Source organism: Streptomyces erythrochromogenes, from assembly GCF_036170895.1.
Taxonomy (GTDB): Bacteria; Actinomycetota; Actinomycetes; order Streptomycetales; family Streptomycetaceae; genus Streptomyces; species Streptomyces erythrochromogenes.
Genome location: NZ_CP108036.1, coordinates 1643752 through 1698392, shown reverse-complemented (window position 1 = coordinate 1698392; position 54641 = coordinate 1643752). Strand labels below are relative to the sequence as shown.

The following is a 54641-nucleotide window of genomic DNA, read 5'->3' as shown; positions in this document are numbered from 1 at the left end:
GGCGAGGACCCCGCCTCCGTCACCTACGTCCGCATGAAGCAGAACCGCTGCGCGAAGGCCGGGATCACCTCCCGCCACGTGGAGCTGCCGGCCTCGACCACCACGGAGGAGCTGGTCGCGGCGATCACGGCCCTGTCCGAGGACCCGGAGATCAGCGGCATCCTGCTCCAGCACCCCGTTCCGCACCACATCGACGAGCGCGCCGCCTTCGAGGCCATCGCCCCCGGCAAGGACGTGGACGGGGTCACCATGCACTCCTTCGCGGCCATGGGCTTCGGCCTGCCGGGCTTCGTCTCCTGCACCCCGGGCGGCATCATGCGCCTGCTCGCCGCGTACGACGTGGACCTGACCGGCAAGCACGCCGTGGTCGTCGGCCGCAGCGCGATCCTGGGCAAGCCGGCCGGGATGCTGCTGCTGGAGCAGAACGCCACCGTCACCTACTGCCACTCCCGTACCCAGGACCTGTCCTCGATCGTGCGCCAGGCGGACGTGCTGGTCGCGGCCGTCGGCAAGGCCGAGTTCATCCGGGGCGAGGACATCAAGCCGGGTGCCGTGGTCCTGGACGCCGGCTACAACGAGGGCAACGTCGGCGACGTCCACTTCGAGTCGGCGGCGGCCCGGGCCTCGCTGATCACGCCCGTGCCGGGCGGTGTCGGCCCGATGACCATCGCCGTCCTGCTGGAGCAGACCGTGCAGGCCGCCGCGGCGCAGGCCGGGCTGGACCTCGCCGAGCTCTGACCCGCCCCGCCGATACGCAAGCGCCCCGGACCCCCGGTCCGGGGCGCTGCCGTTTCCCGGCCGTCAGACGGACGTGCGGAACGCGTGGGCCAGGGCCGTCAGGGGGCGGTGGCCCAGGCGGTGCGGCTCCGGGAGCGGGGCCGGTCCCGCCCCGGATCCGCGGGCGGCGGCGGCCTTGAGGCGGCACGCGGCAGCCAGTACGGCCGCGTCCGCGACCGTGGCCGCCCGCGCGTCGTCCATGCCCCGGCCGCGGGCCTCCTCGTACGCGGCGGCGTGCACCCGGGGGTCGAACCAGCCGGCCAGCGCCAGGATGCCGTCGTCGATGACCGACTCGCGGTGGACGAGCCGGATCCGCACCGGGGACCACCAGGCCAGCGGTACGGTCCGGCCCTGGGCCGCGGCGAACCCGCGCAGCGCCTTCCACAGCGGGCGCAGCCGCCGGTACTCGCCGAAGGCCGTCCACGTCGCCGACCCGCCGACCAGCGGCACGACGAACCCGGCCCCGAGCAGCAGCGCGGAGGCCGACGCCAGGGGCGGCGCCACGTCCGTGGACAGGTACACGCAGTCACGGCCGACCCAGCGCGCGGCCACCGAGGCCCATTTCGCGACGAGGTAGGCCAGGTCCAGCAGCCCCGCGAGCACGATCAGGGCCAGCCCCGTGCGCAGCGGGCGCAGCGAGCGGTCCGCGCGCGCGAACCACTTCGCGCACAGCCAGGTCAGCGCCGAGGTGCCCAGCGTGTGCGCGACCAGGAAGCAGACGATCATCTCGCGGATCCACGGCGTCGTGGCGTAGTACGTGTCCAGGTCCCTGAGCCGTTCCACCGGCGCGTCGCCGATCACGAACAGGGCGACGATCGCCGCGGTGGCCGTGCCGAACACGGCCGAGGTCAGCCGGGTGGCCCGGCGCACGGCCGCGGGCGGCCCGCCGCGCCACTGCAGGACCAGGACGACGCACAGCCCGGAGAACACGGTGAGCAGGCCGAACACCAGGGGCGCGGAGAAGTTGACCACGCCGGTGCGGCGGTTGACCGCGGCGATCGTCGGCGGCGAGGCCAGGAAGGTGATGGGGGCGCCGACGACGAGCAGCGCGCAGGCGGTCCGGTTCAGCGGCTGGTCCCAGTTCCGGCGCAGCTTCGGAATCTTGATCAGCAGCGCCAGGACCATCAGGGAGCCGGGCAGGAGGAGCAGGGCGGTCTCGCCGCTCATCGGGCCTGTCCGACGGGGTCGGCTGGGCCGACCGGATCGGTTGCCGGACCGGTGGGGGCGCCGCCGCCCCCGCCCCCTCTGCCGGAGCCGGCGCCGGTGCCCGCTCCGGGCGTCGGGTCGAGCCCGGCGACGGCCCGCTCCGCGGCGGTGAGCGGCGGCGCCTTCAGCGCGCCCCGGTCGGAGGCGCGCATCACGTGCCAGACCACCGACGGGCGGAGCCAGTGGGTGGGCTCGATGCTCATGGTGAGGACGTTGAACAGGGCGGCGGTGAGCGCCTCGTCCGTGGTGGCTCCCGTCATCAGGCGGTTGACGTAGCCGTTCAGGACGTTGGTGCCGGCGCGCGGCTTCATCCCGGTGGCGCCCGGATAGAGGATGTCCTGCGACGTGGCGAGCTCCCAGGCGGTGCCGACCTGGGGCGCGATCACGCGCTGCGCCTCGCGGCCGATCCCGGGATGGGCCAGGCCCTTGCCCCGCAGCAGGGTGCGTACGGCCAGCAGTCCCTGGGCGGCGACGCTCATGCCCTGTCCGTACAGCGGGTTGAAGGTGGCGACGGAGTCGCCGACGGCGAAGAAGCCGTCGGGCAGCTCGGCCTTCTCGAAGTAGATCCGGCGGTTGGCGGTGCCCTGGGTGACGGCGACGTCCGTGAGGGGCTTGCGGCCCTCCAGGAGCTCGCCGACGATCGGGTCGCGGACGGACTTGGCGAACGGGATGAACGCGTCGGGGTCGCCGGTGGGCTGGCCGCCGCGGGTGCCGGACAGGGTGGCCTGCCACTGGCCGTTCTCGATGGGCACGATCGTGGCGGTCTGCCCGGGCACGGGCACCCGCGGGTCGGACTGCACGTTGACGATGGGGAAACCCATCTCGTGCGCGCCTGCGGGCGCCTCGAAGATCCGGGTCGCGTAGACGAGCCCGGAGTCGACCTCGGCCTGCCGGATGCCGCTCACGCCGAGCGCCTGGAGCCACGTCCGGGCCCGCGATCCGCGGCCGCTGGCGTCGACCACGAGATCGGCCGTCACCAGCCGGTCCCGCTCCTCGGGGGTGTCGACCCGGACGCCGGTCACCCGGGCCGCCGTGCCCTCCAGGCCCCGCACCCGGCTCTGCTGGAGGGTGGACACGCCGGCGAGGCCGGTGACGCGGGCGCGGACCACCGAGTCGAGGAGGTCGCGGCTGCAGGAGATGTTGAACTGCTTCTCCCCGCAGCGCGGGATCCAGCCCTGGGCGGTCTTGGTGACCAGGTCGGTGGGCAGGCTGCGGCGGATGGCGCCGGCCTTCGTCCAGTCGTCGGTGATGCCGGGCAGGATCCGCTCGATGGCCCGGGCACCGCCCGACCACAGGAGATGGGTGTGCCGGGCCTGCGGGAGCCCGCGGCGCGGGGCAGGCCCCTCGGGCAGCGGGTCGGCGTCGATGACGGTGACCGTGGCGTGCTCGGCGAGGACAGCGGCCGCGAGGAGGCCGGCCAGACTGCCGCCTATGACGACGACGTGGCGGGGCGGTGAGGACTGGTTCATCGTGGCGGGCTCTCTGTCAGGGCCGTGCTGAGGGCATCGGCGTGAGGGATGCGGCGACTGGCTGGTGCTGGTCACGGCGCGGCACGGGGCTTCCCCAGCCGAGTGAGGACTTGATGCGTTCGATCGCCTCGGGGAACTGCTGCTCCCGGGGCGACGGCAGGTAGGAGCGCAGGAGGGTGCCGAGGTGCAGGCCGAAGGTCTCGGCCCGGATCTCCGCCGGATCCCCCTGGTCGGCGCGTGCGGCCGCCTGCCGGACGACCGCGTCCAGCCCGGCGTCGGAGGCCAGCAGGGCGGCGAGGCGGCCGGGGCGTCCCTCTCCCGCGAGGCGGGCGGCCGCCAGCATGCCCGGGCCGACGCTGTCGCAGGTCCCCTCGTCCAGGTGCCACAGCTCGTGGCACGCGATGACGAGCTGGTGCTCGGGCCGGGTGTGCTGCTCGACGACGATCAGGTCGACGTCGTCCAGCTCCAGCCACAGTCCGCTCGCGGTGTCGGGCGGGAAGGAGGTGAAGTGGAAGTCCACCTTCCGATCCCCGCCGCGCCGCCCGGCGTAGGCCGCGCACAGCGCCCCGATGATCTCCCCGACATCGGCCGGGGCCGTCAGGCGTGCGCCCTCCAGCAGTTCGGAGCCCAGCTTGCGCATGGCCCGTGTGGTCCTCATGGTGTTTCTCCCTCGGCGGCGGCGTCCTCCGTCGGCGCCCCGCCCTTCGTGCCCGGAACCCCGAGCTGCCCCTCGCGTGCGAGGAGGTCGTCCAAGTGGTCGGCCAGCGACTTCCAGCCCTGGGGCGACAGCCGGCCGGCCCGCGTGACGATGCTGCGTACGTCGTGCGCACGCAGCACGGCCAGCATCGGATTCTCCCGCGCCCGTTCCACGCACTCCAGTTCGCCCTCGATCAGCGCGAGCGCAGTACCGAGCGCCTCGGTGTCGTCGGCGAGCAGGAAGCCGCCGTCCACGCCGTAGAAGCGCTGGATCCCGGCGGCCGCGGCGAGGTTCGGCATGCCCTCGCCCTGGGCGAGACGGGTCAGCGACTGCCCCGACGCGTCGAAGGACTTGGCTATGGCCGTCAGCGAGTGGGCCTGGCCGTCCTCCCGCGGCCGGGTGCGCCGCAGGTGCTCGAACCGCTGGTGGACCTGCTCCTTCAGGGGGAGCCGGGGCGGCCGGCCGTCGAGGGTCTGCCGGATGGCCCGGGGCGTGATGCCGGTCAGGTACGAGAGGTGTTCCAGGTCCTCGCGGCCGTCCGAGACGGTGCCGGCCGACAGGGCGAGGGCCCGTTCCACCGCGCTCTTGCTGTCGGCCAGCAGGAAGCCGGCGTAGACGCCGAAGAACCGCTGCACGCCCGCCGCATGACCCATCCGCAGCAGCCCGGTGCCCGCGTTGAGCGGTCCGAGGGAGGCGCCGGGCGCGCCGAAGTCATGGGCGATGGCGGCGAGCGGCCATTCCCGGCCGTGCTTGTCGCGGCGGGTCGCGCGCAGCAGCCGGAACCGCTGGTGCACGCGCCGCTCCAGCGGCACTTCGGCGGCCGTACCCGCCACCACGCAGGCAATGCGGTGGGGTTCGACGCCCGACAGGTGGCTCAGCCGCCCCACCGCCAGCACCTCGCCGGGGTCCCGGCCGCAGCGCTCCGCGAGTGCCCCGACGCGGCGCCAGATCGCGGCGAGCTCGGGTCGATCAGCGGCTCGCACCTGCGGAATCTCCATATGTCGACAAGGCGTTCGAGTGGATCGGGCTGCGTGAAGCCTAGCCCCCCACTCCCGGCCGAACCACGCGAACCCCAATGTTTCCTGCCGCCCACCTCAAAAACCGTTGGCATGACCTCGGAGGTAATCGACCGGCGGTGAGGGGGCGCGGCACAGTGGGGGCGTCGGGTTCCGGGGCCGCGCACTCGGTTCCGGGGTCCGGCTCCCACCTGGCCGTTCGACCTCGACGGAGGCTGATTCCCCATGTCCGCGACCCTGCTCGCCGGTTTCGCCCGTACCTCCGTGCCGCAGCTCGCGCTGCGTCGCTTCCTCGCCCTCGACGCCGTCGTCACCACCGGCAACGGCCTCGCCTACGTCGCCTTCTCCGCGCCGCTGGGGCGGCTGCTCGGGGTCGGGCAGGAGCTGCTCCTGGCCCTCGGTGTCGTGCTCGTGCTGTACGGCGCCGCCGTCGGGTGGCTGGCCTCGCGCAGCCAGCCCCCGGCGCTCGCCGTGAAGGCCGTCGTCGAGACCAACTACGCCTGGGCCGCGCTGAGCCTGGTGGCCCTCGTCGTGTGGTTCTCGCCGACCGTCGCCGGGACCGTGTGGATCCCGGCGCAGGCCCTGACCGTCGCCGGCTTCGCCGCGCTCCAGCAGCTCGCCCTGCGCTCAGTCGCCGAGTGAGCGCAGGTACTTCACCGTCGCCGGGTCGGCCGGGAGCATCGTCTCGATGGCCAGCTCGGCGACGGTCACGTCCATCGGCGTGTTGAAGGTCGCGATGGACGACACGAAGGACAGCAGGTGGCCGTCGTGCTCGATGACCAGCGGGAGCGCGATGTACGGGACGGCCTCCTCCGGTTCGCCGTCGCCCCGGCGTTCGGCCACCGGGTAGGAGGAGACCTCCTCGTACAGCGCGCGCAGCGGCTCGGAGCGGGCCAGGGCGATCTGGCGCTCCATCTGCGCGAGCAGGTGACCGCGCCACTCCCTGAGGTTGCGGATCCTCGGCGCCAGGCCCTCGGGGTGCAGGGTGATCCGCATCGCGTTCAGCGGCGGCGTCAGCAGGTGCTCCGGCAGACCGTCCAGCAGCATCAGGGTGCCCCGGTTGGCGGCGACGACGTTGTACACGGCGTCCACGACCAGCGCCGGATAGGGCTCGTATCCGGTCAGCAGCCGCTCGATGCCCTCGCGCAGGGTCTCCATCGACGGGTCGTCCAGCGCGGTCTGCGCATAGTGCGGGGCGTAACCCGCCGCGAGGAGGAGGGAGTTGCGCTCCCGTACCGGGACGTCGAGGCGGTCGGCGAGCCGGAGCAGCATCTCCTCGCTCGGCCGGGAGCGCCCCGTCTCGATGAAGCTGATGTGCCGGGACGAGGAGTCGGCGCGGCCCGCCAGCTCCAGCTGGCTGATGCCGCGCCGCTCCCGCCATGTGCGGAGCAGGGCGCCGACCGTGGGCGTCGAGGTGGTCATGGGCCCGACGGTAGCCGAGCCCGCCGGGCCGGGGACCCCGGGGCGATCAGCCGACATCGAAGACGTTGCGCAGGCCGAGGCGGTACCGCCACAGGTCGTGCCGCTTGGCGGACTCCATCTCCGGCGACCGGTACAGCGGCCGGACGGTGCACCGCCGCGCCGTCGAACCGTCCCGGTCCAGCAGGCTGTTGACGGCCGCGCGGGCCGAGGCGTTGGCGCCCTCCATCGTCGCCAGGTCGATGTCGACGGCGACGTAGTCCCCGCTGAGGAAGAAGTTCGGTACGCGCGTGTCCGCGCTCGGCCGGTTGCGGAGGGTGCCGACCGGGTGGATCAGCAGCTCGTCCTGGTTGGTGGGGTTCGGGGTGCCGAGCCCGTCCACCCCGGGGTCCAGGAACCACGAATGCAGCTTGGAGTCGGACAGCGGGGTCTTCCCGGTGTCGTTCAGGGAGGCCTTCAGCTGGGCCCACACCTCGCGCGCCACCTCGTCGCGGGTGCACTGCTTGGCCGTCTTCCCGTACAGGATCCCCGCCTTGTCCCACTCGGAGATGTCCACCGACAGGCAGTCGACCGCCGCCCCGTCGCCGTAGTCGGCGGGGAAGTTCCGCGACGGCCAGTGCTCGGCCTGCTGGATCGCCGTCAACGACCAGGGCGAGTCGATGCAGTTGAGGTGGCCGTGCACCAGCGGCGCCCGCTCGGTGAGGTAGAACTGGATGCCGGTCATCCAGTCGGTCTGGAGCCTGTCGCAGCGCCCCAGCATCGGATCGGCGGCCCGCAGCCCCGCGCTCCAGGTGCGCCGGGCGTGCTCGACGGGCAGCGCGCTGACGTAGTGGTCGGCGGTCACGGTCTGCCGAGCGCCGTCCGGGCCCTCGACCACGACCCCGCTCACCCGGCCGTTGCCGTACTGCACCTCCCGTACCGCCCAGCCGATCCTGAACTCCACGCCGAGGGAGCGCAGATGGGCCTCCCACGGGTCGATCCACGCCTCGTTGGTCGGCAGGTTGAGGATCCGGTCCGGCGGGCCGTCCGCCCCGCGGCCCAGCAGGTTGAAGACGAAGGCCTCGCCGAGGGTGCCGACCGTGCGGGTGGAGGCCTCCTCCGCCTTGGTCGCCACGATGTTGCGGGTGACGCCGACGGCCAGGATGCGCTGGTACTCGTTCGACATCCGCGCGGCCCGGGTGAACTCCCACCACGGGGTGTTCTCCCAGACCTCGGTCCGCCGCTCGTCGCAGCTGGTGAGGAAGACGAGCACGCGGTCGACGAAGTACGCCGTCTCGTGCAGCGGCAGCCGCACCATGGTCTGCAGGATGCCGGAGAGGGCGCGCCGCACCTCCTCGGGCGTGAGGGCGGCGGGGGAGTGGCCGGGCCAGGGGATGGGGCCGCGCAGGTCCTCGCGGCCCCCGGCGCGGGCGAACATCATCTCGGGCGGGGCCACCAGGTTGTCCCACACGCCGTTCGCGTTGCCCGCGAAGGGGATCCGCCGCATGGTGTCGGGCAGGTTGTGGTAGATGCCCGGGATGAAGCGGAAGCCGTGCTCGGCGGGCAGCGGTCTGCGCCCGCCGCGGGCACTGCCCGGTACGTCCATGCTGCGGGCCTTGCCGCCTAGCGCCCGGCGTTCGTACACCGTGACGGCGTAGCCGCGCTCGGCGAGTTCGTGCGCCGCGGTCAGGCCCGCCACCCCGCCGCCGAGGACGGCGACGCGCCGGCCGTTCGGCGAGGGCGGTGCGGGTGGCGCGGGCGGTGCCGCCGCGGCCGTCGCGGCGGCCGCGGCCGGAGCCGCCAGGGTCGCCGCGGCCTGGGCCGACAGGGCCGCGGCGCCCGTGCCCGCGATGAACGTACGCCTGGAACTTCCGGTGCCGGCCATGGCGAATGCCCCCTCGTTACCGCTGGTAACAGTCACGTCCGGCGCAGGAGCCTAGGGGGCGCGCGCCGGGGGCGGAAGGTGCAGAAGTACCCGAGCGCACTATGGCGCGAAAGGTTCGATCCGGCGTGCACTGTGGGAACCTTGACTACACGTCACGGGGAAAAGGAGCCGGGTGCATGCCGAGTGAACCGCTGTCGCAGAAGGAGATCGAGGACCGCCTGAGGGAACTCCCCGGCTGGGCCTTCGAGAACGACCGGATCATCCGTACCTACCGACTGGGCACGCACTTCGCGGCCAGCGCGCTGGTCTCCCACATCGCATCCGTCCAGGAGGAGTTGAACCACCACTCCGACCTGACGCTCGGCTACAACACCGTGCGGCTCTCGGTGAACAGCCACGACGCCGGAGGCGTGGTGACCGAGACCGACTTCGCCCTCGCCGAGCGCGTCGAGTCCCTCGCCCCCGCCCACGGCGCGAGCTGATGACCACGCACATACCGACCGCGAAACCCCTGCTCGACTACGACGCGGAGGCCGAAGTCTACGACGCCTCCCGCGGCGGCACCCCTCGCGCCGAGGCCGCCGCGGCGGCCGTCCTCAGCCTCCTCCCGGCGGACGTGGCCACCCTCCTCGACCTCGGCTGCGGCACGGGCATCGTCACCGCCCGGCTCACGCGCCCCGGACTGCGCGTCCTGGGCGCCGACGCGTCCCACGGCATGGCCGCCGCCGCGCTGCGCCGCGGCGTCCCCGTGACCCTCGCCGACGCCGTCCGGCTGCCCGTGCGTTCGGGCTCGCTGGACGCGGTGAGCGCGGTGTGGCTGCTGCACCTGCTGCGGGAGCCCGGGCTGGTGCCCGCGGTCCTCGCCGAGGCGGCCCGCGTGCTGCGGCCCGGCGGGGTCCTCGTCGCCACCGTGGACAAGGACTCCGCGCACGACGTCGGCAGCGACATCGACGCCGTCTTCGCCGCGCACCTGACCCCGACCCCCTCGGACGCCTCCGGGGAGGTCGAGGCCCACGCGGCCCGGGCGGGCCTGCGCCCCGGCGGCGAGGCGCACTTCACCGGCCACGGCCAGGGCCGCACCCCGCGCGGCTCCGCCGAGGCGCTGCTCGCGGGACGGTACGCCTCACGCATCGTCCCGCGCGGCATCACCGCAGCGGAGCTGGCCGCCCGGCTGGAGCTGCTGCCCGACCAGGACACCCCGCGCCCGGAGCCGACGTACCGCCTGCGGAGCTTCGTACGGGTGTGACGCACGGGGCCGGTCCCGGGGCCGGTCTCGGGGCCCGTGCCGGTGCCGGGGCCGGGCCCGGCGCGATCCGGAAGAGACGGCCTACGCCGGCTCCAGCCGCCACCACTGGGACGGGGAGTCGGTGTCCTCGCCCTGCCGGACCCGGCCCTCCGCGTCGGCCTCCAGCGGCAGGCCGCTGATACAGGCGATCAAGGACACCACCCCCGGGGCGTCGAGGTGCTCCTCGACGATCCACTCCTGCGCGCCGAAGGCGTTGGCCCGCCACACCTGCACCCGGGCACCACTCTCCGTCGACGCGTTCGCCACGTCCAGGCGCCGCTCGTTGTCCTCGCTCACCAGGTGGAAGATCCCGCCGCCGCTGTGCACCGGCGCGATCAGCCACCGGCGGGCGGCCGGCGGGGCGGGCGGCCCGTCCGGGCCGACCCGCACCCGGGAGGCGCCCTCCAGCTGGAGCACCAGCCCGCTGTCCACGTTGCGGATCCGGTAGATCCCTTCGGGAAGGTTCAACCCGGTCACCCTCACACGTCGAATTCGGCCGGGTCCGGGCCGATCCGGCGGCCCGCCGCGCCCGCACCCAGGGCGTCCAGCGCAGCCATCTCGGCCGCGTCCAGCTCGAAGCCGAAGACGTCCAGGTTCTCCCGGATGCGGGCGGGAGTCACGGACTTCGGGATCACGACGTTCCCGTGCTGGAGGTGCCAGCGCAACACCACCTGCGCGGCGCTGCGGCCGTGCGCGTCGGCGATGGCGGTGACGGCGGGCAGGGTCAGGAGCTCCTTGCCCTGGCCCAGCGGGGACCACGCCTCGGTCACGATCCCGCGCGCGGCGTGCTCGGCGCGCAGCGCGGCCTGGGGGTGCAGCGGGTGCAGCTCGACCTGGTTCACGGCCGGCACGAGGGCGCTCTCGGCGGCGATCCGGTCCAGGTCCTCGGTGCGGAAGTTCGACACGCCGACCGCCTTGGCGCGGCCGCTCGCGGCGATCTCCTCGAAGGTCTTCCAGATGGCGACGAAGTCGTCGCGCATCGGGCGCGGCCAGTGGATCAGGTACAGGTCGACGTGGTCGAGGCCCAGCTTGGCGAGGGAGTCGTCGAAGGCGCGCAGCACCTCGTCGCGGCCCCACGTCTGCTTCGGGCCGTTCCACAGCTTGGTAGTGACGAACAGTTCCTCGCGCGGCAGCCCGGAAGCGGCGACGGCCTTGCCCGTGCCCTTCTCGTTGCCGTAGATGGCGGCCGTGTCGATGCTGCGGTAACCGGCCTCCAGGGCGGTCCCCACGGCGTGCTCCGCCTCCGCGTCCGGCACCTGCCAGACACCGAAGCCGAGCTGGGGCATGAGCGTGCCGTTGTTGAGCTTGATGGCCGGGACCTGGTTCACGTCGGGTCGTTCCCTCACGTCGGCGCGTTGGTGCGCGGTGGTACAGCGTCGTACGAGGGGCGACAACCGGCCCCTCGTACGACGTATTCCCGCCATGCTGGACGTACTGCGGTGCTCCGACAACGCGGCGAGGTGCGGTGCCGGGCGGCGCGGGTCAGGCAGGATCCGGAAGCGACGACTTAGGTGGCCCCGAGGTACGCCTCCCGCACCAGCGGGTCCGCCCGTACCCCGGCCGGCGTGCCCTCGGCCAGCACCGTCCCGAGGTCCAGTACGACGACCCGCGTGCAGAGGTCCATCACGAAGGCCACGTTGTGCTCGACCAGCAGCACCGCACAGCCCTCCTCCGCCAGCCGCCGCACCACCGCCGCGAGCCGCTCGCGCTCGGGCGCCGACATGCCGGACGCCGGTTCGTCCAGCAGCAGCACCCGCGGCGGATCGGCCGCCGCACGCGCCAGCTCGACCATCCGGGCCTGCCCGACGGGCAGCCCGCCGGCGTACGTGGCCCCGAGCGCGCCGATCCCGCAGTCGGCCAGCACCCGCTCGCCGCGGGTGCGGCGCGCCCGCTCCCGGGCCCGTCGGGCCGGAAGGGCGAGCAGGTCGGCGGCCAGGCCGCCCCCGCCGCCCCGCCACTCCTGCGCCACCAGCACGTTGTCGGCCACGCTGAGCTGACCGAACAACTGCTGTCGCTGAAACGTCCGGCGCATCCCGTGCCGGGCCCGCCACACGGGGGAGCGGCGCGTGATGTCCGCCCCGTCCAGCAGCATCCGCCCCCGGTCGGGCCGCCGGATTCCGGACAGGACGTCGAACAGCGTCGTCTTCCCGGCGCCGTTGGGTCCGATCAGCCCGCACACCTCGCCCGCCCGGATCCCCAGGCCCACCCCGGTCAGCGCCCTGACCCCGCCGAACCGCACGCTGACACCGCTGGCTTCCAGCACGTAGCCGCTCATGTCCCCCTCCCCAGGTAGGCCTCGGTGAGCCGGTCCGCCTCCACCTCGGCCCGGGGGCCGCACCAGGACACCCGGCCCTGGGAGAGGTAGGCCACGGTGTCGGCGACGCCCAGGATCCCGGCCGCCTTCTCCTCCACCAGGAGCAGCGCGGTGCCGGCGTCGCGGAGCTCGGTGAGCAGCGCGTACACCTCCTCCACCACGCGCGGGGCGAGCCCGAGCGAGGGCTCGTCGGCGATCAGCACCGCGGGCGGCCGCTGCAGCAGCGGTGCCAGGGCGAGCATCTGCTGCTCGCCGCCGGACAGTGCCCCGGCGGGAATCCCGCGCCGCTGCGCGAGCCGGGGGAAGCGGGCGTAGACGGTGGCCCGCGCGTCGGCCTCCTTGAGGTACAGGGCCAGGTTCTCCTCGATGGTGAGCGCGGGGAAGATCCCCCGCCCCTCGGGGGCGAGCAGCACCCCGGCCCGCGCCCGCCGCACGGCGCCGTCGCGGGTGGCGTCCCGCCCGCTCACGTACACCGCTCCGCCCGAGACGGGCAGCGAGCCGGCGGCGACCCGGCAGGCGGTGCTCTTCCCGGCGCCGTTGGGCCCGAGCAGGGCGAGGATCTCCCCCTTGCGGACGTCGAGACCGACCCCGTGCAGGACCAACCCCCCGTCGTACCCGGCCGTGACCCCGCGCAGCGCGAGTGCGGGCGCGGCCCCTGCGGGGCCTTCCCCCACCCCGCCCCTTCCCGAAACCGGGCTCCGCCCGGACCCGTCGGGGGCTCCGCCCCCGACCCCCCGCGCCTCAAACGCCGGCGAGGCCGTTCTTTCAGCCCCTCCGGCGTTCGAGGAGCGGGGTCTTGGGCGGAGCCCCGGTTCGGGAAGGGGCGGGGTGGGGGACGAGCCGCCCGCAGGGCCCACCGCCCGCCGCTTCGCCAGCCGCACCGGCACGGCCGCGCAATACCCGTCCGGATCGTTGGCCAGGGCCAGCCCCGCCAGGCCGAACAGGATCACCGGCAGGTGAGCGGACTCCGTCACGTAGTCGGACAGCAGCCGCGGGGCCACCGCGTACACCAGCCCGGCCACCACCGCGTACTGCGGCCGCCGCACACCCGCCGCCACCACCACCGCCAGCCACACCAGCCCCGTCATCGCCGTGAAGTCCGTGGCCGTGATCCGGGTGTTGTACGACGCGTACAGCACGCCCCCGAACCCGGCCAGCCCGGCGGACAGGGTGAACAGCAGCAGTTTCGTGCGCAGTACCGACACCCCCGAGGCCGCCGCCGCTGCCGGAGCCGACCGCACCGCCAGCATGGCGCGTCCCGACGGGGAGTTCCGCAGGGCGCTCAGCCCGGCTGCGACCAGCGCGACCAGCACCACCAGGGCCACCCCCAGCGCCCGGTCGTCGGACAGGTCCACCGGCCCGAACACCGGCCGCGGGATCGACCACCCCGTGTCGCCGTTCCGCAGCCATCTCAACTGGAACAGCACTTGGTCGGCCAGGAACGCCAGCGCCAGCGTGGCCAGCGCCAGGGACCTGCCCCCCAGCCGCAGCGCCGGCAGCGCGACCAGCGCCCCCAGCAGGGCCGCCGCGCACGTGCCCACCGCCAGCGCCGCCACGAACGGCCAGCCCCGGCTCATGAGCAGTCCGGCCACGAGCGCCGCCCCGGTCACGAAGGTGCCCTGCGCCAGCGACACCATCGCCCCCAGCCCGGTCACCACGGTGAAGGACATGAACACGAGCGCGATGGCCAGCCCCTGCGCCAGCAGCCCGCTCCAGAAGGGCGTGGTGACGGTGTAGAACGCAATGCACAGGAGCCCCGCGCCCGCCGCCCATAGCCCCCACCGCCGCCCCCACGACGCCCCGGCCAGGTGGTCCACCGGCGGCGCGTCCACGGCGGCGACGCCCGCCGCCCGCGCCCTGCGGGTCAACACCAGCAGCCCGCCGAACAGGATCAGGAAGGGCACCGCCGTACGGAAGCCGGTGACCGACTCGGCGAAGGACGCGTACCCCGCCACCAGGTTCTGCAGGACCCCCAGCCCCAGCCCGCCGGCGAAGGCGAGCGGTACGGACGCGAACCGTCCGATGACCGCGGCCGTGGCCGAGACGAACAGGAACAGCGTGAAGTCGTGGGCCGACAGCCCCAGCAGCGGGGTCGCCAGGACGCCCGCCAGCCCGGCCAGTGCCGAAGCGATCATCCAGGCCACCGACGACAGCCGGTCGGCGCTGATCCCGCGCAGCTCGGTCAGCGAGCGGTTGTCGACGGCCGCCCGCAGCCGCAGCCCGATCCGCGTGTGCCGCATCAGCACCCACAGGGCCACCGCCACCAGCGCGGTGACCACCCAGGTGATCAGCTGGTCGGAGTCGATGCCGACGCCGTCCGTGAGCTGCCAGGACTTCGCCGGGCTCGGCCCCACGCCCGGCAGCCCGAACTGGTTCTCCGCCGGTTTCACCGGGGCGCCCGCGTCCGCCAGCAGTTCGACCGCCCACAGCCCGGCGGCCGGCAGCGCCACCAGCAGTCCGATGGTCGCGACGATCTGCGCCGTCTCACCGACCCGTGCGAGCCGCCGGAACATCAGCCGGTCCAGCCCCCAGCCCAGACCGGGGGCGAGGACGAGCACCACCAGCAGCGCCGCCGGGACCGCCGGCCAGCCCAGCCCCGAGTGCAGTTCGTAGAAGGTGAGCGCGCACAGGTAGGCGGTGGCCCCGTGCGCGAAGTTGAACAGCCCGGACGCCGAGTACGAGAGCACCAGCCCGGTGGCGAGCAGCGCGTACAGGGCGCCGGAGACCAGACCGCTCAGGACGAAGACGAGCAGATCCCCCATGCCGCACCCCTACTTGAAGGGGATGGGTTCGTAGCACTTGAACGGGACGGAGACCTCGTACGCGCCGTTCTTCAGCTGTACGAGCGCTCCGCAGCCGAAGCTGTCCTTCTGCCCCTTGGGCAGCGCGCGGTCGCCGACGAGCGTGCCGGTGTCGGAGAAGCCCTGCGCGGCGGCCTGGAAGGACTCCACGGTCAGGCCCTTGCCGGCCTTCTGCGCGATCGACACGAACAGGTCGGCCGACATGTACCCGGTCAACATGTGCATGTTGAGCGGGACGTCCTTGCCGCCCGCGGCCGCCTTGATGTCGGCCTTGAACTGCGCCATCTTCGGGTCGGCCGACTCGAACGGTTGGAACTGCAGCAGGACGTGGATGCCGTCGAGGGCCTGCCGGGTGGCGTCCTGGGCGAGCAGCCCGGGGTCGTAGTCGGTGGGGTCGGAGAGCAGCCCCTGGTACCCGCTGCGCTTGAGCGCGGTGAAGAGCCCGATGTTGTTGGGGGTCTGCATGACGGAGACCACGGCGTCCGGGGCCTTGCCGTCGTTGCTGGAGAGGATCTCCTTCACGTACGCGGACCAGTCGCTCGGGACGGCGGTGCCCGGTACGGAGGCCTTGGCGTAGGAGACCTTGAATCCGGCGCTGGTGAAGCCCTGCTGGAAGGTCCGGATGCCGAACTTCCCGGCGTCGCTGTCGTTGGCGATGATCGCGACGGACTTGCCCTGGGCACCGCCGAGGATCTGGCCGATGCCCTCGGGCCAAGTCTGGTTCAGGGTGCCGCCGGGAGTGGGGACCAGGCAGCCGTTGAAGCCGTAGATGTACTTGGGTCCGCAGAAGGAGGGCAGGGTGCCCCAGCCGAAGGTGGGCACTTTCTCCTGCTCCAGGAAGTCGGCGCCGGAGAAGGTCACGGAGCTCATGGGGGACACCGCGAAGACCTTGTCCTGCTGGACGAGCTTGCGGGCGGCCGCCATGTTCTTCGCGGGGTCCTGGCCGTCGTCCTCCGCGCCCAGGTATTCGATCTTGCGGCCGTGGACCCCGCCCTCGGCATTGGCCCTCAGGTATCGCGCCTTGGCGCCGAGGTCGGTGTCCTTCTTGCTGTAGCCGCTGGCGGTGGTCATGGAGACGATGCCCCCGACCTTGATCGAGTCGGCGGTCACCCCGCGCGTGTTGCCGGGCGCGTCACCGGACCCGCCCGGAGAGGTGCCGTTGGTGGAGGCGGAGTTGCAGGCGGAGACGAGCGCGATGGCCGCCGCCGCGGCGGCCAGGGTGCGGATCGGTCGCGACATTTCGGGGATCCCCTCCGGTCGGAATCCCCGCATTCTGTGTGTGACCTGACGGATCGTCAATATCCATGGCGAGGTGAAGTGATGAACCGTCAGATGCGCTGATCCCGTGCTCCGGAAACACGGTTCACGTCCGGTAGAGCGCGGCGACCTCCTTCTCGTAGGCCTTCTCGATCGCCCGGCGCTTGAGCTTCAGCGAAGGGGTCAGCAGCCCCCGCTCCTCCGTGAACTGCTCGCCCAGCACGCGGAAGGTGCGGATCGCCTCCGCCTGTGACACCAGGGTGTTGGCGGCCACCACCGCCCGGCGGACCTCCGCCGTCAGCTCCGGGTCGCTCACCAGGTCCGCGGCCGGCATCTGCGGTCTGCCGCGCATCGACAGCCAGTGCGCTATCCCCTCCGTGTCCAGGGTGAGCAGCGCCGCGACGTACGGCCGGTCGTTGCCCACCAGCACGCACTGCGCCACCAGCGGGTGCGAACGGACCCGCTCCTCCAGCGCCGCCGGGGCGACGCTCTTGCCGTTGGACGTCACCAGGATGTCCTTCTTGCGCCCGGTGATGGTCAGGTAGCCGTCCTCGTCCAGCCGCCCCAGGTCCCCGGTCGCCAGCCAGCCGCCCCGCAGCACCGCCTCCGTGGCCCGCGGGTCGCCCAGGTACCCGGAGAAGATGTGCCCGCCGTGCAGCCAGACCTCCCCGTCGTCCGCGATGTGCACCGTGCTGCCAGGGATCGGCCGGCCCACCGTCCCGTACTTCGTCGCCTCCGGGGGGTTCGCCGTGGCGGCCGCGCAGGACTCGGTCAGCCCGTACCCCTCGAACACCGTGATCCCGGCGCCGTCGAAGAACAGCCCGAGGCGGCGCGACATCGCGGACCCGCCCGACATGGCGTACCGCACCTGCCCGCCCATCGCCTCGCGGACCTTGCCGTAGACGAGCTTCTCGAAGAGCTGGTGCTCCATCCGCAGCGCCGTCGAGGGGCCCGGCCCGGTGCCGAAGGCCTTCTGCTCGCGCGCCTCCGCGTACCGCACGGCAGTCTCCACGGCCCGGTCGAAGGGCCCCGTACGCCCCTCCGCCTCCGCCTTGCGGCGGGCGGCCGCGAAGACCTTCTCGAAGACGTAGGGGACGCCGAGCACGAAGGTCGGCCGGAACGCCGCGAGGTCCGGCACCAGCTCGGCCGCCGCCAGCACCGGCTGGTGCCCGAGCTTGACCCGCGCCCGGACGGCCGCCACCTCCACCATCCGTCCGAAGACGTGGGCCAGCGGCAGGAAGAGCAGCGTCGACGGCCGGTCGCCCTGCCGGCCCTGGAACACCGACTCCCAGCGGGCCACCAGGGTGTCGGTCTCGTACATGAAGTTCGCGTGCGTGAGCACGCACCCCTTGGGGCGGCCGGTGGTCCCCGAGGTGTAGATCACGGTCGCCGTCGCGTCGGGAGTCACCGCGCCGCGGTGGCGGTGCACGACGTCCTCGGCGACCGACCGGCCGTCGGCGACGAGCGCGTCCACGGCCCCGGCGTCCAGCTGCCACAGCAGTCTCAGGTGGGGGAGCCGGTCGATGACCGACCCCACCGTCATGGCCTGGTCCTCGTTCTCCACGACACAGGCCGTGCAGTCGGTGTCGTAGAGGATCCAGTGCACCTGCTCGGTGGAGGAGGTCGGGTAGACGGGGACGGGCTGGGCGCCGATCGCCCACAGGGCGAAGTCGAAGAGCGTGAACTCGTACCGGGTCCGGGACATGACGGCCACCCGGTCCCCGAAGCGCACCCCCTGGGCCAGCAGCCCCTTGGCGAGCGCGAGCACCTCGGCGGCCAGCTCGCCGGAGGTCACGTCCCGCCACACCCCGTCGGTCTTCCGGCCGAGGACCACCCGGTCCGGCTCCTCCCGGGCGTGCTGGAAGACGACGTCGGCCAGCCCGCCGACGGGCGCGCCCGTGATGATCGGTGGGACGGTGATCTCGCGCAAGGCCCCGCTCCTCTCCGCGCGCCGCGGTGAACGTACCTCAGCGTCAAGGGGGGTTGATCGACGTTCGGATACCTCCACAAGACCTCCCCAGTGATCACGCGGTTCACGCCGCTGACGTGCGGGTCAGAGGGCGCGGGCGGCCCGGTGTGCGCCCGGCGGTCGCTCCCGTGCGCCGGGTGTCCGGCAGGTGCGCCGGACGGCGCGCCGGGGGTCTGGCGGGTGTCCGGCGGGCGGCCTGCCGGGTGGTCCGGCGGGCGCCCTGCCGGGGTCCGCCGAGCGGTACGAGGGGCGGCCCAGCGGTCCACCGGCGCGGGGTCCACCGGGGCGGGGCGGTCAGCCGGTGCGGGTGAGCCGGTCCGCTCCGGAGAGGACCGCCGCCGCCAGGGCCTCGGCCGCGGGCGACGCACGCGGCCCGCGCACCAGCGCGAACTCCACCGGCCCCAGCTCGGGCAGCCCGCCCACCCGCACCAGACCCGGCGGGACCAGCCCCCGGGTGTGCGCCATCACCCCCAGCCCGGCCCGGGCCGCCGCCACCAGGCCGCTCAGGCTGCCGCTCGTACACGCGATCCGCCACGCCCGGCCGTCCCGTTCCAGCACCTCCAGGGCGCGCGCCCGGGTGATGCCCGGCGGCGGGAAGACGATCAGCGGAACCGGCCGCTCGGGATCCACCCGCAGCCCCTCCGCGCCGATCCACACCATCCGGTCCCGCCAGACCAGGCGGCCCCGCTCGTCCCCGGGCCCCCGCCGCTTCGCCAGCACCAGGTCCAGGCGCCCCGCGTCCAGCCGCTCGTGCAGCGTGCCCGACAGCTCCACCGACAGTTCCAGGTCCACCTCGGGATGCTCGTGCCGGAACCCCTCCAGGATCTCCGGAAGCCGCGACAGCACGAAGTCCTCCGAGGCCCCGAACCGCAGCCGCCCCCGCAGCCGCGTGCCCGTGAAGAAGGCCGCCGCCCGCTCGTGCGCCTCCAGGATCGTGCGCGCGAAGCCGAGCATCGCCTCGCCGTCCTCCGTCAGCTCCACACTGTGCGTGTCCCGCAGGAACAGCGGCCGCCCGGTCGCCTCCTCCAGCCGCCGCACGTGCTGGCTGACCGTGGACTGCCGTACCCCGAGACGCCCCGCGGCCTGCGTGAAGCTCAGCGTCTGGGCCACAGTGAGGAACGTCCGCAACTGCACCGGGTCGTACATCCCCCCATCCTAGGTCCGTTCATCGCGATACGTGATGACAGTGAGAGCGGTGTACGGGTTTCCCGATGACCGGAGGGGCCCGACCATGGAGGGACACCGTGAAGGGACGGAGAGCACCCGGTCCCACCCGCCCCGACAGCAAGTGAGCACCGCGCATGCGCCGCCCGCACCTCCCCGCCTGGCTCCCCCTGGACCCGTACATCCTGGCCCTGCTCGCCACCGTCGGCCTCGCCGCCCTGTACCCGGCCCGCGGCACGGCCGCCACGGCCGCCGGCGCCGCCGCCACCGCGGCCGTGGCCCTCCTCTTCTTCCTCTACGGCGCCCGGCTCTCCACCCGCGAGGCACTCGACGGCCTGCGCCACTGGCGGCTGCATCTCACCGTGCTCACCTGCACCTTCCTGCTCTTCCCGGTCCTCGGCCTGGCCCTGTGCGCCCTCGCCCCCGGCCTCCTGCCGCCCGCGCTCCAGAGCGGCCTGCTCTTCCTCTGCCTTGTCCCCTCGACCGTCCAGTCCTCCATCGCCTTCACCTCGATCGCCCGCGGCAACGTCCCCGCCGCGATCTGCGCCGGCTCCTTCTCCAGCCTGGCCGGCATCGTGCTCACCCCCCTCCTCGCCGCCGTCCTGCTCGGCGGCCGCACGGGCGGCTTCTCCCTCGACTCCCTCCTCAAGATCACCCTCCAGCTCCTGCTGCCCTTCCTCCTGGGCCAGGCCCTGCGTCGCTGGGTCGGCGGCTTCCTCACCCGCCACAAGAAGACCCTCGGGTACGTCGACCGCGGCTCGATCCTGCTCGTCGTCTACACCGCCTTCAGCGCGGGCGTGGTCGCCGGCATCTGGCAGCAGGTGAGCCCGCTGCGCCTGGGCGCGCTGATGCTCCTGGAAGCCGTACTCCTCACGGTCATGCTGCTCGTCACCTGGTACGGCGCGGCCCGCCTCGGCTTCGGCCGCGAGGACCGCATCGCGATCCAGTTCGCCGGGTCGAAGAAGAGCCTGGCCGCCGGACTTCCCATGGCCAGCGTGCTGTTCGGGGCCCAGGCCGGCCTGGCCGTGCTCCCGCTGATGCTCTTCCACCAGATGCAGCTGATGGTCTGCGCGGTCCTCGCCCGGCGCCGCGCGGAGGACCCCCTGCCCGAACTCGCCGCCGACCGTGTGGCGGAGGTCTCCCGCTCGTCCCAACAGGTGGCTCCCCAGGGCCGGTAACGTGCGGTGGTGACCTGGATACGCCCGCTCGGCGCCCACGCCGAACGCCCCTGCACCCTGGTGGTCTGCCGCGGCTGCTGCTGCGGCGACCCCCGCAAGAACCCCGGCTCCGACCACGCCGGCCAGCTCGCCCGGCTGCGCGAGGCCGCGGCCGCCTCCGGGGGCCGGCTGGCCGTCCGTACGAGCGACTGCCTCGGCCCCTGCGCCCAGGCCAACGTCATCGTGGTCCAGCCCACCACCGAAGCCCGCCGCCGCGGCGCCCGCGCGGTGTGGTTCGGCTGGGCCCTCGACGACACCGCCACGGACGAGATCATCGCCTGGGCCGAATCCGGCGGCCCGGGCGCCACCCCGCTCCCGGCCACCCTGGACCTCCACCGCATCGACCCGCCGGCCCCGAAGCCGCCGGCCAACACCGGCCGCCGCCCCCGCCGGGGGCGCTGACGTGCGCGACTACAACCTCGCCCGCGCGGTGACCATAGCCCTCAGCGTGCTGTTCGGCCTGCTGTTGCTGCTGGCCCTGGCCTTCGGCCTGTTGGGCGGCAAGTCCTCCCCGCCGCTGACGGAGGCGGACGTCACCGGGACCTGGCACGGCGACCGCGGAGCGCGGCTGGAGGTGCTGGCCGGCGGCCGGGCCCGCCTCTCGGACGCCTCGGGCTGGGAGTGCTCCCGGGGCGAGAAGCCCGGCGTGTTCACCGGCGAGGGGAGCTGGACCCTCGGCCACCCCCCTGACGAAAACCCGGGGATCCTGCTCAAGTTCAGCCCCGACGGAACCCCCGCGATACAGGAGTGCACCGACTGGTTCCTGCTGAGCGGCACCGGCAAGGGGGGCACCACGGGCGACGGCGGCGACGTGCGGGCCACGTTCCTCGGCTACAAGCGCGGTGCCGCGGAGCTGTTCCGGCGCGCCGCTACAGGGTGATCCGCTCCTCGCCCGCGTAGATGTTCATGTCCGGGCCCCGCAGGAAGCCGACCAGGGTCATGCCCGACTCCAGCGCCAGGTCCACCGCGAGCGAGGACGGCGCCGAGACCGCCGCCAGCACCGGGATGCCCGCCATCACGGCCTTCTGCGCGAGCTCGAAGGAGGCCCGGCCCGACACCAGCAGGACCGCCCCCGTCAGCGGGAGCCGTCCCGCCTGGAGCGCACGGCCGACGATCTTGTCCACCGCGTTGTGCCGGCCCACGTCCTCGCGCAGGTCGAGCAGCTCGCCCTCCGCCGTGAACAGACCCGCCGCGTGCAGGCCGCCCGTACGGTCGAAGACCTTCTGGGCCGCGCGCAGCCGGTCCGGGAGCCCGGTGAGGACCTCCGCCGGCACCTGTACCGGATCGGCGGCGACCCCGGGGAAGCGGCTCGCCGTCCGGACCGCGTCCAGGCTGGCCTTCCCGCACAGCCCGCAGGACGAGGTGGTGTAGACGTTCCGCTCCAGCGTGATGTCCGGTACCGGGACCCCGGGCGCCAGCTGCACGTTGACCACGTTGTAGGTGTTCGAACCGTCCTGCGTCGCCCCCTCGCAGTAGGTGACCGCCTGGACGTCGGACGCAGCGCCGAGCACCCCCTCGCTCACCAGGAAGCCCACCGCCAGGGCGAAGTCGTCACCCGGCGTGCGCATCGTGATGGCCAGCGGCCTGCCGTTCAGCCGTATCTCCAGCGGCTCCTCGGCCACCAGTGTGTCCGGGCGGACACCCGCCCCGCCGTTCCGGATCCGGACGACGCGACGGCGCTCGGTGACCCGTCCCATGGTGATCAGCCCACCCCTTCTGTTTCTCGCCGATGCCCGACGTATTCATTCTCGCGGTTCCGCATCCGACCTGGTCCCGGGCAGGGGGCTCCTCGGGAAGCTCCAAAATCAGGGGCCGGAATCCTGTCGGGTCACACGCACCCGTACCCACCGGTAGCAGGCAAAGCTGGGTGATCCTGACTTGCCTACGAGGGGGGACCCGCCCATGACCGGTTCACGCGTGGTGGCGCTAGGGCACTACCAGCCCGCGAAAGTGCTCACCAACGAGGACCTCGCGGCCATGGTCGACACCACCGACGAGTGGATCCGTTCCCGCGTCGGCATCCGCACCCGCCACGTCGCGGGCCCGGACGAGCCGGTCGACGAGCTCGCCTACCACGCGGCCGGGAAGGCGCTCGCCGGCGCCGGCCTGACCCCGGACGACATCGACCTCGTCCTGGTCGCCACCTCCACCGCGATCGACCGCTCGCCCAACATGGCCGCGCGCGTCGCCGCCAAGCTGGGCATGGGCGGCAGCCCCGCCGTCATGGACATCAACGTCGTCTGCTCGGGCTTCACCCACGCCCTGGCCACGGCCGACCACGCCATCCGGGCCGGTTCCGCCACCCGCGCGCTGGTCATCGGCGCCGACAAGATGGCCGAGATCACCGACTGGACCGACCGCACCACCTGCGTGCTCACCGGCGACGGCGCCGGCGCGGCCGTCGTCGAGGCCTGCGAGGAGCCGGGCATCGGCCCCGTGCTGTGGGGCTCGGTCCCGGAGATGGGCAACGCGGTCCGCATCGAGGGCTCGCCGCCGGTCTTCGCGCAGGAGGGCCAGTCCGTCTACCGCTGGACCACCAGCCAGCTCCCGCCGCTCGCCCGCAAGGTGTGCGAGAAGGCCGGGATCACCCCCGAGGAACTGGCCGCGGTCGTCCTCCACCAGGCGAACCTGCGCATCATCGAGCCGCTCGCCGCCAAGATCGGCGCGGTCAACGCCGTCGTCGCCCGCGACGTCGTCGAATCCGGCAACACCTCGGCGGCCAGCATCCCCATGGCCCTGTCGAAGCTGGTCCAGCGCGGCGAGATCCCCTCCGGCGCCCCGGTCCTCCTCTTCGGCTTCGGCGGCAACCTCTCCTACGCCGGCCAGGTCATCAGCTGCCCGTGACGCTCTCGGCGGCCGTTCCCCGCGCCTGCGCGGCGGGGGAGCGGCCGCCCTCGGCGACCACCGCGCCCACCAGGACGACCGCCAGGGCCACCAGCTGGCCGGCTCCCGTCCAGCCGGTCCCCACGGGCACCGTGGCGAGCGCGAGCACCAGCGCCGTCGCGCGGTAGCGGGCCGGCCCGATGCCCAGCACCGCACGGAAGACCAGGTTCCCGGCCAGGTAGAGGGCGACCCCGCCGGCCAGCGCGACCGCCGGGCCGGTGTGCAGGTGCTCCCCGAGGTGCCCGATCGTCTTCTTCACACCGGCCGCGAAGACGGCGATGCCCAGCAGCACGGGCAGGAAGGCGTAGTAGTACGCCCCCATCGCCAGCTTGAAACGCCGCTCCGGCGGGGTCTGCGCGAAGACCTCCTCGGCCCGGCCCTCGTCGCGCACGAAGTACATCCACCACATCGCGGACGCGATCGTGAGCGCGAGGAAGGCGCCGCCCGCGATGCCGGCGGACAGCGGCAGCGAACCCACCCCGATGCCGATCGCGATCACCGACTCGCCGAAGACGATGATCAGCAGCAGACCGTGCCGCTCCACCAGGTGCGCCGCGTTCATCCCGCCGAGCTGGTCGCCGACCGTCTGCTCGGCCGTCTCCAGCTGCGCCGCGGCCCCGCTCGCCGCGACCCGCTGCACGACCATCGGCGTCACGAACTGGAGCAGCAGCGCCAGCAGCCACAGTCCCCAGGCCGGCAGCCCGTCGAAGAACCCGGCGGCCGTCACCGCCAGCGCGCACAGCACGTTGGGCAGCGCGAACCAGAGCACCCCGCGGCCGTGCGCCTGCGTGAACAGCGCTCCGTGGACGAGTACGACCAGCAGGTACCCCAGGCCGAACGCGACGCCGCCCGCCCCGAAAGCGGTGGGCACGGCCAGCGCGCACACCATGAACGCGCCCATGGCCAGCATGAGCAGCACGCGCCGGACGGTCCGGTCCGGCGGCACCTGGTTGGTCAGGTGCGCGTAGCCCCCGTACATCCAGAACAGCACGGTGAAGATCAGCACCACCTGCCCCGCGCCCCGCGGGGTCAGGTCGTCCGCCAGCAGCACCGTCAACTGCGTGATGGTGAAGACGAAGACGAGGTCGAAGAACAGCTCCAGCGTGCTGACGCGGTGCTCGGTTTCCATGCGCGGCTCCCCCCGGATGTGTGCGCAGCCATCCGACCGCCCGGCGCCGCCGCTGTCCACCCCGATGCCGATATCCGCAAGCCGACCGGTCCCGCCCGCCCCGGGCCGTCCCCACCCCCGCTCGCGACGAGACGCCCCGTCCCGCCGCTCCCTCCGCGGCATGCCCGCAGGTCAGCCCGGCGTGGCGGACCACCCGCCGCCCGGATAAGTGGTCGGAGACCCGCCGATCCTTTGCTATTGTTGTCCATGTCGCCGCGGGAAACCGGGGCCGACCACCGGTCCGGGTGGCGGAATGGCAGACGCGCTAGCTTGAGGTGCTAGTGCCCTTTATCGGGCGTGGGGGTTCAAGTCCCCCCTCGGACACAAGCAAGAGCCCCACACATCGTGTGGGGCTCTTCTGTTTCTCCACCTCTGTTCCCCCGGCCTCCGCCGGGTCCGTTCACCTACCCAGCACCACCAGGCCCGTCGGGCGGGTCAGGCTGCCCGGGGTCACCGACGTGAAGGTGTGGGGGAGGGACAGGCGGGGGGTGGCGCCGTCCGGGGCGGCTTCGAAGAGGTAGGCCGCCGCGGCCGTGGTGTCGCTGACCAGGTGCGGGCCCTGCGCCCCCGCCGCCGCGGCCTCGGCGAGCGGGGTGCGGAAGAGCAGCCGGAGGTGGCGCAGGGTCTCCGGGGTGACCGGGGCCCGCATCGGCCGGGGCTCGGGCCGGCCGGACCCTGGCCCGGAGCCGGGTTCCACGGCGGGCGCGGCCGCGGCGTCCGGGGGGATCGCGCCCGTCAGGAGCAGGGCCAGGAGGACCGGCACGGCCTTGCGGCGCAGTGCCTCGGTGGCCGAGCGCAGCCGGTGGGCATGGGTCGCGGGCAGCGACAGCGCCAGGCTCCCCGCGGCCCCGCCCGCGGCGATGGGAACGGCCGAGCAGACGACCTCCGGCGCGTACTCGAGCAGGTCGAAGACGGGAGCGCCCGGAGCCACCGCGTCCAGCGCGGTGAACAGGGCCCGGCTGTCGGTGATGGTCTGCGGAGTGAGCCGGGCGGGCCGGTGCCGGGCCACGTGGTCCGCGCGGCGGTCGTGGTCGAGCTGCGTCAGCAGGCACTTGCCGACCGCGCTGGCGTGCGCGGCGTCCCGGAAGTCGACCCACTCCCGCACTGGCGGGGTCGCCGGCCCGGCCGCCATCTGCGTGATGTGGACCTCGCCCCCCGCGTACCGGCTGAGGTACACCGCGGCGCCCGCGCTGTCCCGGGCCAGGGCCAGGGTGCGCTGGAGCTGCCAGGCCAGGCCGTGGCCGCCGGGGGCGGCGAGCCGGTCCAGGGCCGGGCCGCGCCCGTACACCCCCACCCCCGGCCGGTACGCGTACTCCTCCTCGCACAGCATCGCCAGGAGCGGGCGCAGCTCCGCCTCCGCCAGGCCCGACTCCCGCGCGAGCTGGCCGGCCCGGACCCCCAGCGGATGCCGCTCCAGGACGCGTACGACGGCCAGCGCGCGGCGGGCCTCCGCCAGCGCCTCGCCCGTACCGCCCTGTACGACGGTCCCGCGCGCCGCGGCCGTCAGCGCGGGGTGGCGCAGCGGCCCGGCGGCCGGCCGGGCCGCCGCCACCGGCGCGACGACCGCGACGGGGACGGGCGGCGGGAGGAACGCGCCCAGCGCCCCCGACAGCCCGGGCCTGGGCAACGGCACCGGACCCAGGTCGGGATCCTCGAACTGGTCGACGTAGCGCAGGACGGCTGCCTGCGCGCACAGCCGGATCTCCCGCAGGTCGCGCCGTCCGTTCGGCCGGAATCCGCGGCGGCCCAGCTCCCGCGCCCAGTGCCGGGCGTCGTGGTGCTCGCCGCGCCGGGAGTGGTCGAGGAAGAGGCAGTAGGCGGCCGCGGGGGCCCGCGCGCTGCCGGAGGCCGCGGCGAACTGCCACCAGAACCGGGCGCCTTCGCGCATCCCGGCGAGGTGCAGCAGGCAGCCGAACACGACGGCGCCGGCCAGGTCGGTGCGTACGCCGGTGAAGGAGTCGAGGTGCGCGGCGGCGTCCGGGGCGCACACGGAGTCCAGGCAGATCGCCTTGAGGTCGCGCCGGGCCCGCTCGGCGTCGAGCGGGTGGTCCCGGACCGGGTCGCTCCAGCCGTGGGCCGCCCGGCGCCGGGCACGGTGCGGGGCGTGTGCGTGCGGTGTGGTGCGCAGCAGCCGGGCCTCGGCCGCGCCGAGGTCGTAGTGGCGGTAGCGGTCGCGGACGCCAGCCCGGGCGAGGAACTCGGCCAGGGAGCGGGGCGCAGGGTCGCCGTCCGGCCGCTCCAGCCGGTCGCGGCGCCTCATGATTCGGCTGGTTCGGCTGGTTCGGCCGGTTCCGCCGGATCGGCGGACGTGTCGAGCAGCCGGGCGAGGCGCCGGTGGGCCTGGCCGAGATGGGAGCGGACCGTGGCCTCGTCGACGCCCATCACGGAGGCGGCCTCGCCGGGGGTGCACTGGAGCCCGTACCGCAGGAGCACGGCGTCGCGCTGGCGCTCGGCGAGCCGGGAGACGGCGGAGTAGAAGCGGATGGTGTCCGTCAGTACCTCGTACTGGTCGGCGTGCGCCTCCTTGAGGGCCGCCTCGAAGGCGCTGATGTCCATCGGCTCCGGCTCCTGCTGCCAGGGGTGGAGCCGGAGCTGCCGGTCGACCAGGCAGTGCTTGAGGACGGTCCACGCGTACGCGTCCAGCCGGTCCATGTGGAGCATCCGCAGCCAGTCGCCCATGATCGAGTCGAAAGTGGCGTCCACCGCCGCCTCGGCCGCCGCGTCAGAGCCCAGCTGCAGGTACGCGAAGCGCATGTACGCAGGGCGCCGGCCCGCATGGAAGGCCCAGTACGACAGGCGCGCCGTCGGGTCCCACTGGCTCATGGGAGTCGGCCGCCGACGCCGGCTCGGCAGTCCCACGGCCCCACCGGACTCCTCCGGTCCGCCATCGCTCACCGCTCCACCTCATCCCCTGGTGCGCAGAACAGGAAAGCAGTGAGGGCGCACTCGGAGGGCGCAGAGAAGAAACCTGGGAAGCATTGCGTCGCAGATGATCGAACCGTGATCGGTCTCGATCGCGCGAGGCTCCAGCCAGCACGTATGCATATGCCGCCTGCCGGTGCCGCCGTATCACCGGTCGGTCCTCCGGTCGGGCGCGCCACCGTCCCGCTGTACCATGGGCCCGATCGCGAGGGCCGTGACGTAAGAGGTCACTGTCCTCGCTTTTGCTTTACGTCCACCCGAAACAAATGCGGCGCGTGGCCTTTCGGCGGTTCGATACGATGACCGCACTCACAGTCCGTGACGTCACGTTGCACCGCACATAGGAAATGGAGCATCCGAGGATGGCTCGACACCTGATCACCAGCGCGCTTCCGTACATCAACGGGATCAAGCACCTGGGCAACATGGTCGGGTCGATGCTTCCGGCGGATGTGTACTCCCGGTACCTCCGCCAGCGCGGCCACGACGTCCTCTACATCTGCGCCACCGACGAGCACGGCACCCCCGCCGAACTCGCCGCCAAGGAGAACGGCATCCCGGTCGCCGAGTTCTGCGCGCAGGCCCACGACGCCCAGAAGGCGGTCTACGACGGCTTCGAGCTGTCCTTCGACTACTTCGGCCGCAGCTCCTCGCCGCAGAACGCCGAGATCACCCAGCACTTCGCGCGCAAGCTCCAGGAGAACGGCTTCATCGAGGAGCGCGCGATCCGGCAGGTCTACTCGCCCGCCGACGGCCGCTTCCTGCCGGACCGCTACGTCGAGGGCACCTGTCCGCACTGCGGCTACGACAAGGCCCGCGGCGACCAGTGCGAGAACTGCACCCGCGTCCTGGACCCCACGGACCTGATCGAGCCGCGCTCTGCCATCTCCGGATCCACCGATCTCGAGGTCCGCGAGACCAAGCACCTCTTCCTCCTGCAGTCCAAGCTCCAGCACGAGGTCGAGGCCTGGGTGGCCGAGCACGAGGAGGAGTGGCCGCAGCTGGCCTCCTCGATCGCCCGCAAGTGGCTGACCGAGGGCCTGCACGACCGCGCCATCACCCGTGACCTCGACTGGGGCGTGCCGGTCCCGGCCGACACCTGGCCCGACCTGGCGGCCGAGGGCAAGGTCTTCTACGTCTGGTTCGACGCCCCGATCGAGTACATCGCCTCCACCAAGGAGTGGGCGGACGCCGACCCGGAGAACCGCGACTACAGGTCCTGGTGGTACGAGGCCGAGGACGTCCGCTACACCCAGTTCATGGCCAAGGACAACGTCCCGTTCCACACGGTCATGTTCCCCGCGACCGAGCTGGGCACCCGCGAGCCGTGGAAGAAGGTCGACTACGTCAAGGCCTTCAACTGGCTGACGTACTACGGCGGCAAGTTCTCCACGTCGCAGAAGCGCGGCGTCTTCACCGACCAGGCGCTGGAGATCCTCCCGGCGGACTTCTGGCGCTACTTCCTGATCGCCAACGCCCCCGAGTCCGACGACTCGTCCTTCACGTGGGAGCACTTCGCGGCCACGGTCAACAAGGACCTCGGCGGCACCCTCGGCAACTTCGTCAACCGCGTACTGACCTTCTCCCGCAAGAAGTTCGGCGACGAGGTCCCGGCCGGCAGCCCCGCGGGCGAGGCCGAGGCGAAGCTCGGCGAGCAGATCGCCGAGCTGCTGGCCGAGTACGAGGGCCACATGGAGACCCTCCAGTACCGCAAGGCCGCGGCCGCGCTGCGCGCCCTGTGGTCCGCCGGCAACGCCTACCTCGACGAGAAGGCCCCCTGGCTGGAGGTCAAGACCGACCTGGAGGCGGCGGCGCTCACCCTGCGCACCGCGATGAACCTCATCCACCTCTACTCGGTGGTCTCCGAGCCGTTCATCCCGGCCTCGGCGCGCGCCATGCGCTCGGCGTTCGCCCTCGCCGACGACACCGCGACGTGGGTGACCCCCGAGCAGGCCAAGGCCCTGGACGCGGTCCCGGCCGGCACCCCGTTCACCGTGCCGCCGGTGCTCTTCGCCCGGGTCACGGAAGAGGACCTGGAGTCCTACCGCGAGCGTTTCGGCGGCACCGAGGCGGGCTGACACCCCCGAGAACCGTCCGACCGGAGGGGCGCGACCACGGGTCGCGCCCCTCCGGCGTACCCGGGCGCACGCCCGACGGGCTCAGCCCCCGGCGCTGGTGAAGGTCCGTACCGCCGTGTCGAAGTAGGACCGCGCCTCGGCGGCGCGCCCGACCGGGGCGGAGACCCACACGTCGTACAGGCGCCCGCCCTCCTCCCAGCACAGGTCGCGGGTGTGCCGGGGGCCCTCGGCCGTCGAGAAGCCGTTCCAGGTGAACAGCCACAGGGCGGCCTCGTGGCCGTTGTGCGTGCTCACGGCGACCTCGGCGTCCCGGTAGCCGGGGTTGTTCGTCGGCCCCTTGGCGTGGGAGCGCTGGTGCACGGCGAGCGGACCGCCCGACTCGGGGGCGGAGATCTTGATGCCGATGCGGAAGCTCTCGTCCGGCGACATGTAGAAGACCCGCGGACCGTCGGTCGTGCGCGTGAAGCCGTCGGGGACGGCGAGCGCGAAGCCCGCCGGGTCCTGGACGACCCCGTAACCGGCGGGGGCCGCCTTGTCGTCCGACGGACCACCGGTTCGCCGGCCGGGCGCCGACGGCACGGGAGCCGGCGCGGAGACCTGCGCGCCCGGCGGCGAGGCCGGAGCGCCCGCGGCACCGCTCGTGGCCGCGGGCCGGCCGGTGCGGTCGGCGGGGTCGTCCTCGTTCATCAGCAGCGCGGCGGCCGACACGCCGGCGCCCGCGATCGCGGCCACCAGCAGGCCGGCGATCAGAGCCGCGCCCGGCCGCCGCCGCGCGGGGGCGCCGGCCGGCTGCGCCGTTACGGGCGCGGTCTGCGCCGCGGGCCGCGGGGCCGGCTCGGGTGCCGGTTCGCGTGCCGGCGCGGGCGTCGTCCGGGCGTCGGACACCCCGGGCACGCAGCGCCGCGTCGGCGTGTAGTCGGCCGCCGACGGCGCCAGCGCCCGCAGCATGTCCTGCGCCCGGTCCGCGTCCAGCCGTGCGGCGGGGTCGCGTTCCAGCAGCCCGCGTACCACCGGCAGCAGCGGCCCGCACGCGGCGGGCGGCCGGATCTCGTCGTAGACCACCGCGTGCAGGACCCCGCCCAGCGAGTCCCGGCGGAAGGGCGACGCCCCGCTGACCGCCGCACACAGCAGGGCGCCCAGCGACCACAGGTCGGACTCCGGCCCGGCCGGAGACTGCGCCGACATCCGCTCGGGCGCGGTGTACTCGGGAGAGCCGACGAACGCCCCGGTCGCGGTCAGGGTCGTCGCCCCCGACACCTGCGCGATCCCGAAGTCGGTGAGGACGGCCCGGCCGCCCGGAGCCTCCAACAGGACGTTGGCCGGCTTGATGTCGCGGTGCAGCACGCCGGCCGCGTGCGCCGTCCGCAGGGCGCCGAGCAGCGCGATCCCGATACCGGCGGCCTCGGCGAGGTCCACCGGTCCGGTCCGGGAGAGCCGGTCGGCCAGCGAGCCGCCCTCGACCAGCTCCATGACGATGTACGGGCGTTCGCCGTCCTCGACGACGTCGTGCACCACGATGATGTGGGGGTGCTTGACCTGCGCGGCGGCGCGCGCCTCGCGCAGCGTGCGCTCGCGCTGGAGCCGGGCCTCGTCCAGGGACAGCGCCGGATCGAGGACCATCTCCTTGACGGCGACGCGTCGGCCGAGCAACTGGTCCGTGGCGCGCCACACGACACCCATGCCGCCGCGCCCGAGCTTGGCGTCCAGTCGATAACGCCCGGCGATCAGACGGGCGTTCTCCCCCTCGGTCAGCATGGCGCCATCATGCCGCATCGCCACCCGGCCCGTGGACCCGATCCCGTGCGGATTCGATCTTCACCGGTCCGCCGCGTGTCGAAGCCGGGACGTGATCGTTTCTTCAGACGTAACCCTCATGTCTGCTGCGGAATCGGGAGGACGCGCGGTGACCGCTTGGCAGTACTTCGCCGGGGCGGGCCTGGTGGCGGCGCTCTGCCCGCTCCACGGCCATGTGGCGGTTGCGGGCGACGGCCACGGCCGTGGGGCCCGCGTCGACCTGTGCGTGCCCGCCGGCCAGCCGAAGCGGCCCGGCGTACCGCCTTCCGGCCGGCCCTCGGTACGGGTCGCCGTGCCCGGCGCCGACGGGCCGACGGTGCACCACCCCGGGCGGATGCCCGCGCCCGCCGCCGCGGTGCGGCCCGGGCGGCCCGCGGCGGCGCCGCCCGGGCCGGCGGAGCCGTCGGCCCCCGCGGACGTCGCCGGGCCCCTTCCCGCGGCGGAAGCGGTGGCCGCGCCGGCGGAGCCACCGCCGCCCGCGCCGGGGCCCGGGGAGGCTGCCGGGCCGGCCCCGGCCGAAGCGTCCGCCCCGCCCCGGCCCAGGGCCGCCGCCGCGCCCGTGAGCGCCTTCCACGTGCGTCCGTACCGTTCGGTCGCCGTACAGCGGCTCGGCCCGGGCGGAATGTCCACCGTGATGCTCATGGTCGTCGTCACCACCCCGGCCGTACTCGCCGCCGCCGCCCTGCGCCCGCGCTCCAAGAGCCGCGGCTGACCCCGCCGCGCGTCCGCCACCTCCGTGGCTGCGCCCGACCTCCGCCCGACCTCCGCCCGTCTCCGCCCGACCTCCGCTCCTCTCCGCCCGACCTCCGCTCGTCCCCGATCCGTCCACCGATCCACACCGGGAGAATCCACGTGTCCGAATGGCTGGTCCTGGCCATTGCCATGGCGCTCGTCTGCGCCCTCGTCCTCGCCATCACGGCGATCCGGCACCGCCGGGCCGCCGAAGACGAGGACACCAGCGAAACCCCCGACGTCATCGAGTACATGACGATGATGGTGGGCGTGGTCTACGCGATCGTCCTGGGCCTGGCCATCGCGGGCGTATGGGAGGCGCGCGGCGCCGCCGAGGACAGCGTGCGCCGGGAGGCACAGGCGCTGTACGAGGTCACCCAGCGCGCCGACGTCTACCCGGCCGCGGTCCGCGACCGGATCCGCGGCGAGGTGGACGCGTACGTCTCCCACACCGTCGCCGTGGACTGGCCGCTGCTGACCTCCGGCGAGGGCGCGTCGGCCGAGGGCGGCGCGCTGCTCGGCAAGCTCCGTACCTCGGTGACCCACCAGAGCCCGGCCACCGAGCTCCAGGCGCAGGCCTACCAGCCGCTGCTGGACCACATCGCGGCCGCCGACGAGGCCCGCCACTCGCGGACCCAGAGCTCGGAGTCGACGCTGCCGGGTGTGGTGTGGTTCGGGCTGCTGGTCGGCGGGGTGGTCACCGTCGGGCTGATCTTCACGCTGCAGATCCGGCGCTCGGGGCGGGAGCTGCTGCTCGCGGGGCTGTTCAGCGCGCTGATCGTGTTCCTGCTGTTCATGGTGTGGAGCTTCGACGCGCCGTACGGGCGGGACGGGATCGACTCGGCCGATCCGTTCCAGGAGCTGTTCCCGAAGACGGCGGTGGCCGCGGCCCGCTGAGCGGGACGGCGGCCGGGGGAGTGGCCGGCCGGTGCCCTGACGGGGTACCGGCCGGCTGCCGCGATCGGCCGGCTGCCGCGATCGGCCGGCTGCCGCGATCGGACGGCCACCGGTCAGACGGCCACCCGGCGCCGGACCGCCTGCACCACCGGCGAACGCCGCAGGGCGTCGGAGATCCGCAGGAGGTCGCGCGGCCCGTCGGAGGTGTCGAGCAGGGTCTCCTCGTCCTCGCCGATGGTCTGCCCGTCGGGGTCCGCGGAGCGGGCCCGTACGGCGGCCGCGACCATGGCGGCGTCGCCGACGGCGCGGGCGGTCTCCTCGTCGGCCCCGTCGGCGAGGGCGCTGTCGTAGGCGTCGTCGCGCAGGCCCTTGTCGAAGTAGGGGCCGAGGTGCAGGAACCCGTCGTGGATGTCGGACTCCCGCTGGATCACGCGCAGTTCCGCCGCCGACCACCAGGCCATCTGCACGGAGGGCGTGCCGACGGGCGCCGAGATCTGCACCTCCTGCCACAGCGCGCCGAGCCGGCGGTACGTGGCCCAGGTCTGCCAGTGGTCCGAGAGCCGCTGGCAGACCAGCGGGACCACGAAGCCCATGGCGCTGATCAGCGCTCCCAGCGAGGCGAGCGGCGGAGCCACGTAGGTGCTCAGGCCGTCGAGGTCGTTGCCGAGCCAGCGGGCGACCACGGCCGTCATCTTCGTGGCGTCGTAGCCGAGGTTGAAGAGGTACCCGGCGACGATGATCATCAGCCCGATGCGCAGCCAGCCGCGCACCTTGAGCGACCAGCGCCAGCACAGGACCACCATCACCACCGCCGCCACGTGGTGCGCCAGCAGGTAGAGGGCGATCATGTGGCCGACGTAAGGCGTGTTCGCGTAGAAGGTGTCGAAGTCCCGCAGGCGTTCCTCGGGGGCCTCACCGAGGGCGAACAGGACGACCAGGGCCACGATCACGATGCTGTAGCCGAGGATCCAGCGGCGCGAGACGCGCCTGGTCCGTTCGGGAGACCCGCCCCGCCAGTTGACCATCAGGACCAGGCAGGAGGCGCTGAAGGCGGTGATCAGGCAGTAGACCAGCGGGGCGGAGAAGTTGGCGATCCCGGTCCAGCGGTTGACCGCCGCGATGGTGGGCGGAGCGGCGAAGGCGAACACGGCCCCCGCCAGGGCCAGCAGGGCGACGACCGAGCGCAGGAGCGGGTCGCGCCAGTTGTGCCGCAGGGCCGGCAGCTTGAAGGCGAGTGAGACCGCCATCGCTGCTGCCGGTATGTAGTAGTCCTCACCGGTCAACGGTCGTTCCTCAGTCCCCGGTAGCCCAGCGAGGCCTCGATCCGGCCCGCGAGATCGTCGCGCTGGACGGGGGCCCGGTGGCCGGCAGACCCGGCCAGCCAGTTCCTGCAGCGGCTGCCCAGCAGTAAGCCGAAGGTCTCGGCCTCGGTCTCCTCCTGGACGTCGGCGCGGGTGCGCGCCGCGACGCGGCGGACCGTCTCGCCGATGTCGGCCTCGTCGGACAGCAGCCGCGCGGCGACGGCGGCGCCGTCGACGTGGTGGCTGCAGTGGCCGGCCTTCATGTGCCACAGCTCGTGGCCCAGGATGACCAGTTGGTGGTCGGGTGCGGTGCGTTCCTCGATGACCACGAGATCGCGGTCCGCCATGTCGAGCCACAGACCGCTGGCCGTCCGGGGAGGGAACGAAGCCATCCGGAAGTCGACCCGGCGGCCGCGGTGTCTGCTCATGCCCTCACAGAGGGCAGCGTAGAGGTCCACGGGTTCCACGGGGGCGGTCAGCCGGATGCCGGCCACCAGCTCCCCGCACAACCGCCGCTGCTCTCTGCCTATGCTCACCGTTCTCCCCGTCGGCGCGGATCCGGATCAGGACTCAAGGATCAGACCCAGACTTTCGACTGGGTCAGGATTCGTTCGGTTTGACGCTTTCGAGGAGCATGTCCAGCCATTCGGTCACCTTGTCCCGGTGCTTGTCGCTGGGCAGTTGGGCAGCGCGCCATGCGATGCCCCGTACACCGTGGTTCTGCAGGAGTCTTGCCAGCGGATCGCCTGCCGATGCGCCCGAGGCCGGTACGGTTTCCCGCGCCCGTCCCGCGTAGTCCTGGAGGAGCTGTTGCTCGGTCCGCTGGAGCGCGTCGGTGAGGGCGTCGGCGTCGTGGGCCGTGAGGAACCCGGCGTGCACCCCGAAGAAGCGCTGGATCGCGTCGCAATGCTCCATGGTGGGGCGGCGGTCGCCGTTGATGAGGGCTCCCGCCTGCTGCCTCGACATGCCGGCGCCGTCCGCGATCTCCTGCTGCGTGTAGCGACGGCCGTTCGGCTTGACGCGGGTGCGCCGCAGCAGGTCGAGACGCTGCAGGAAGCGGGCCTGGAGGTCGGGTTCGCCGGCCGGCCTGCCGTCGAGCAGGGTCTTCACCACATCCGTGGGCACGCCCGAAGCCTCGGAGAGGCGTCGCAGGTCGAAGACCTGGCTGAGGTCGCGGCCCATTTTGCCCGCGAGTTCGGCGACGCGGGTGATGGTCGCTGCCAGGGGTGCGTCGGCCACCGCGACGGGAGCCGGGAAGCCGTCTGTCACCAGTGGTTCTCCTAGATCGCGCGAAGTCGGTACGGCACATGGTCGGCTTCTGGAATCTAGCCGCTCTCGCCCTGAAGGGCTAGAACGTGCCACAGCTGTGGCGGGAATGAGCTGTCAAGAGGCTGGAATTGCCACAATAGTTGACACTCGAATGAAGTCGGTAGCAGGATCGCCACACGGAAATGAAGATCCAGACCGGAGGAGGGGGAGCTCTCAGTGCCACATCTCGCAGCGGTGGGCCCGTCCGATGGACTCGCCCGAGCCGGTGAAGAACGCCTGGCGGGCGAGGAGTCCGCGCGCGGTGCCGTGCGGTCGGAGCGACGCAAGGAGATTTTGCGCCAGCGCCGCGAAGAGCTGGGGCTGAGCCAGGAGGACCTCGCCGCCCGGCTCCGCATCAGTGTGCGCGCGTACGGCAACTGGGAACGCGGCCTGGTCAAGGAATGGACGGACCGCAAACTCCTCGCCCTGGCCGAGGCCCTGGAGATGAGCGAGCGCCAGTGCTTCTGGCTCTTCCGCGTCATGGTCGACCGCGACCCGCCGCCCACGTGGCGGGCCGCCGACGAGAACCGGCTCCCCGAGGACCCGGCGCAGCGCGACTACCTGTGCGACTACGCGGCCCTCATGGAAGCCGTGCCCTACCCGAGCTTCCTGGTGGACCACCGGTGGGACGTCGCCCTCACCAATTCGGCCTTCGACCAGCTCTTCCAGTCGGTACGGCCGCACCCGACGGCCCTGCCGGACGACAACTTCCTGCGCTTCGTGCTGTTCCACCCGGACGCCGCGGCCGTGCTGGAGGACCACGAACCGGCCTGGTGCGTACCGCTGCTCGCGCAGTTCGCGGCGGCACTGGCCGAAGCCCCGGAGGACGAGGGCCTGTGCAGCATCCGCCAGGAGGTGGCCCGTGACCCGTTCATGGAGGCGGCCTACCGGTACGGCGTCCCCCACTGGCTGAGCAAGCGCGGGCCGGAGGCCGCCGAGCAGGACGGGGCGGTGCGCACCGTGCGCCACCCCGACCCGCGATGGGGCCTGGTGCGCTGCCGGATGGTGGCCGAGACCAGTCGCATGCTCGACGAGATGGGGCTCACCCGGATCACCCTGATCCTGTCCGGCCCGCTGGGCGTGCCGACAGGTCCCGTGCGGGGCAGCGCGGCGGTCCCGCACGAGCAGGGAGCCAGGCTGCGCGCCGTGCCGTCGCTGGGAGAGTGACCGAACGGGGCAGACTGGCGGGCGGACGCCGGCCGGAGGTCCCGTGCCGCCGATCGTGTCATCGATCGTGGCACCGGCATCCGGGCGGGCAGCCGCACCGGGCGGGCGTCCGCACCTGCATCTGCACTGGCGAAGGGCGGTAGGGACGTGCGGCTGACGATCCTCGGCGGAGGCGGATTCCGGGTACCGCTCGTCTACGGAGCACTGCTCGGGGACCACGCCGAGGGGCGGGTGTCCCACGTGACGCTGTACGACGAGGACCCCGCGCGGCTCGCCGCCATGGCCCGGGTCCTCGAAGACCTGGCCGCGGCCGCCGCGGTGCCCGACGCCCCGGCCGTCACGGCCACCCGGGACCTCGACGAGGCCCTGCGCGGGGCCGACTTCGTCTTCTCCGCCATCCGCGTCGGCGGCCTCGAAGGGCGCGCCGCCGATGAGCGCGTCGCCCTGGCCGAAGGCGTCCTGGGCCAGGAGACGGTGGGCGCGGGCGGGATCGCGTACGGACTGCGGACCGTACCCGTGGCCCGCGGCATCGCCCGCAGGATCGCCCGTGTGGCCCCCGAGGCGTGGGTCATCAACTTCACCAACCCGGCCGGCCTGGTCACCGAGGCCATGGCCGAGGAGCTCGGCGACCGGGTGATCGGCATCTGCGACTCGCCCGTGGGCCTCGGCCGGCGCATCGCCCGGCTGTTGGGCGCCCGGCCGGAGGACGCCTGGATCGACTACGTGGGCCTCAACCACCTGGGCTGGGTGCGCGGGCTGCGCATCGGCGGGCGGGACGAACTGCCGCGGCTGCTGGCCGACACCGACGCGCTGGAGTCCTTCGAGGAAGGCCGCCTCTTCGGCGCCGAGTGGCTGCGCTCGCTCGGCGCGATCCCCAACGAGTACCTGCACTACTACTACTTCAACCGTGACACCGTCCGGGCGTACCAGGAGGCCGCGCAGACCCGCGGAGCCTTCCTGCGCGACCAGCAGCGCGGCTTCTACGCCGAGGCGGGCCGGGCCGGGCTGCCGGCCGGTGCGGCCCTGGCCGCCTGGGACCGGACCCGGGCGGAGCGCGAGGCCACGTACATGGCCGAGAACCGCGAGGCGGCCGGCGTGGGCGAGCGCGACGAGAGCGACCTGGAGTCCGGGGGCTACGAGAAGGTCGCCCTCGCGCTGATGCGGGCCATCGCCCGGGACGAGCGGGCCACGCTGATCCTGAACGTCCGCAACGGCTCGACGCTCTCCGTCCTGGATGCCGGAGCGGTCATCGAGGTGCCCTGCCTGGTGGACGCGAACGGCGCCCACCCCCTGGGCGTCGAGCAGCTGCCGCTGCACGCGGTGGGGCTGGTGACGGCCGTCAAGGCCGTGGAGCGGGAGATCCTGGCGGCGGCCGCGAGCGGTGCGCGGGCGGACGCCGTCAAGGCCTTCGCGCTCCACCCGCTGGTCGACTCGGTGGCAGTGGCCAGGCGGCTGCTCGACGGCTACGCGACGGCCCATCCGGGCCTGGCCCACCTGCGCTGACCTGCCTCGCCGGTCCCCGGGCCGGGCCGCGCGCGGGGCCGTTCGGGGGTCCCTCCGACGGCCCAGGGCCACATGCGGCGCGGCGGACGTGCTGTGAGAGTGCGAGATGTGACCACTGCCCCCGCCGCAGCCGCGGTGCCCCCCGTGCTCGACCGGCGGCGGCGCAACGTCGTCTTCGGCACGATCATGCTGGGCGTGCTCCTGGCGGCCCTCGACCAGACCATCGTCGGAACCGCCCTGCCCACGATCGTGGGGGACCTGGGCGGCGGGGACCACATGTCGTGGGTGGTGACCTCCTACCTGCTCGCGGAGACCGTGGCGACGGTCCTGGTGGGCAAGTTCGGTGACCTCTTCGGCCGGAAACTGATCTTCCAGATCTCCGCCGTCGTCTTCATCAGCGGCTCCTTCCTGTGCGGCCTGTCCAGCAACATGACGTTCCTGATCGTGTGGCGCGGGGTCCAGGGCGTCGGTGCCGGGGGCCTGATGGTCACCGCGATGGCGCTGATCGCCGACGTCGTGCCCCTGCGCGAACGCGGCAAGTACCAGGGCGCGATCGGCGCGGTCTTCGGCGTCGCCACCGTGATCGGTCCGCTGCTCGGCGGCTTCTTCACCGACCAGCTGACCTGGCGGTGGTGCTTCTACGTCAACGTCCCGATCGCCATCCTGGTGGTCATCGCGGCCGCCAAGACGATCCCGGCGGTGCGCGCCTCGGGCAAGCCGGTCATCGACTACCTCGGCATCGCCCTGGTGGCCATCGGCGCGAGCGCCCTGATCCTGGCCACCAGCTGGGGCGGCAACGAGTACGCCTGGACCTCGCCCGTGATCATCGGCCTGTTCGTGGGCGGTGCGATCGCGCTGGCGCTGTTCTGCCTGGCCGAGACGCGCGCCGTCGAGCCGATGCTCCCGATGCGGCTCTTCCGCAACCCGGTCTTCGCCGTGTGCTCCGTGCTGAGCTTCGTCGTCGGGTTCGCGATGCTGGGCGCGCTGACGTTCCTGCCGACCTACCTGCAGTACGTCGACGGGGACTCGGCCACGATCTCGGGCGTCCGGACCCTGCCCCTGGTCTTCGGCCTGCTGATCGCCTCCGTCTTCAGCGGCAACGTCGTCAGCAGGACCGGCCGGTACCGGATCTTCCCGATCGTCGGCAACGCGGTCATGGGCATCGGCCTGTACCTGCTGTCGCGGATGGAGCCGGGTACCGACAGCCTGCTGGAATCGCTCTACATGTTCGTGCTCGGCACCGGCATCGGCCTGTCCATGCAGGTGCTGACGATCGCCGTGCAGAACACCGTCGACTACGCCGACCTCGGCACGGCCACCTCCGGGGTCACCTTCTTCCGCACCCTCGGCAGCGCCTTCGGGACGGCGGTCTTCGGAACGATCTACGCCAACCAGCTGGGACCCGCCCTGGAGGCGGCGGTCGCCGACGTGGCGAGGGCGACCGGGGAGGACCCTGCGCAGCTGGCCAGGGCCGCCTCGACCCCACAGGGGGTGCACCAGCTGGATCCGGCCGCCGCGACACCGGTCATCGAGGCCTACGCGGAGGCCCTGCAGACCGTGTTCCTCTGGACCGTGCCGGTGGCGGTGTTCGGGTTCGTCGTGGCGCTGTTCCTCAAGCAGGTCAAGCTGCGCGACAGCGCCCGGGCCGCATCCACGGACATGGGCGACGGCTTCGGCTCGCCGGCCACGGCCTCGGGCGACTCGGCCAAGCTGTTGGAGCTGGCGGTCGGCAAACTCGTACGGAACATGGGGGCGGACACGGCGCGGGGGATCGTCACGTCCTCCGACACCCGGCTGGACATCGCGGGCGCGTGGACGGTGATGCAGGTGGAACTGATGACCAGGACGATCGGCTACTCCAGCATCGGCCTGGTCGCGGGGCGGCGCTCGCTGCCGCCGGAGGTACTGCTGCCGGTGTTCGACCGGATGGTGGAGGAGGGCTTCCTCACCCGCGACGACACCTTCTTCAGCCTCACGCGCGCCGGGCAGCGGGAGGCCGACGTCATCTCGGCGGCGTGGGGCAAGTGGCTGGGCGACCAGCTGGAGAAGGACCGCGGCCGGCCGCGCAGCGCCGAACTGCGGGTCGCGGCGGACGCGATCGCGAAGCGGTTGCTGGCCGAGGACCTGGGCGAGGGGAGCTTCGCACCGAAGGTGGTCGCGCGGCACTAGCGTGGACGCCTTGTCGATCATGCAGCTCGGAGCGGAACCCCGGGCGGTCACCCGTCGTCCTTCCCTTCGACACGTACGAGGACCTGGGGGCGACGCACATGGGGATCACGATCACGCTGGCCGAGGAGATCATGCTCCTGTCCCTGGACGACGAGTCCGGGGCGGTGAGGCAGCGCCAGTCGGTGGCACCGGCGCTGGCGGGGGCGATCCTGCTCGAACTGGTCCTGGCGGAACGGGTGTCGATCTCGGGGAAGCACCTGGAACTCAGGAGCACCGAGCCGACCGGGGAGCCGCTGCTCGACGGCCGGATCCGGCTGATCGAGACCTGGCTGCGCGGCCTCGGCCGGCGCCGGGTGACGGACTGGCTGACGAAGGACCACACGAAGGCGACCGGCGCCGTGCTGGAACGGCTCGGCGAGCGCGGGCTGGTGGCGGAGCAGGTGCGCAAGGTGCTGGGCGTGTTCCCCCAGCGGCGCTACCCGGAGGTCGACGGCACGGTCGAGCGCGCCCTGCGGGAGCGGCTGGCCGCGGCGGTCCTGGGGGGCGTCCGGCCGGACGAGCGCACGGCGGGCCTCATCGCCCTGCTCCACGGCGCGAAACTGCACCGCCTGGCCTTCCCGGACCACAGCCCCGCCGCGGTGAAGCCGAGGATGGCGGAGATAGCCGAGGGCCAGTGGGCGGCCGACGGCGTCCGTGCGGCCATCCGCGACATGCAGGCCGCCATGGTGGTGATCATGGCGGCCACGGTCGTCGCCGTCAGCTGAGCCGCCTCCGACCCACCGGCGCCGTCGGCCGTCAGGGGCCGGGGACCGGGTCCGGCCGTTCGGTATCCGGCTCCGGCCGCAGGTACCGGCCCCAGATCTGGGCCTTGCGGTAGGAGCCCGGCCCGTCGCAGTCGCGCTGCGGGGTGTCGAAGTCGACCCGGTACAGCAGTTCGCCGCTGAGGGCCTGGGCGTGTTCGTTCGGTTCTGGTGCCCCCATGGCATCGGTCGTTCCGAGGAACTCGACCTGCCGGGGGCCGTCCCGGTCCGGGTCGCGGACCACGGTGACACGGCTGCCCGGCGGCAGCGCCCCGGTTGGCCGGGCCTGCACCAGGGGGCGGCCGAGAATGCGTTCCACCGCCCGGCGGTCGTCGGTACGGGTACGGGTACGGGTACGGGAAGGACGGGAATCGCCTGTCATGCGACCAGCCTGCCCGCACCACGGCGGAAGGGGGTAGTCCGGCATCGTGCGGGCACCTTGCCCGGCGGCAGGGACCGGATCCGTCAGCCCCGGCCTGCCGTCCTGGGCGAGGAGGAGGACCGGCGCCGACGTCAGGCGCTCGGCGCCGGAGCCGCCGTCGGGTAGTCGTACGAGGGGACGTGCGGCAGTTGCGTGAGGTCGGGGCGCCAGGCCCGGAGCACCGCCGCCGAGGGGGCGTACAGCGCCGACGGGATCTCGGCGGGCGAGAACCACTCCCAGCGGGCGATCTTGTGGGGCTCGGTGACGGCCGGCACACCCTCCGCCGTGGTGGTGACGGCGGCCGCCGTCAGCCGGGTAAGGCCTGACGTCGCGTCGATCTGGACGGACAGGACGCGGACGCCCCCGGGGCCCACCCGCAGGTCCGTCTCCTCGGCGAGCTCCCGGGCGGCGGCCTGCTCGAAGCCCTCCCCGGGGTCGACCTTGCCGCCGGGCAGCTCCCAACGGCCGTCGTGCGCCTGGCCGAGCAGCACCCGGCCGTCCCCTCCGATGACGACGAGGCCGACGCCGACGACGGCGTTCGGCTGGGGAACGGCCCGCTCGGGGCGTTCGGAGTGTGCGGCACCGGTGGTGGTCATGGACGTCCTTCCGGAGGAGCGGTGGGCCGGGCGCGGACATGGATCCGCTCGCCCTGGGGGCCGAAGAGGCTGAGGAACTCCGCAGGCTGCGGACCGGCGTTGCAGAAGGCGTGCGGCGTGCGCGTGTCGAACTCGGCGGCCTCTCCGGGGCCGAGCACGAGGTCGTGTTCCCCGAGCAGCAGCCGGACCCGCCCGGACAGCACGTACAGCCACTCGTAGCCCTCGTGGACCTTCAGCTCGGGTACGGGCGGCGGACCCTCGACGGGCGGGAGGATCTGCTTGAAGGCGTGCACCCCGCCGAAGTTGCGGGTCAGCGGCACGTAGGTGTGGCCGTGCCGGACGAAGGGACGCGGGCGGATCCGCGGATCCCCCGTCTCCGGCGCGCCGACCAGCTCGTCCAGCGCCACCCGGTGCGCCTTGGCCAGCGGAAGCAGCAGCTCCAGCGTCGGCTTGCGCTGCCCGGACTCCAGCCGGGAGAGCGTGGAGAGCGAGATGCCGGTGGTCTCACTCAGCTGGGCCAGCGTGGTGCCGCGCTGCCGGCGCAGGGCCCGCAGCCGCGGGCCCACGGCCGTGAGCACGTCGGCGAGTTCCTCGTCCTGCTTCTCGGGGGCCATGACTCCATTTGCTGCTTCGGCAAGAACATTTGTCAAATGGCGGATCCGGGCAGACCCTCGCAGACATGGACAACGCAAAGGAAGACTCGTTCGACGTGGTCGTCGTCGGTGGTGGTGCGGCCGGACTGGCCGGGGCGCTCACCCTGGTCCGGGCGCGCCGTTCGGTCCTGGTGATCGACTCCGGCAGCCCGCGCAACGCCCCGGCCGCGCACATGCACGGCTACCTCGGTCTGGACGGGGCGAGCCCGGCCGAGCTGCTCGCCAGGGGGCGCGCGGAGGTGGAGGGCTACGGCGGGCGGATCCGGCCGGGCACGGCCGTCGCCGCGGACCGGCTGCCCGACGGGAGTTTCCTGGTCCGCTGCGGGGACGGCTCGACCGTGCGGGCGGGGCGGCTGCTGGTCGCCACCGGCCTGGTGGACGAGCTGCCGGCGGTGCCGGGGCTCGGGGAGCGCTGGGGGCGGGACGTGCTGCACTGCCCGTACTGCCACGGCTGGGAGGTCGGGGACGGGCCGGTCGCGGTACTGGCCGACGGCCCGATCGCCGTGCACCAGGCGCAGATGTGGCGGCACTGGAGCGAGAGGACCACGCTGCTGGCGCACACCTGGCCACTGGGGGAGGAAGACCGGGAGCTGCTGGCGGCCCTCGGGATCCGGGTCGTCGAGGGCGAGGTGACCGGCCTGGCCGTCGAGGACGACCGGCTGACCGGGGTGACCCTGGCCGGCGGGGCGGCAGTGGAGTGCCGGGCGCTGGTGGTGGCCCCGCGGTTCACCGCCCGTTCGGGGGTCCTGACGAGCCTGGGCCTGCCGACCGCGGACATGACGCGGGACGGCCATGTGATCGGCCGTTACGTCGAGTCCGACCCGGCAACCGGGGCCACCGCGCTCCGCGGGGTCTGGGTGGCGGGCAACGTGACCGCGCCGCTGGAGAAGGTCGCGGGGGCGGCCGCCCAGGGCGCACAGGCGGCCGCGGCCATCAACGCCGACCTGATCGAGGAGCAGACCCGGCGGGCGGTGGAGGCCCATCGCGCGGGCGCGGCGGCGCTCGCGGGGGAGGGTGCGGGCCGCGGCTGACCGTACGGGGCGCGGCTGACCGTACGGGCCGGGACTCGGCCTGCCGCGCGCGGACCACGGCCGGGCAGCGGCGCGCCCGCCGGACACGTGTGCGGGTTTCGGCCCGCCCCCGTACGTGCAGGCTCTGGGCGGTGTGATCGTCGTACGGTCCAACGGTTCGGGGGACGTTCCATGGCACATGTGCTGGTCATCGGCGGCGGCGTCGGCGGGCTCGCCACCGCCCTGCTCGCGGCGCGGCGAGGACACACGGCGGAGCTGTTCGAGCGCGACACGCGAGCCCCCGGTACCGCGCTCGACCGCGACTTCTTCGGCTGGCGGCGGCCGACCGTACCGCAGGCGGTCCAGCCGCACGCGCTGCTGGGTGCCGCCCGCAACGTCCTGCGGGACGATCTTCCCGACGTGTACGCGGAGATGCTCCGCCTCGGCGCCCGTGAGCGGCACGAGCTGGACTGGTTCGAGGTACGGCCGCCCGAGCTGCCCGGCGACCAGGACCTCGTGATGCTCCAGGCGCGGCGCATCGTGCTGGAGAGCGCGCTGGCCACGGCGCTGCGCGCCGAGCCCGGAGCGGTCGTCCGCCACGGGGAGCCGGTCACGGGACTCACCACCGCGTCGCAGGCCGGGGACGACTCGGCCGCGGGCGAACCTGGCGGGGCCGGCGAGGCCGACGGGATCCGGGTGACGGGGGTGATCACGGAGGCGGGGGGCTACCAGGGGGACCTCGTCGTGGACGCGGGCGGCCGCCGCGGCGGTATCGAGCGCAGGCTCGGCGCGGTGGGCTGCCGGCCGCCCGTCGTGGAACGGCACCGCACGGGGCTCGCGTACTTCTGCCGCTGGTACCGGATGCCGGAGGGGATGGACGAGGGGCCGCGGCGGCCCTGGGCGGTGACCGGCGGCGCCTTCGCCGGGTGCGCGGTCTTCCCGGCCGACAACGGGGTCTTCGCCGTGACGCTGTTCGTGCACACCGCGGACACCACGCGCTCGGCGCTGCGCGACCCCGCGGTCTTCGAGCGGGCGGCGCGTTCCTTCCCGCCCGGCGAGGCCTGGCTGGCACTCGGCGCCGAGCCGCTGTCGGGGGTACTGGCCACGGCCGGCCTGGACAACCGCTGGAGCGCGCTGGTGGACGAGCGCGGTCCCGTGGTGACCGGGCTGGTGCCGGTCGGCGACTCGATCACGCACACCAACCCGACCCTCGGGCAGGGCACCTCCCTCGCGCTGTGGGCGGCGCGCAGGGTGGCCCGTACGGCGCACCGGGACCCCGGGTCGGACCGGTTCGCCGTCGACCACCACGAGTGGGCGGTGCGGACCCTGAAACCGTGGTTCGACTTCCAGGTGGTGGCCGACGCGGCCATCGGCGAGCGCTTCGCGACGCGGGCGGGGCGTACGGGGACGGCGCGGGAGGTGGCCGCGCTGTTCGACTGTGCGCTGGAGGACCCCGAGGTGATGCGGGCGCGGGCGCGGGTCCGGCACCTGGCGGAGCCGCCGGAGCGGGCGTACGCGGACCCGGAGATCCGGGCCCGGGTGGCACGCTGGCTGGCGACGCGGCCGGACTACGCGCCGAACGAGGCGGGACCGGACCGGGAGGAGTGGGAGAAGCTCACGGCGGGCTGACGGGGCGGCGGCCCCGGCCTCAGATGCGGACCGGGCGGGCCGGGCGGACCGGGGGGCGGGGCCGGCCTCTGATGCGGACCGGGCAGACCGGGCGGGCCGGCCTCAGCCGGCCTGCCCGAGCACCTCGGCGAGGTCGTAGCCCACGACCTCCTCCAGCTGGGCGTAGGTGCAGCTCTCGGGCGTCCGGTCGGTCCGCCAGCGCCGGAACTGCGCGGTGTGCCGGAAGCGGTCCCCCTCCATGTGGTCGTACGCGACCTCGATGACGCGCTCCGGGCGCAGCGGCACCCACGAGAGGTCCTTCTTGCCGGTCCAGCGGCTCTGTGCGCCGGGGAGCCGGGCGCTCTCGTGCGCGGACTCCTCGGCCCAGGCGGCCCACGGGTGGCCGGTCGGGTCGGGCATCCGCAGCGGTTCGAGCTCCTCCACCAGCTCGGCCCGGCGCTTCATGGGGAAGGCCGCGCAGACGCCCACGTGCTGGAGCGTGCCCTGAGCGTCGTGCAGGCCGAGCAGGAGCGATCCGACAATCGGACCGCTCTTGTGGAAACGGAAACCGGCGACGACGACGTCGGCGGTACGTTCGTGCTTGATCTTGTACATGAGGCGGGCATCGGGCCGGTAGGGGAGATCGAGCGGTTTGGCGATCACCCCGTCGAGCCCGGCGCCCTCGAACCGCTCGAACCACTCCTGCGCGAGCGCGGGGTCGGTGGTCGCGGGCGCGAGGTGGACGGGGGGCCGTGCAGTGGAGAGGGAGCTGACCAGGGCGGAACGGCGGTCGGTGAGCGGGGCGTCGAGGAGGGCCTCGTCGCCGAGGGCGAGCAGGTCGAAGGCGATGAAGCTGGCGGGGGTCGTCTCGGCCAGAAGGGCGACACGGGACTGCGCGGGGTGGATCCGCTCGGTCAGCCGGTCGAAGTCCAGACGCCCGTCGTGGACGATCACGATCTCGCCGTCCACGACGCAGCGGACGGGCAGATTCTCCTTCAGGGCCTCCACCAGCTCGGGAAAGTACCTGGTCAAGGACTTACCCGTGCGGCTGCCCACCTCGACCTCGTCGCCGTCGCGGTGCACGACCGCCCGGAAGCCGTCCCACTTGGCCTCGTACTGCATGCCGGGCGGGATCTTCGCCACCGACTTGGCGAGCATCGGTTTGACCGGAGGCATCACTGGCAGATCCATGCCCTCGATTCTGCGGTGGTATATCCGGACCCGCCCGGTATGCGGCAGCGGTCCGGCCCGCCTACGGTGGCCCACATGGGTGCTGCTGGCAATGCGATCGAGCTGGAGGCGGCCGGGCGGACGGTACGGCTGTCCAGCCCGGACAAGGTCTACTTCCCGGAGCGCGGGCTCACCAAGAGGCACGTCGCCGAGTACTACCTGGCGGTCGCGGACGGCATCCTCCGCGCCCTCCGCGACCGGCCGACGACCCTGGAGCGCTATCCCGACGGGGTGGAGGGCGAGTCCTTCTTCCAGAAACGGGCCCCGAAGAACCTCCCCGAATGGATCCCGACCGCCCACATCGCCTTCCCGAGCGGCCGTACGGCCGACGAGATCTGCCCGACCGAGCCCGCCGCCGTCCTGTGGGCGGCCAACCTGGGCTGCCTCACCTTCCACCCCTGGCCCGTGCGCCGTGAGGACACCGACCGGCCCGACGAACTGCGCATCGACCTGGACCCCCAACCGGGCACCGACTACCACCACGCGGTGGCCGCCGCCCACCAGCTGCGCGCCCTGCTGGAAGAGCTGGGCCTGCGCGGCTGGCCCAAGACCTCCGGCGGCCGGGGACTGCACGTCTTCGTCCCGATCGAGCCGCGCTGGACCTTCACCGAGGTCCGCCGGTGCGCCATCGCCCTCGGCCGGGAACTGGAGCGCCGCATGCCGGGCAAGGTCACGACGGCCTGGTGGAAGGAGGAGCGCGGCGAGCGGATCTTCGTCGACTACAACCAGACGGCGCGGGACCGCACGATCGCCTCCGCCTACTCGGTCCGCCCCCGCCCGCACGCCCCGGTCTCGGCGCCGCTGCGCTGGGACGAGGTGGACGACGCCGAGCCGCGGGACTTCGACATCGTGACGATGCCGGCCCGCTTCGCGGAACTGGGCGATGTGCACGCGGACATGGAAGACCACGCCTTCACCCTGGACGCCGTTCTGGAACTCGCGGCCCGCGACGAACACGACCACGGCCTGGGCGACATGCCGTACCCCCCGGACTACCCGAAAATGCCGGGCGAACCCAAACGCGTCCAGCCCAGCCGCGCCAAACACAAGGACTGACCCCGCCCATCGCCACCGGGCCCCGTCACTCCAGCACGGGATTGCCCAGGAGGTTCGCATCGCCGCACGGCCACGGACCATCGGCCAGGGCGGCCAGATCCGTCCGGAAGGCGAGGATCTCGCTGCCCAGGGACTGGACGACGAGGCCTCCTCCGAGCAGCAGGGTGCGTCCCGGCACGTTCCTGTCGTCGTCCGACACGAACAACTCGCGCAGGGCCATGTCCGAGTCGACGGCGACCAGCTTTCCGTCATGCCAGAACACCGTGGTGCCGTTGGTGTCCACCGCCGGATGCGAGATGTGGCGGTCGGCCAGATGAGGCCCGTCCACACGGCCGTTCGAGTTGGTCAGCCGACGGAATCGCGACGTGGAGGACGGGGTGACCGACAGCGAGAGGCCGCGAACGGTGCCGAGCCCGTCCACGGTCATCGCCCCGTGGCAGTCCCAGCGGGCGCCCTCCATTCCGTCGCGGCCGAAACGGCGCGTGGCTCACGCCCCGTAACCCAGGGTGCCGACCAGGAAGGCACCATGACCTGCGATCGCATTGCGGCGTGAGGGCCCGGGGTCCGTGACGGCGACGAGCGCACCGCTCACGAAGTCCAGGAAGAAGGTTCGCCCGACGCCGCTCCGGCCATCGGCGAAACCGGCCGCGACCCTGTCGCCGGACACGAGCAGCGGCTCCCAACGGGCGGCTTCCACCCACTCCGGCGGTCGCGGCGCCGCCGTTCGTACCTCCCAGCCGGTCTCCGCGTTCACCTCGAGCATGCCGGGGTGCGAGACCGGGCCGAGGTCGATCGGCGTCGACCACAGGCATTGCCCGTCCCGGCTGTACCGTGCGACGCGTGGCACCTGTGACGGTCTCCAGCCCGGTGCGAGCAGCATCGGGGCGGCGCCGGCCCAACTGACGCAGAAGCCGTCGCCGAGCGCGACGAAGGCCGCCACCTCCTCTCCTGCCCGGCACGGCAGGATGACGGTCCGGTCCACCGAACCGTCGGGAAGGATGCCCTCCAGTGCCCGGCCGCCCCCATCCGTCGGCCGCGCGAGCCAGAGAGTGCCGCTCGGCGACAGCCGGGATCGAGGGCGTCCGGTGCCCGGATACGCCCGCTGCCACAGGACCCGCCCGGACAGATCGACCGACGAGACGACCGTCTCCAGCGGATTCGCCCCGTAAGTGGTTGCGTACAGGGGGCCGGAAGGGTGCTGGGCGGCGACGGACCGTATCTGTCCCGGCAAGTCGAAGCGCGACGAGAGAGTCATGTGCCCGCATCCTGCCGCACGTTCACTACCGGGGCGGGTGAGGCCCGTTGTCAGTGGGGGATGCGATGCTCTGGGAGGGGATGCGTACGTCATGTTGATCAGGCGTATAGCGGACGTCCATCCGCGCTGACCAGTATCTGCGGCATGTCTACGAACACCTCTGCCGCAGCCACCGACACCACCGCCTGGTACGAACTCGCCCTGTGCGCCCAGACCGGCCCGGGCTTCTTCTTCCCGGAGCCGGGCTCCTCATTGCGCGATGCGAAGCGGCTGTGCGGGGCGTGCGAGGGGCGGGCGGCGTGCCTGGAGTACGCCCTGGCCAATGACGAGCGATTCGGGGTCTGGGGCGGCCTCTCGGAGGCGGAGCGCCTCGCGCTGCGCCCCCGCCGCCGCTGACTCAGGTCCGCGTGGCCTTCCCGCTGGCACGAACCAACCCCACCCGCCGCGCGAGGTCGAACCCCTCGCCACCGCACTCCTCGCGCCGCGGCGTGTGGGGCACGACCCGCACGGGGTAGTGCCCCCCGACGGGCGACACGACCCCACCGAAGCGGGGGTCGCCCGCGAACCAGATCCGGTCCGGGTGATCGTTCTCCAACTGCGCGAGCGCAATGGGGAACGGAAGGATCCGCAGCGTGGCCGTGAAGTCCTCCCGAAAGGGAATCGCGATCGTCGCCGGGCTCCCGGGCGGTCGGAGCGGGTGCCGGCACGGCCACTCGCCCCAGGGGTAGGACCGCAGTACGGCCTTGACCCGATGGCGCCTGATGTACGCGGTGAGCACCCATGGAAGAAGCGGCGCGGCGAGCATGGTGATCAGGGCGAAGGCTGTTCCTGCGTGGGGGACGCGGCCGATGCAGGCCAGCGCAATCAGCGGGGGCCCCCCGAGACTGAACACCCATCCGAGGCGGCGGAGGACGAGCCGCCGGAAGCCGACAACCGTCGGAGGGTGGTCCCAGGCCACCTTGGCGACTGCGAGGCTCATAGGAGCACCTCCAGGATGCGTGAGGTACCGGCTGCTGTCGGCGCACTTGCATCGGGGTCCGAGAAGAGGGCGGTGTGTGCGACCGCCTCAAGGATGTTCGTATAGGCCTCAGCGTGCTGTGCTGAAGCGCTGGTCAGATCGAGGACGAGTAGGTGGAGCCCATCCGGATGCACAGTCGCGACTCTGGCCTGAAATAGACGATTCTCCACGTCGGGCACACAAATGGTGCCCGCGACCAGGCAGCAGGGAAGCCCGGACGGCAACTCGATGAACTGGCGGATGCAGCTGGTCCAATGTGGCGAGCGTGCGATCGCCAGTGCCGTACGTGCCACGGTAAGCCGGGGATTGGGCTGTTGGGCCGGCCGGACGGTCAGCGAGAACAACGACGTCGCGACGCCGACCGGCTCCTCGGGGTGAAAGCCGATCGCGGTGTGCACGACGTCATGACCGGCGAGTTCTTCGAGGTCGTCCATGAGCTGGGACAGTTCCCGTTGAGCGTCAGTGCTGCCCAAGGCCTCGGCGAATGCGTCCAGTGTCGCCCTGTCGCCAGGACTGATGTCATGGAAGCCGGGAGGCAGACGGAACCAGACCGGAGGGACGGAATTCGGATGTGTCACGGCCTCAGCTCCGACCAGACGCGGCCGGACTTTCTGATGGCTGAGGGAGCGTCCTCCAGAACCCCGCGGGCACCGTCCACGGACGTCGAGCTGTGTTCGACTGTTTCGTTGTCCGGGCCGTAGTCGAGTGTGGCGGTCAGGGCTCCTGTGCCGGCCACGGCTACGCCTACCCGGTCTCGGGTTTCCTGAGTCGAGGTCCGCAATGCCCATCCTGTCAGGGGGCTCTCCACCTGGCGCAGGTCGTCGGACGTGGACCATGCTGCCTGGCGGAAGGCGGTGGCCCCTGGGCTGAGTCCTGTCAGTGCGCTGGCCTCCGGGGCGGCTGCCATGGCCGCGCGGGCGGCCGCCGTTCCGGCCTTGGCACCTGAGGCGAGGGCGGCCACGCCCGGGACCGAGCCGACGGTGTCCCCCATGAGGGTCACGCTGCTTTTCCAGAAGTCCGCGTCGAACTGGCCCTTGGTCAAGCCGTCCGTCAGGGACTTGCGGAACTTCGGGTCGGAAGCGTGCATGGCCAGGGCCGCCAAGGACAGGCCGCTGCCCACCAGCATGATGGCGAGGCCGGCAGGCGGGCAGGCGAGCGCCACCAGCGCGCCCACGAAGCCCAGGATCGCCGAGGCGTTGGAGAGGGCGTCCGCCGGGTCTTCGGTGATCTTGTGCCAGATCGAGGCCAGGAGGCCCGGTTCCTTCGGGGCCAGTTTGTCCGTCGCGGCGTTCAGCGTCGCGGCCACGCGGCGGGCCGCCGCCGCGTGTTCGGCGGCGAGTTCGCGGGCCAGGCGGCGGGTGTCGGTGAGGGCCTCCTCGGTCTTCGCCGCCGCGGCCTGGGCCTCGTAGCGGGCGGCCAGCTCGCGGTGCGCGACCAGGGTGTCGTGCCAGCCCGTGAGCCGGCGGGCGGCCTCCGCCAGGGAGGTGTGGGCCGAGGCCAGGTAGCGGGGGAGGTCCCGCGAGAGGGAGGCCCGGAAGGCGGTCGCCGCCTCGCCCTGCCAGGAAGAGCTGTGCGAGACGAGGTCCGTCACCACGCGGGAGGCCTCGTCCAGCGACTTCGCCGACGCGCCGAGCTTCCTGGCCAACGCCAGGACCGCGGCCGGATTTCCGGGGGCCGGGTCGAAGCCCAGCGCCGCGTGCTCAGCCATGGGCGGCCGCCGCGCGGAGGAAGGCCGTGCGGACGGCCTGCTCCAGCTCCGCGTACTCCGCCGCGCTGCGGTCCACGCCCTCCCGTACGGCCTTGACCCGTTTGGTCAGCTCCCGGGTGCCGTAGGCCCACCGTTCCTGGAAGCCGTCGCAGGCCGCATCGAGATCCGCCGTGCCCAGCTGGTCGGGCCGCACGTGGTCCAGGGCCCGCCGGGCCTCCCGCAGGGAGCTCAGCGAGGAGTCCAGGGCGCGGGTCAAACGGGTCAGCTGGTCGATGTCCACCTGGAGTGACGTCATGACGCGAAACCCTGGCAGAGCGCGGCTCTGCCAGGGCAATCGGCGTCACTCGCCCGAGCGGGCGGAAATCGGTCAGCCCTTGCGGGCCGCGAGGCGCGCGGCGCGGGCGGCCAGCTTCTCGTCGAACTTCGTGGCCTCGGTGTTCAGGCCGTCCATGAACAGGCCGAGCTCGTCCTGGGCCTTCTGGCCCTCCGGGCCGAGGCCGGCGATGTCCATGACCTTGAGGAAGCGGAGGACCGGCGCCAGTACGTCGTCGTGGTGGATCCGCAGGTTGTAGACGCCGCCGATGGCCATCTGCGCGGCCATCCGCTCGAAACCGGGCATGCCGTGTCCGGGCATCCGGAAGTTGACGACGACGTCCCGCACCGCCTGCATGGTCAGGTCCGGGGCGAGCTCGAAGGCCGCGCCCAGCAGGTTGCGGTAGAAGATCATGTGCAGGTTCTCGTCCTGCGCGATGCGCGCCAGCATGCGGTCGCAGACCGGGTCACCGGACTGGTGGCCGGTGTTGCGGTGCGAGATGCGCGTGGCGAGCTCCTGGAAGGCCACGTACGCCACCGAGTGCAGCATCGAGTGGCGGTTGTCGGACTCGAAGCCCTCCGACATGTGCTGCATGCGGAACGCTTCCAGCTTGTCCGGGTCCACGGCGCGCGAGGCCAGCAGGTAGTCGCGCATCACGATGCCGTGGCGGCCCTCCTCGGCCGTCCAGCGGTGCACCCAGGTGCCCCACGCGCCGTTGCGCCCGAAGAGCGTCGCGATCTCGTGGTGGTAGCTGGGGAGGTTGTCCTCGGTCAGCAGGTTCACGACCAGCGCGATCTTGCCGATGTCGGTGACCTTGGACTGCTGCGGGTCCCAGGCCTCGCCGTCCTCGAAGAAGCCCGGGAAGTTCCGGCCCTCGCTCCACGGAACGTACTCGTGGGGCATCCAGTCCTTGGTGACCTGCAGGTGGCGGTTGAGCTCCTTTTCGACCACCTCTTCCAGCGCGTACAGCAGCTTGGCGTCGGTCCACGCCTCCGAGCTGCCGAGGTGGGGAGAGGTGATCGTCACGGGTACTCCTGGGTGCAAAGCGAATTACCTACGGTTCCGTAGCCTACGGAGTCGTAGGTTAAGCCTGACATCAAGGCCAGCCAAGCCCTCGGCGTACCTATGTCCGGTTACGTCCGGTTATTTGTGCAGTTTGAGAGGGCCTCGAAGGGGAAACGAAAGGGCAAAATCACGCGAGGAGGTGGTCGGCCGCCCCCGCCTTGACGGCCGAGACCAGTGCCCGGAGGGCTTCGACGGAGTCGGACACGTGCGCACCGGAGCCCGTCGTTCCGATGTACGCCCGACCGGCGGCGTCGCGGCCGAAGCGGAAACAGTTGGCGCCCTCGCTGCAGAAGGGCTCCGACCAGGCGATGTCCCGGTGGTCCCGGTGGGTGGCCGAAGCGGCCTCGAAAGGGGTCATGTCGATCTCCGGTCTCCTCGGTCTCCTCGGTCTCCCCGTCGGCCTCGGGGCCGTGGGCCGTGGGTCATAGGGCCATGACACGGGCCCGGGGCCCGGACCCGGTCACAGGTCCCGCACGACGGTGTGGATGAAATCGCGGGAGGCGGCCGCCGGCAGCGCCAGGGAGCGCAGCCGCTCCAGCAGCCCCCGGTACCGCCTCAGCTTCGGGTCCGAGTCGACCAGCATCGAGCCGTGCGAGCTGTCCAGCTGCACGGTGTCCAGCCGGCTCAGCGCCGCCGCGGCGTACGTGAAGGACTGCCCGGACCCCGGGAAGCCGCCGGCGCTGAACGGAATGACCCGGACCGTCGTACGCTCCAGCTCCGACTGTGCGAGTACGTGCTCCAGCTGCTCCCGGACCACCCCGGGCCCGCCGAACCGCATCCGCAGCGCCGCCTCGTGCACCACCGCCTCGTACAGCGGCGGCCGCTCCCGCGCGAACACCTGCTGGCGGCCCATCCGCAGCGCGAGGCGGGCCTGGAGCTCGGATTCCGGCAGCGGCGGGTCGGCGACGCCGAAGACGGCCCGCGCGTGCGCCTCGGTCTGGAGCAGTCCGGGTATGTGCGTGGTCACCGCGGTGTGCAGCCCGACCGCGTGGTGCTCCAGCTCGCAGATGTCGAGCAGCCCGGGCGGCAGTGCCCCCCGGTGCCGCTCCCACCAGCCCTTGTCCCGCTCCTGCGCCATCCCCGCGAGCAGGTCCACGAGCTCCGGGTGCCGGCAGCCGTAGTGGCGGGCGAGGGTGCGGACGCGTTCGGCGCTGATGCCGATCCGGCCCGACTCGATGTTCGGGATCCGGGTGCGGTCGACCCCGAGCAGCGCCGCGGCCCACTGGACCGACGTGCCCGACTCCTCGCGGAGTCTGCGCAGCTCGGAGCCGAGGCGCCGCTGCCTGGCGGTGGGTGTGCTCCTGGGTGGCACGGTTCCCCTCTCCCGCTGACCGAGTTTCGCTACGGTCTGTAGCGTAAGTCTCACACGGGGTGACCTTCGCGCCCTGTATGACTCACCCTCGCGCGGGGAGGGGACCCGCGTACGCCGTGCTCCGTCAGCCGGTCAGCCGTGCCACAGCGCCTCCCGGACCTCCTCGGCCGTGGTCGGCCGCAGCTCGCCGTCCAGCAGGAGCCAGCGCGTCACCCCGAT

The 54641-nt window shown here is 73.0% G+C and carries 53 protein-coding genes, 1 tRNA gene and 1 pseudogene (2 of these 55 only partly in view); 20 read left to right on the top strand and 35 right to left on the bottom strand.

The genetic code is table 11. The annotated features are described in order from the left end of the window. Window positions 1-738: the 3' portion of a bifunctional 5,10-methylenetetrahydrofolate dehydrogenase/5,10-methenyltetrahydrofolate cyclohydrolase gene (locus tag OHA91_RS07940; protein ID WP_031158015.1), read on the top strand. It extends 108 nt beyond the left edge of the window; only the last 738 of its 846 coding nucleotides appear in the window; its start codon lies beyond the left edge, outside the window; the stop codon is at window positions 736-738. 63 nt (window positions 739-801) lie between these two features. On the opposite strand, the gene OHA91_RS07935 is transcribed toward OHA91_RS07940, so the two are convergent. From OHA91_RS07935 to OHA91_RS07920, 4 genes are read right to left on the bottom strand one after another with little or no spacing between them, the layout of a single operon-like run. After that, the gene (locus tag OHA91_RS07935) at window positions 802-1944 is read right to left on the bottom strand and encodes an MAB_1171c family putative transporter (RefSeq protein ID WP_051893938.1); all 1143 of its coding nucleotides are present in this window, start codon (window positions 1942-1944) and stop codon (window positions 802-804) included. Then, the gene (locus tag OHA91_RS07930; protein WP_328738922.1) at window positions 1941-3452 is read right to left on the bottom strand and encodes an NAD(P)/FAD-dependent oxidoreductase; all 1512 of its coding nucleotides are present in this window, start codon (window positions 3450-3452) and stop codon (window positions 1941-1943) included. Before OHA91_RS07930 ends, OHA91_RS07935 begins: the two co-directional genes overlap by 4 nt. 16 nt (window positions 3453-3468) lie before the next feature. Further along, entirely contained in the window at window positions 3469-4110 is a 642-nt protein-coding gene (locus OHA91_RS07925) for a toxin-antitoxin system, toxin component (protein ID WP_158714916.1), read from the bottom strand. Next, complete coding sequence (locus OHA91_RS07920) at window positions 4107-5132, bottom strand: hypothetical protein (protein ID WP_328738921.1); 1026 nt, start codon at window positions 5130-5132, stop codon at window positions 4107-4109. Before OHA91_RS07920 ends, OHA91_RS07925 begins: the two co-directional genes overlap by 4 nt. Window positions 5133-5390: 258 nt before the next feature. On the opposite strand from OHA91_RS07920, the gene OHA91_RS07915 reads away from it, so the two are divergent. Next, the gene (locus OHA91_RS07915; RefSeq protein WP_031158006.1) at window positions 5391-5807 is read left to right on the top strand and encodes a hypothetical protein; all 417 of its coding nucleotides are present in this window, start codon (window positions 5391-5393) and stop codon (window positions 5805-5807) included. Here the strand turns inward: OHA91_RS07915 and OHA91_RS07910 are convergent. Beyond that, window positions 5793-6587 carry a helix-turn-helix domain-containing protein gene (locus OHA91_RS07910; protein ID WP_266493463.1) on the bottom strand — a complete coding sequence of 265 codons (795 nt, stop codon included), beginning with the start codon at window positions 6585-6587 and terminating at the stop codon, window positions 5793-5795. The two genes, OHA91_RS07915 and OHA91_RS07910, sit on opposite strands and share 15 nt — an antisense overlap. A 46-nt stretch (window positions 6588-6633) precedes the next feature. After that, window positions 6634-8448: a hydroxysqualene dehydroxylase gene (locus OHA91_RS07905; RefSeq protein ID WP_328741101.1), complete on the bottom strand. Its 1815-nt coding sequence runs from the start codon at window positions 8446-8448 to the stop codon at window positions 6634-6636. Window positions 8449-8624: 176 nt separating this feature from the next. Here OHA91_RS07905 and OHA91_RS07900 point away from each other — a divergent pair, with 176 nt between their 5' ends. Both OHA91_RS07900 and OHA91_RS07895 read left to right on the top strand, forming a co-directional pair. After that, on the top strand, window positions 8625-8930 hold the full coding sequence (locus tag OHA91_RS07900; RefSeq protein WP_031157999.1) for a 4a-hydroxytetrahydrobiopterin dehydratase: 306 nt from the start codon (window positions 8625-8627) through the stop codon (window positions 8928-8930). Next, window positions 8930-9694, top strand: a complete 765-nt coding sequence (locus OHA91_RS07895) for a class I SAM-dependent methyltransferase (RefSeq protein WP_328738919.1) — start codon at window positions 8930-8932, stop codon at window positions 9692-9694. The genes OHA91_RS07900 and OHA91_RS07895 overlap by 1 nt, the downstream gene beginning before the upstream one ends. Before the next feature lie 81 nt (window positions 9695-9775). On the opposite strand, the gene OHA91_RS07890 is transcribed toward OHA91_RS07895, so the two are convergent. The 7 genes from OHA91_RS07890 to OHA91_RS07860 form a co-directional block, all read right to left on the bottom strand. Then, entirely contained in the window at window positions 9776-10201 is a 426-nt protein-coding gene (locus tag OHA91_RS07890; RefSeq protein ID WP_031157994.1) for an RICIN domain-containing protein, read from the bottom strand. Between the two features lie 11 nt (window positions 10202-10212). Further along, entirely contained in the window at window positions 10213-11061 is an 849-nt protein-coding gene (locus OHA91_RS07885) for an aldo/keto reductase (RefSeq protein ID WP_266493472.1), read from the bottom strand. A gap of 179 nt (window positions 11062-11240) precedes the next feature. After that, window positions 11241-12008, bottom strand: coding sequence for an ABC transporter ATP-binding protein (locus OHA91_RS07880; RefSeq protein ID WP_328738918.1), 768 nt, complete (start codon window positions 12006-12008; stop codon window positions 11241-11243). Further along, on the bottom strand, window positions 12005-14809 hold the full coding sequence (locus OHA91_RS07875) for an ABC transporter permease subunit (RefSeq protein WP_266493477.1): 2805 nt from the start codon (window positions 14807-14809) through the stop codon (window positions 12005-12007). Before OHA91_RS07875 ends, OHA91_RS07880 begins: the two co-directional genes overlap by 4 nt. Window positions 14810-14818: 9 nt before the next feature. Further along, window positions 14819-16087, bottom strand: coding sequence for an ABC transporter substrate-binding protein (locus tag OHA91_RS07870; RefSeq protein ID WP_328738917.1), 1269 nt, complete (start codon window positions 16085-16087; stop codon window positions 14819-14821). Window positions 16088-16211: 124 nt separating this feature from the next. Next, window positions 16212-18035 (bottom strand): AMP-dependent synthetase/ligase, encoded by a 1824-nt coding sequence (locus OHA91_RS07865; protein ID WP_328738916.1) that lies wholly within the window; start codon window positions 18033-18035, stop codon window positions 16212-16214. Window positions 18036-18368: 333 nt separating this feature from the next. Continuing rightward, window positions 18369-19220: a LysR substrate-binding domain-containing protein gene (locus OHA91_RS07860; protein WP_031157979.1), complete on the bottom strand. Its 852-nt coding sequence runs from the start codon at window positions 19218-19220 to the stop codon at window positions 18369-18371. 155 nt (window positions 19221-19375) lie between these two features. Between OHA91_RS07860 and OHA91_RS07855 the strand changes: the two genes are divergently transcribed. Genes OHA91_RS07855 through OHA91_RS07845 form a run of 3 tightly spaced genes read left to right on the top strand, consistent with a single transcriptional unit; the run spans window position 19376 to window position 21335 of the window. Then, complete coding sequence (locus OHA91_RS07855) at window positions 19376-20416, top strand: bile acid:sodium symporter family protein (protein ID WP_328738915.1); 1041 nt, start codon at window positions 19376-19378, stop codon at window positions 20414-20416. A gap of 9 nt (window positions 20417-20425) precedes the next feature. Then, complete coding sequence (locus OHA91_RS07850) at window positions 20426-20857, top strand: (2Fe-2S) ferredoxin domain-containing protein (protein ID WP_328738914.1); 432 nt, start codon at window positions 20426-20428, stop codon at window positions 20855-20857. Window position 20858: 1 nt separating this feature from the next. After that, complete coding sequence (locus OHA91_RS07845) at window positions 20859-21335, top strand: hypothetical protein (protein ID WP_328738913.1); 477 nt, start codon at window positions 20859-20861, stop codon at window positions 21333-21335. Here OHA91_RS07845 and fdhD read toward each other — a convergent pair. Next, complete coding sequence (gene fdhD / locus OHA91_RS07840) at window positions 21325-22152, bottom strand: formate dehydrogenase accessory sulfurtransferase FdhD (RefSeq protein ID WP_328738912.1); 828 nt, start codon at window positions 22150-22152, stop codon at window positions 21325-21327. The genes OHA91_RS07845 and fdhD overlap by 11 nt on opposite strands. Before the next feature lie 205 nt (window positions 22153-22357). On the opposite strand from fdhD, the gene OHA91_RS07835 reads away from it, so the two are divergent. Next, window positions 22358-23299 carry a beta-ketoacyl-ACP synthase III gene (locus OHA91_RS07835; protein WP_031157972.1) on the top strand — a complete coding sequence of 314 codons (942 nt, stop codon included), beginning with the start codon at window positions 22358-22360 and terminating at the stop codon, window positions 23297-23299. On the opposite strand, the gene OHA91_RS07830 is transcribed toward OHA91_RS07835, so the two are convergent. Continuing rightward, a complete protein-coding gene (locus OHA91_RS07830; protein WP_051893933.1) occupies window positions 23286-24467 on the bottom strand; it encodes a low temperature requirement protein A in 1182 nt (393 codons plus the stop codon). The genes OHA91_RS07835 and OHA91_RS07830 overlap by 14 nt on opposite strands. 278 nt (window positions 24468-24745) lie before the next feature. On the opposite strand from OHA91_RS07830, the gene OHA91_RS07825 reads away from it, so the two are divergent. Then, window positions 24746-24830: transfer RNA gene (locus tag OHA91_RS07825), tRNA-Leu, on the top strand. Window positions 24831-25242: 412 nt separating this feature from the next. Here the strand turns inward: OHA91_RS07825 and OHA91_RS39845 are convergent. Both OHA91_RS39845 and OHA91_RS07815 read right to left on the bottom strand, forming a co-directional pair. After that, window positions 25243-25962, bottom strand: a pseudogene (locus OHA91_RS39845) (IclR family transcriptional regulator domain-containing protein); the annotation flags it as partial. Window positions 25963-26762: 800 nt separating this feature from the next. Beyond that, window positions 26763-27329 carry a sigma factor-like helix-turn-helix DNA-binding protein gene (locus OHA91_RS07815; protein ID WP_328738911.1) on the bottom strand — a complete coding sequence of 189 codons (567 nt, stop codon included), beginning with the start codon at window positions 27327-27329 and terminating at the stop codon, window positions 26763-26765. A gap of 461 nt (window positions 27330-27790) precedes the next feature. Here OHA91_RS07815 and metG point away from each other — a divergent pair, with 461 nt between their 5' ends. Further along, on the top strand, window positions 27791-29506 hold the full coding sequence (gene metG / locus OHA91_RS07810) for a methionine--tRNA ligase (protein ID WP_031157962.1): 1716 nt from the start codon (window positions 27791-27793) through the stop codon (window positions 29504-29506). Between the two features lie 81 nt (window positions 29507-29587). Here metG and OHA91_RS07805 read toward each other — a convergent pair whose 3' ends face one another. Next, the gene (locus tag OHA91_RS07805) at window positions 29588-31261 is read right to left on the bottom strand and encodes a serine/threonine-protein kinase (protein ID WP_328738910.1); all 1674 of its coding nucleotides are present in this window, start codon (window positions 31259-31261) and stop codon (window positions 29588-29590) included. 148 nt (window positions 31262-31409) lie between these two features. Here OHA91_RS07805 and OHA91_RS07800 point away from each other — a divergent pair, with 148 nt between their 5' ends. Both OHA91_RS07800 and OHA91_RS07795 read left to right on the top strand, forming a co-directional pair. Continuing rightward, a complete protein-coding gene (locus tag OHA91_RS07800) occupies window positions 31410-32012 on the top strand; it encodes a hypothetical protein (RefSeq protein ID WP_051893923.1) in 603 nt (200 codons plus the stop codon). Between the two features lie 140 nt (window positions 32013-32152). Continuing rightward, window positions 32153-32929 carry a bestrophin-like domain gene (locus OHA91_RS07795; RefSeq protein ID WP_031157956.1) on the top strand — a complete coding sequence of 259 codons (777 nt, stop codon included), beginning with the start codon at window positions 32153-32155 and terminating at the stop codon, window positions 32927-32929. A gap of 113 nt (window positions 32930-33042) precedes the next feature. Here OHA91_RS07795 and OHA91_RS07790 read toward each other — a convergent pair whose 3' ends face one another. From OHA91_RS07790 to OHA91_RS07780, 3 genes are all read right to left on the bottom strand, one after another. Next, window positions 33043-34212 carry an MAB_1171c family putative transporter gene (locus OHA91_RS07790; RefSeq protein WP_328738909.1) on the bottom strand — a complete coding sequence of 390 codons (1170 nt, stop codon included), beginning with the start codon at window positions 34210-34212 and terminating at the stop codon, window positions 33043-33045. Continuing rightward, entirely contained in the window at window positions 34209-34766 is a 558-nt protein-coding gene (locus tag OHA91_RS07785; RefSeq protein WP_030030910.1) for a hypothetical protein, read from the bottom strand. Before OHA91_RS07785 ends, OHA91_RS07790 begins: the two co-directional genes overlap by 4 nt. A gap of 64 nt (window positions 34767-34830) precedes the next feature. After that, window positions 34831-35499, bottom strand: a complete 669-nt coding sequence (locus OHA91_RS07780) for a helix-turn-helix domain-containing protein (RefSeq protein WP_031157952.1) — start codon at window positions 35497-35499, stop codon at window positions 34831-34833. Window positions 35500-35715: 216 nt separating this feature from the next. On the opposite strand from OHA91_RS07780, the gene OHA91_RS07775 reads away from it, so the two are divergent. The 4 genes from OHA91_RS07775 to OHA91_RS07760 all read left to right on the top strand — a co-directional run bounded on the left by OHA91_RS07775 (window position 35716) and on the right by OHA91_RS07760 (window position 41141). Continuing rightward, the gene (locus tag OHA91_RS07775) at window positions 35716-36705 is read left to right on the top strand and encodes a helix-turn-helix domain-containing protein (RefSeq protein WP_266493520.1); all 990 of its coding nucleotides are present in this window, start codon (window positions 35716-35718) and stop codon (window positions 36703-36705) included. Window positions 36706-36852: 147 nt separating this feature from the next. Further along, the gene (locus OHA91_RS07770) at window positions 36853-38208 is read left to right on the top strand and encodes a 6-phospho-beta-glucosidase (protein WP_266493523.1); all 1356 of its coding nucleotides are present in this window, start codon (window positions 36853-36855) and stop codon (window positions 38206-38208) included. A gap of 72 nt (window positions 38209-38280) precedes the next feature. Continuing rightward, a complete protein-coding gene (locus OHA91_RS07765) occupies window positions 38281-40377 on the top strand; it encodes an MDR family MFS transporter (RefSeq protein WP_037634161.1) in 2097 nt (698 codons plus the stop codon). A 98-nt stretch (window positions 40378-40475) separates the two neighbouring features. After that, entirely contained in the window at window positions 40476-41141 is a 666-nt protein-coding gene (locus OHA91_RS07760; protein WP_051893918.1) for a GOLPH3/VPS74 family protein, read from the top strand. Window positions 41142-41172: 31 nt separating this feature from the next. Here OHA91_RS07760 and OHA91_RS07755 read toward each other — a convergent pair whose 3' ends face one another. The 3 genes from OHA91_RS07755 to OHA91_RS07745 form a co-directional block, all read right to left on the bottom strand. Further along, on the bottom strand, window positions 41173-41559 hold the full coding sequence (locus OHA91_RS07755; protein ID WP_245240306.1) for a ferrous iron transport protein A: 387 nt from the start codon (window positions 41557-41559) through the stop codon (window positions 41173-41175). A gap of 131 nt (window positions 41560-41690) precedes the next feature. Continuing rightward, window positions 41691-42194 (bottom strand): nucleotide triphosphate diphosphatase NUDT15, encoded by a 504-nt coding sequence (locus OHA91_RS07750; protein ID WP_031157938.1) that lies wholly within the window; start codon window positions 42192-42194, stop codon window positions 41691-41693. Further along, the gene (locus tag OHA91_RS07745; protein WP_266493529.1) at window positions 42191-42808 is read right to left on the bottom strand and encodes a helix-turn-helix domain-containing protein; all 618 of its coding nucleotides are present in this window, start codon (window positions 42806-42808) and stop codon (window positions 42191-42193) included. The genes OHA91_RS07750 and OHA91_RS07745 overlap by 4 nt, the downstream gene beginning before the upstream one ends. Before the next feature lie 65 nt (window positions 42809-42873). On the opposite strand from OHA91_RS07745, the gene OHA91_RS07740 reads away from it, so the two are divergent. After that, entirely contained in the window at window positions 42874-43878 is a 1005-nt protein-coding gene (locus OHA91_RS07740) for an NAD(P)/FAD-dependent oxidoreductase (RefSeq protein ID WP_031157933.1), read from the top strand. Between the two features lie 171 nt (window positions 43879-44049). Further along, window positions 44050-45486: an NAD(P)-binding protein gene (locus OHA91_RS07735; protein ID WP_266493535.1), complete on the top strand. Its 1437-nt coding sequence runs from the start codon at window positions 44050-44052 to the stop codon at window positions 45484-45486. Between the two features lie 102 nt (window positions 45487-45588). Here the strand turns inward: OHA91_RS07735 and OHA91_RS07730 are convergent, their stop codons facing one another. Next, on the bottom strand, window positions 45589-46656 hold the full coding sequence (locus tag OHA91_RS07730; protein WP_031157931.1) for an ATP-dependent DNA ligase: 1068 nt from the start codon (window positions 46654-46656) through the stop codon (window positions 45589-45591). Between the two features lie 75 nt (window positions 46657-46731). Here OHA91_RS07730 and ligD point away from each other — a divergent pair, with 75 nt between their 5' ends. Next, on the top strand, window positions 46732-47751 hold the full coding sequence (gene ligD / locus OHA91_RS07725; RefSeq protein WP_031157929.1) for a non-homologous end-joining DNA ligase: 1020 nt from the start codon (window positions 46732-46734) through the stop codon (window positions 47749-47751). Window positions 47752-47776: 25 nt separating this feature from the next. On the opposite strand, the gene OHA91_RS07720 is transcribed toward ligD, so the two are convergent. Together OHA91_RS07720 and OHA91_RS07715 are read right to left on the bottom strand one after the other, a co-directional pair. Then, window positions 47777-48178, bottom strand: coding sequence for a hypothetical protein (locus OHA91_RS07720; protein WP_266493540.1), 402 nt, complete (start codon window positions 48176-48178; stop codon window positions 47777-47779). A 60-nt stretch (window positions 48179-48238) separates the two neighbouring features. Beyond that, window positions 48239-49006: a hypothetical protein gene (locus tag OHA91_RS07715; RefSeq protein ID WP_328738907.1), complete on the bottom strand. Its 768-nt coding sequence runs from the start codon at window positions 49004-49006 to the stop codon at window positions 48239-48241. A gap of 144 nt (window positions 49007-49150) precedes the next feature. On the opposite strand from OHA91_RS07715, the gene OHA91_RS07710 reads away from it, so the two are divergent. Next, complete coding sequence (locus OHA91_RS07710) at window positions 49151-49402, top strand: WhiB family transcriptional regulator (RefSeq protein ID WP_031157925.1); 252 nt, start codon at window positions 49151-49153, stop codon at window positions 49400-49402. 1 nt (window position 49403) lies between these two features. Here the strand turns inward: OHA91_RS07710 and OHA91_RS07705 are convergent, their stop codons facing one another. From OHA91_RS07705 to OHA91_RS07670, 8 genes are all read right to left on the bottom strand, one after another. Next, window positions 49404-49985: a hypothetical protein gene (locus OHA91_RS07705; RefSeq protein WP_266493547.1), complete on the bottom strand. Its 582-nt coding sequence runs from the start codon at window positions 49983-49985 to the stop codon at window positions 49404-49406. Continuing rightward, a complete protein-coding gene (locus OHA91_RS07700) occupies window positions 49982-50458 on the bottom strand; it encodes a hypothetical protein (protein ID WP_031157920.1) in 477 nt (158 codons plus the stop codon). The genes OHA91_RS07705 and OHA91_RS07700 overlap by 4 nt, the downstream gene beginning before the upstream one ends. A gap of 140 nt (window positions 50459-50598) precedes the next feature. Further along, a complete protein-coding gene (locus OHA91_RS07695; protein ID WP_328738906.1) occupies window positions 50599-51732 on the bottom strand; it encodes a WXG100 family type VII secretion target in 1134 nt (377 codons plus the stop codon). Next, window positions 51725-52027 carry a hypothetical protein gene (locus OHA91_RS07690; RefSeq protein ID WP_031157916.1) on the bottom strand — a complete coding sequence of 101 codons (303 nt, stop codon included), beginning with the start codon at window positions 52025-52027 and terminating at the stop codon, window positions 51725-51727. Before OHA91_RS07690 ends, OHA91_RS07695 begins: the two co-directional genes overlap by 8 nt. A gap of 72 nt (window positions 52028-52099) precedes the next feature. Further along, window positions 52100-53071 carry an acyl-ACP desaturase gene (locus OHA91_RS07685; protein ID WP_031157914.1) on the bottom strand — a complete coding sequence of 324 codons (972 nt, stop codon included), beginning with the start codon at window positions 53069-53071 and terminating at the stop codon, window positions 52100-52102. A gap of 166 nt (window positions 53072-53237) precedes the next feature. Beyond that, window positions 53238-53468, bottom strand: a complete 231-nt coding sequence (locus OHA91_RS07680) for a hypothetical protein (RefSeq protein WP_051893906.1) — start codon at window positions 53466-53468, stop codon at window positions 53238-53240. Window positions 53469-53570: 102 nt separating this feature from the next. Continuing rightward, the gene (locus OHA91_RS07675; RefSeq protein WP_031157910.1) at window positions 53571-54422 is read right to left on the bottom strand and encodes a helix-turn-helix domain-containing protein; all 852 of its coding nucleotides are present in this window, start codon (window positions 54420-54422) and stop codon (window positions 53571-53573) included. Between the two features lie 132 nt (window positions 54423-54554). Continuing rightward, window positions 54555-54641 carry the 3' portion of an ABC-F family ATP-binding cassette domain-containing protein gene (locus tag OHA91_RS07670; protein WP_031157908.1) on the bottom strand. 1554 nt of this gene lie beyond the right edge of the window, so only the last 87 of its 1641 coding nucleotides appear in the window; its start codon lies off the right edge, out of view — the gene reads right to left on this strand; the stop codon is at window positions 54555-54557.

Excerpts from the sequence above, each read along its gene's own strand:
- OHA91_RS07935 (WP_051893938.1), bottom strand. The coding sequence starts at position 1,944 with ATGAGCGGCGAGACCGCCCTGCTCCTCCTGCCCGGCTCCCTGATGGTC.
- OHA91_RS07930 (WP_328738922.1), bottom strand. The coding sequence starts at position 3,452 with ATGAACCAGTCCTCACCGCCCCGCCACGTCGTCGTCATAGGCGGCAGT.
- OHA91_RS07925 (WP_158714916.1), bottom strand. The coding sequence starts at position 4,110 with ATGAGGACCACACGGGCCATGCGCAAGCTGGGCTCCGAACTGCTGGAG.
- OHA91_RS07915 (WP_031158006.1), top strand. The coding sequence starts at position 5,391 with ATGTCCGCGACCCTGCTCGCCGGTTTCGCCCGTACCTCCGTGCCGCAG.
- OHA91_RS07910 (WP_266493463.1), bottom strand. The coding sequence starts at position 6,587 with ATGACCACCTCGACGCCCACGGTCGGCGCCCTGCTCCGCACATGGCGG.
- OHA91_RS07905 (WP_328741101.1), bottom strand. The coding sequence starts at position 8,448 with ATGGCCGGCACCGGAAGTTCCAGGCGTACGTTCATCGCGGGCACGGGC.
- OHA91_RS07900 (WP_031157999.1), top strand. The coding sequence starts at position 8,625 with ATGCCGAGTGAACCGCTGTCGCAGAAGGAGATCGAGGACCGCCTGAGG.
- OHA91_RS07895 (WP_328738919.1), top strand. The coding sequence starts at position 8,930 with ATGACCACGCACATACCGACCGCGAAACCCCTGCTCGACTACGACGCG.
- OHA91_RS07880 (WP_328738918.1), bottom strand. The coding sequence starts at position 12,008 with ATGAGCGGCTACGTGCTGGAAGCCAGCGGTGTCAGCGTGCGGTTCGGC.
- OHA91_RS07875 (WP_266493477.1), bottom strand. The coding sequence starts at position 14,809 with ATGGGGGATCTGCTCGTCTTCGTCCTGAGCGGTCTGGTCTCCGGCGCC.
- OHA91_RS07870 (WP_328738917.1), bottom strand. The coding sequence starts at position 16,087 with ATGTCGCGACCGATCCGCACCCTGGCCGCCGCGGCGGCGGCCATCGCG.
- OHA91_RS07860 (WP_031157979.1), bottom strand. The coding sequence starts at position 19,220 with ATGTACGACCCGGTGCAGTTGCGGACGTTCCTCACTGTGGCCCAGACG.
- OHA91_RS07855 (WP_328738915.1), top strand. The coding sequence starts at position 19,376 with ATGCGCCGCCCGCACCTCCCCGCCTGGCTCCCCCTGGACCCGTACATC.
- fdhD (WP_328738912.1), bottom strand. The coding sequence starts at position 22,152 with ATGGGACGGGTCACCGAGCGCCGTCGCGTCGTCCGGATCCGGAACGGC.
- OHA91_RS07835 (WP_031157972.1), top strand. The coding sequence starts at position 22,358 with ATGACCGGTTCACGCGTGGTGGCGCTAGGGCACTACCAGCCCGCGAAA.
- OHA91_RS07830 (WP_051893933.1), bottom strand. The coding sequence starts at position 24,467 with ATGGAAACCGAGCACCGCGTCAGCACGCTGGAGCTGTTCTTCGACCTC.
- OHA91_RS07815 (WP_328738911.1), bottom strand. The coding sequence starts at position 27,329 with ATGAGCCAGTGGGACCCGACGGCGCGCCTGTCGTACTGGGCCTTCCAT.
- metG (WP_031157962.1), top strand. The coding sequence starts at position 27,791 with ATGGCTCGACACCTGATCACCAGCGCGCTTCCGTACATCAACGGGATC.
- OHA91_RS07805 (WP_328738910.1), bottom strand. The coding sequence starts at position 31,261 with ATGCTGACCGAGGGGGAGAACGCCCGTCTGATCGCCGGGCGTTATCGA.
- OHA91_RS07765 (WP_037634161.1), top strand. The coding sequence starts at position 38,281 with ATGCGGCGCGGCGGACGTGCTGTGAGAGTGCGAGATGTGACCACTGCC.
- OHA91_RS07760 (WP_051893918.1), top strand. The coding sequence starts at position 40,476 with ATGGGGATCACGATCACGCTGGCCGAGGAGATCATGCTCCTGTCCCTG.
- OHA91_RS07755 (WP_245240306.1), bottom strand. The coding sequence starts at position 41,559 with ATGACAGGCGATTCCCGTCCTTCCCGTACCCGTACCCGTACCCGTACC.
- OHA91_RS07750 (WP_031157938.1), bottom strand. The coding sequence starts at position 42,194 with ATGACCACCACCGGTGCCGCACACTCCGAACGCCCCGAGCGGGCCGTT.
- OHA91_RS07745 (WP_266493529.1), bottom strand. The coding sequence starts at position 42,808 with ATGGCCCCCGAGAAGCAGGACGAGGAACTCGCCGACGTGCTCACGGCC.
- OHA91_RS07740 (WP_031157933.1), top strand. The coding sequence starts at position 42,874 with ATGGACAACGCAAAGGAAGACTCGTTCGACGTGGTCGTCGTCGGTGGT.
- OHA91_RS07735 (WP_266493535.1), top strand. The coding sequence starts at position 44,050 with ATGGCACATGTGCTGGTCATCGGCGGCGGCGTCGGCGGGCTCGCCACC.
- OHA91_RS07730 (WP_031157931.1), bottom strand. The coding sequence starts at position 46,656 with ATGGATCTGCCAGTGATGCCTCCGGTCAAACCGATGCTCGCCAAGTCG.
- ligD (WP_031157929.1), top strand. The coding sequence starts at position 46,732 with ATGGGTGCTGCTGGCAATGCGATCGAGCTGGAGGCGGCCGGGCGGACG.
- OHA91_RS07720 (WP_266493540.1), bottom strand. The coding sequence starts at position 48,178 with ATGACCGTGGACGGGCTCGGCACCGTTCGCGGCCTCTCGCTGTCGGTC.
- OHA91_RS07715 (WP_328738907.1), bottom strand. The coding sequence starts at position 49,006 with ATGACTCTCTCGTCGCGCTTCGACTTGCCGGGACAGATACGGTCCGTC.
- OHA91_RS07710 (WP_031157925.1), top strand. The coding sequence starts at position 49,151 with ATGTCTACGAACACCTCTGCCGCAGCCACCGACACCACCGCCTGGTAC.
- OHA91_RS07705 (WP_266493547.1), bottom strand. The coding sequence starts at position 49,985 with ATGAGCCTCGCAGTCGCCAAGGTGGCCTGGGACCACCCTCCGACGGTT.
- OHA91_RS07700 (WP_031157920.1), bottom strand. The coding sequence starts at position 50,458 with ATGGACGACCTCGAAGAACTCGCCGGTCATGACGTCGTGCACACCGCG.
- OHA91_RS07695 (WP_328738906.1), bottom strand. The coding sequence starts at position 51,732 with ATGGCTGAGCACGCGGCGCTGGGCTTCGACCCGGCCCCCGGAAATCCG.
- OHA91_RS07690 (WP_031157916.1), bottom strand. The coding sequence starts at position 52,027 with ATGACGTCACTCCAGGTGGACATCGACCAGCTGACCCGTTTGACCCGC.
- OHA91_RS07680 (WP_051893906.1), bottom strand. The coding sequence starts at position 53,468 with ATGACCCCTTTCGAGGCCGCTTCGGCCACCCACCGGGACCACCGGGAC.